This window comes from Polaribacter sp. OB-PA-B3 (genome assembly GCF_054589375.1).
The window spans coordinates 57,672-115,342 of sequence record NZ_BAAIIX010000006.1; the positions used below are offsets into that span (position 1 = coordinate 57,672).

Below are 57,671 nucleotides of genomic sequence, written 5' to 3' on the forward strand. Positions count from 1 at the left end.
AGAGTAGAAGTTGTTAGAAGAGGTAAAAGACCAATAATTTCAAATTCTCAAATTAGAACTTGGGTTCCTAGAGGTTATATTGTTGTGCATTCATCATCTCCAGGAACTGGCTTATCTGATGGATCACCAACTGTTGGAGGAGACAATGAGTCTTTAGCACCAAAAGCAGTAATCGATTGGTTAAACGGACGAGCAAAAGGTTTTACCGAAAGAGAAGGAAATGAAGAAGTAAAAGCATACTGGAGTACCGGAAAAGTAGGAATGACAGGTACTTCTTACAACGGTACAATTCCGTTAGCTGCAGCAACAACTGGTGTTAAAGGCTTAGAAGCAATTATACCTGTTGCCCCAAATACTTCTTATTATCATTATTACAGATCTAACGGTTTGGTTAGATCTCCTGGCGGATATTTAGGTGAAGATATTGACGTTTTGTACGATTACATCCATAGTGGTAAAGAAGCAAACAGACCACATAATAATAAAGTTATTAGAGATACAGAATTGGCTAACGGAATGGATAGACAAACAGGAGATTATAATGATTTTTGGGCTGGTAGAGATTATTTGAACGATATGAAACCGATGAAAGCTGCACTATTAATGTCGCATGGTTTTAATGATTGGAATGTTATGCCAGAGCATAGTTACAGAATTTATGCAAAAGCAAAAGAAATGGGACTTCCTTCTCAAATTTTCTATCATCAAAACGGTCATGGTGGTCCACCACCAATGAAAATGATGAACCGCTGGTTTACTAGATATTTACATGGGATTCAAAATAATGTAGAAAATGATGCAAAAGCTTGGATTGTAAGAGAAAATGATAAAAGAACAGAGCCAACTCCTTATAAAGACTATCCAAATCCGGAAGCTAAACCAGTAGCACTTTATTTAAAATCTGGTGCACCAAAAGCAGGAAAATTAGTAACATCTAATTCATCTAATGCAAAAGAAACTTTAGTTGATAATTATTCTTTTTCAGGTGAAATTTTAGCACAAGCAGAAAACACGAATCATCGTTTAATTTATGTTTCTGAAGTTTTAAAAGAAGATTTACACATTTCTGGTTTATCTACTATTACAATTAAAGCATCTAGTAGTAAACCAGCTGTAAACTTATCTATATGGCTAGTTTCTTTACCATGGACCAAAGGTAGAAGAGCTAAAATAACAGACAATATTATTACTCGTGGTTGGGCAGATTTACAAAACCACAAATCCTTAACTAAAAGCACCCCTTTAAAACCAGGTAAATTTTATGAGATGACTTTTGATTTGCAACCAGATGATCAAATTATCAAAAAAGGACAACAAATTGGGTTAATGATTTTTTCTAGTGATAATAATTTCACTTTGTTACCAGAACCAGGCACAGAACTAACTGTAGATTTAAATAGCACTTCTATAACGTTACCAATTGTAGGCGGAAAAAACGCTTTTGATAAAGCAACAGAATAGAAAATTGTTTTACTCACAAATTAAAAGTCTTGATAAATATTTATCAAGACTTTTTTTGTTTTTAAAATTAATAGATAGAAAACTCTTTACTAAAAATTTACGTACTTATAAAAGAGACTTCAGAATAGATTCAGTAATTTAGTAGAGCTTTAAGAAAAGGTATGTTCTGAAAACATTGGGGATATGTTTACAAAAATTGCAACCTAAATATAAAATGAAAGAAAAATTAATTTACGGTATTCAGCAAATTGGTATTGGTGTAGAAAATGCTGATACTGCTTTTAAATGGTACGCAACAAAACTCGGCGCAGATGCTTTGATTTTTGATGATAGTAACGAAGCAACATATATGGCAAAATATATGGGCGGACAATCAAGAAAGAAAAGAGCATTATTAGGTTTAAATATGCAAGGTGGTGGCGGTTACGAAATTTGGCAATACACAAATAGGAAACCTTCTAAACCAGAAAATAAATTTAAAGTTGGTGATTTAGGTATCCAGTTTCCGTTTATTAAGACAAAAAATATTTTAAAAACATATAATCGATTAAAAAACAGCAACGAAAATATTTTATCAGAAATAAAAGAAGACCCAAAAGGTGTAAAAGGTTTCTTTTTAAAGGATCCTTTTGATAATATTTTAAAAATAAAAGAATGCACTTCTTTTTATCAAAATAAAAAAATTGATGTTGGTGGTATTTCTGGCGCTGCTATCGGAGTTTCTAATATTGATATTTCGCTAAAACTTTACAAAGACGTTTTGGGCTATGATAAGGTTATTTTCGATAAAACTGATGTTTTTGAAGAGCTTAAAGACTTAAATAATGGTGATAAAAAATTTAGACGCATTTTACTTACACATTCTAAAGAGCGAGTTGGTGGCTTTTCAAAGTTTTTTGGAACCAGTGAAATAGAACTTATTCAGTGCTTAGAAAACGAGCCAACAAAAATCTTTAAAAATAGATATTGGGGAGATATAGGCTACATTCATTTATGTTTTGACGTTAAGAATTTAAAGGTGTTAAAAGAAGAATGTAAACAAATAGAAGTTCCTTTTCAGGTAATTAGCCAACCGTCTTTTAATATGGGCGATGCAAATGGCCATTGGGGATATATTGAAGATAATGATGGTACGCTAATCGAATTTATCGAAACAAATAAAGTACCACTAATTAAAAAACTTGGCATTCATATCAATCTAAAAAAAAGAAATCCTAAAAAACCTTTACCAAATTGGATGATTAAAGCTATGGCATTAAAACGTGTGAAATTTTAACATATGACATCAACAGAAATTGCACTTTTATTAAATGATGATTCTGAAAAAATTACAAGAATTGGAGAAATTATCGGTAAAAAAATACCTGAAAAAGATAATTTTGAAAATTTAAACGAATTTGAAAAAACGTTTATTTATATAGATATTTTAGAAAACAATGTTACCAATGGCGGATTTATTCAGTTCTTTTTTAGTTCTGCAGGCCAATTTGCACATGAGATATTTCATGCATACTTAGCTATAAATGCGGAAAAAACAATAGATATTCTTTCCGAAGCAATTATGCTATTTCCGCAAATTCCCGTTCCGAAAAATCAAACTACAAGACAACGTATCTTAATGCAAAAAGAATCGAATATTGATCTTTGGGATGAATTAGATCATCGTTTTTATGAATATGAAGATGATATTGTAAAGTTAACCTTAGATTTTGTTGAAAAGAATATATCAAATTTTGATTGATATTTACTTATCTAATATCTCTTTGATATTAGGTTTAAAATAATCAGGTCCTTTTAAAACTTTACCATCTTCTCTGTAAATAGGCTTTCCATCTTCACCCAACTTACTCATGTTACTCTTATGAATTTCATTAAAAACTTCGGTGATTTTATCTTGCATACCGTGTTCTATAATTGTACCACATAAAATATATAACATGTCTCCTAAAGCATCTGCAACCTCTACCAAATCGTTATTATTGGCAGCTTCTAAATATTCTTCATTTTCTTCCTTCATTAAATTATAACGAAGTAAATTTCTACTTTCTGTAATATTTGCTGTTGGTTCATTTTTTATTCCGGCACCAAAAGCAGTATGAAAATCGTGTACAGAATTAATTTTATCTTTCATATATATTTTAATTATTAGAAGTTTATAAATTCGTAATTTTGCAACTTAAAATGTTTGTTACATCTTTACAAGGTATCGAAAAATTTTAGATAAGAAAAAATAATAATTATTCAATTTTACAAAAAATTATAACCTATGTTTTTAAGTGCTTATTTTACAACCGGTAGAATTATTTTTATGATTTTCTTTATTCTATCTTTTATTGCTTTAATGGTTTATAGCTATAGAAAAGATATTAAAAGTCATGAAAGGTATTACAAAAATGCAGGTAAAAAAGTACTTATTTATGGTAGTTTGGTAATCATTATATTTGTAACTATTCGATTATTAGCAGGTAGCTAATTTATATCTTTTCTATATTTTTTAATCTTTTCCAAGCTAATCTATTACGCTGTGTATAGATAAAGAAACAACCAATATCTAATAAAAAATAGAATAAACTAATACCACTTGGCGGATTATTACTTGGTAAAAATTCGAAAACACCAAAAGCAGTACTTGGCCATTTCCAGCAACCAAATGCCGTACCTCCTATTTCTAAAATAGCCACTAAAATATACATCGAAAAAAAGAATAATTTTTCTTTGGGACGTGTCCATAGTAGTAAAAAGACAACAATAGTCATTACAAAACCAAACACATCATTAAAGAAAATTACATAAACCGTTGCTAACAAAACAATAATTAAAGCAAAAAGCTCTTCTATTGCTTCGTGATATTTTCTTACTATTGGCGCTTTACTAAACATAAAAATTCTACCATATAAGGCAGCATGACCAAACGGAACATACAAGGGTACATTCTCTAATCGATAAGTGTACATGTTTAAAAGTCTCGAGAAGAGATACTCACCTCCAAAGCCCAAAATTACTGCATAAATCATTAACTCTTGGGTTCTTTTATTGGCTCTAAAGTACATTACCACAAAACCTATTAACATTAAAATATTAATGGGTAATTGAGAGTGTGTAATATTTTCTGCGAAATATAAACTATCAAAAAATAAAAAAAACACAAATATTACAAATATGCCTATTCTTCTGCTGAATGTATAAAATATAGCTTTTAAATCTTTAGCAGGTACTTTTAAAATTTTCATTCTGTTGGATATTTAAAACAGTTTGTAGTGTGATCGTTAACCATACCGACAGCTTGCATGTAAGCATAAACTACGGTAGAACCAACAAATTTAAATCCGCGTTTTTTTAAATCTTTAGAAATTGTATCTGATAATTTGGTAGCAGCTGGAACATCTTCTCTTTTATGAAACTTGTTTAAAATAGGTTTATGATCTACATATGCCCAAATAAATTTAGAAAAAGAACCAAATTCTTTCTGAACTTCTATAAACAATTGCGCATTTGTAATTGCACTTCTTATTTTTAGTTTGTTTCTAATAATGCCAGCATCTTGAAGTAAAGATTCATATTTTTTTTCTGAATATTTTGATATTTTTTGGTAATCGAAATTGTCAAAAGCTTTTCTAAAGTTTTCTCTTTTATTTAAAATTGTTATCCAACTTAAACCCGCCTGAAAAGTTTCTAGAACTAAAAACTCAAAGAGTGTTTCATCATCAAAAACTGGTACACCCCATTCGTTATCATGATAATCAATATATAATTGACTATCTGTTACCCAAAAACACCTATTTTTCATCTACTTTATTTTAACTGGTATAATTTCTGTTTGCCTAGAATTTACATATCCAAAAATATTATTTCCAAAAAAACCGGCTTCTTCTAACATAATTCTAATGTTTTTGTTCCACTCTTTTAAAGCTACAGTTGTATTTAACTCTATGGCGTAAACAGTATTTTTATGTAAAGGATAATCTCCGTTTATCGGCACTCCGTTTTGAGAATCCCACATACCAATTGTAGTACCAGCACTGTGCCCATACATTCCTAAAGGATGCGTATATATAGAAGGAACCAAACCTTCTTTTCTCCCTTGAATTAAAGATTCTTTTAATATTCGATTTCCAGTTTTACCAACTTTCATGTTAGAAGTTAAAATATCTTGTACTCGATTTCCTTTTTTAAATGCATCTACTAAAAATGTTGGTACAGAATCCTCATCATCTTTTAAAACATATGCGTGCTGCTGACAATCTGTATTTAAACCAATATAGGTAATTCCGAAATCGCAATGTAATAAGTCGCCTTTTAAGATAACTTTCTTTTCTTTTCCTTTAGAAAAAGACGCTATCTGCGATTTTAAAACTTCATTATTTCTTTGGATATCTACCGTAGGATGAAACCAAGTTTCTAAACCTAAATCAGTCACTTTTTGACGAAGGTACCACACCAAATCTTCTGTTGTTGTTTTACCAGGAATAATTGTTTTAGCTGAAAACGTTTCTGCAATAATATTGTGCGTAATTTGTACTAATTTTTTGTACAATTTCATTTCTTTAACAGTTCTTGTTTCAATCCAACCAATTGCAAGTTTTTCTGCAGAGACCACTTTATTAACATACTTTTTAGGTAGATTTTCTAATAATTCATCATAATCTGTTTTAATCAAACCATCAGCTAAAGCAAAATGTTTAGAAATATTAACACCTATTTTATTCGGATTTCTATTTTTTATGATGTCCGATAAAGCTTTCCATTGGTTCGGTTGCTTTTCTTTATCCCAAGCAGACTTTATGTTTTTACCAATATCATATCTTGCTACCGCTAATCTTTCTAATGTATTTTTAGCTTTATCTCTATAAAAAACAATAATAGTTCTTCTTCGTGCATTTAACCAAGTGGCGGGCAACATCGTTTTTAAAACAGGGTCTTCATTATATTCCCTAGAAATTAATAACCACATATCAATATCTGCAGCATCCATTAACTGCGGCAATAGATTGGTAAACCGATCTTCTAACAAATTATCTTTTAGTATTGCTCTTTCTCTTTCTGATAAAATTTGAGCTTGTGAGAATTGAAAAGTTAAGACAAAAAATAGAAATAAATATTTCATAACTTATGATTGGTTAATGGATAAAATTAATGTTAAATCAATTAAAAATCAATGTATTTTAGATTAATTTTTGCAACTTTACTAACATTAAAATCTCTGATTATGAAAATCTTAAAATATTCTTCTTTTCTAATTTTATCTTGTATCGTACTTTTTTCTTGTGCTTCAACATTAAATAATTCTAAAAATAACACAAAAGAAGAACCCGTTGTAATTGCAAATGATAGCTTAGAATACGAAATAATTATTATAGATCCGGGTTTTTCATCTTACCTTGCTAGTGTTGCAAAACCAGAAGGATTTTACGACCAAAATTACTTAGAAGCAAGAAATAAAGTTTGGGTACTTACCTGGAATCAACGAGCGCAAAACCCAACTAGTTTTAATCAAGGTATTTATGAAAACATTATAGATTACAATTCGAACACAGATTATGGCTACGAAGTAAACTACAAATTATTTAACTATTTTTTATTTGCTCAAAGGAAATATAAAATGAGTTTGGGCGGTGGTTTTAGAACAGGAAGAATTAATTAACTTTTGTATAAGTTACAAAACTGTAATCTAACTTATTTTTTTCATCAGCAGTATAATCTTCTCTAGCATCTTCTCTCCAAATTTCGGGGTCTATTTCAGGAAAAAAAACATCAGCCTCAAAATCTTTATGAACCAGTGTAATATCTAAACGATCTGCTAAATTTTTAGCAATTGTTTCTTTATAAATTTGAGCACCACCAATTATAAAAATTTTTTCTTCTTCTTTTGCCATTTCAATTGCCTCTTCTAAACTATTAGCAATTAAACAACCATCTTTAAAATAATTTTTATTTCTTGTAATAATTATTGTGGTTCTATTAGGCAAAGGTTTCCCTATAGATTCGAAAGTATTTCTACCCATTAATATATAATGACCTGTTGTAACTTTTTTAAATCTTTTTAAATCTGCAGGTAAATGCCAAATCAAATCATTGTCTTTACCTAACGCATTATTTTTTGCAATTGCAGCTATAACTGTAATCATATTAATTGAATAGATTTTTAATTTGTACAAAAATAAGAGAAACTTTACTTAGTTACACTTTTTTATGTCTTTTTACGATTATACAAGAAAAAATTTAAATTGATTTCGTTAAAACCTACTGATTTTCAAGTTATAAAATATAAAAACCGATTGTATAAATAATAAATTTTAAGAATCATTTTATAGATTTTACAATATAAATATATAAGAATTACAAAAGTGATAATTCTTTAGTAAAACACTAATTTTAGGCTTGTTATGTTATTATACTTATATACTTTTACTATAAAATTTGAAATAATTTTTAAATACAAAAGACTATGGCAATCAAAAAACAATTTTTAAAAAGCAAACCTGTTTGCAAAGTAACTTTCTCTATTTCACCAGAAGAAGCTAGTAACGTATCTGTAGTAGGAAGTTTTAATGAATGGAACGCTGCTTCTACTCCTTTAAAAAAATTAAAGAACGGTACTTTTAAAACTACTGTAGATTTAGAAGCCAATAACTCATACGAATTTAGATATTTAATTGATGGTGTCTACACAAATGATGTAGAGGCAGATAGTTTCTCTTGGAACGATTATGCTGGCGCAGAAAACAGTGTATTAACTGTATAAATAAAAAAGACTCTCATTTAATTGAGAGTCTTTTTTATTTATATAGCAACTTTACCTTTTATATGAGGATGCGGATTGTAATCTAACAATTCGAAATCTTCAAACGTAAAATCTTCAATATTTTTTACATTCGAATTCATTTTCATTTTTGGTAAAGGCCTTATATCTCTAGACAATTGTAACTCTAATTGTTCTTTATGATTGTTATAAATATGAGCATCACCAAATGTGTGAATAAATTCTCCTGCCTCATAACCACAAACTTGCGCAACCATCATTGTAAACAATGCATAAGAGGCAATATTAAAAGGTACACCTAAAAATATATCGGCACTTCTTTGGTATAATTGACATGATAATTTACCATCTGCAACATAAAACTGAAAAAATGCATGACAAGGTGGTAAAGCTGCTTTTCCGTTTGACACATTTTCTGAAAATGAAACCGATGTATCTGGCATTACGGAAGGATTCCAAGCAGAAACCATCATTCTTCTAGAATTAGGATTGGCTTTTAATGTAGCAATAACATCTTTTAATTGATCTATTTCATCGCTATTCCAATTACGCCATTGATGCCCATAAACAGGTCCCAAATCTCCGTTTTCATCTGCCCACTCATTCCATATCCTAACACCATTTTCTTGTAAATATTTAATATTTGTATCTCCTTTTATAAACCACAAAAGCTCATAAATTATAGATTTTAAGTGTAATTTCTTTGTTGTAACCATCGGGAAACCTTCACTTAAATCAAATCTCATTTGATATCCAAAAACACTTTTTGTTCCTGTACCAGTTCTATCTCCTTTTTCGTTTCCGTTTTCTAAAACGTGCTTTACTAAATCGTGATATTGTTTCATTTTTATGATGTAAAGTGTTAATTAGATTTATTTTTTCTAAAATAAATAAGTGTAAAAATAAAAAAAGCTTCAAATGGTTTTATGAAGCTTTTTAAATAATATTTTAAAGTTATTAACTATTTAAAATAGTTAATCTCATTTTATCCAATAATCATACCTGCAATAGTAGCAGACATTAAAGATGCTATTGTACCACCAATTAATGCTTTCATACCAAATTCTGATAATACTTTTCTTTGCCCAGGTGCTAAAGAACCAATACCACCAATTTGAATACCAATAGAAGCAAAATTTGCAAAACCACATAACATGTAAGTTGCCATAATTATTGATTTATTAAATGCCAAATGCGTTGTGCTAGCCACATTTTTTAACTCTGCTAATTGTATATAACCAACAAACTCACTTGCAGCAAGCTTAATACCTAACAATTGCCCCATTAGTGTCATATCTTCTGTTGGTACACCTATTAACCACATTAAAGGTGCAAAAACATATCCTAAAATAAACTCTAAAGACAACTGATCATACGCTGTATTGTTTGCTATGATTTCATTTAAAGAAGTTAAATCTCCTACCAAACCTAAACCACCGTTTATCATGGCAATTACAGCTACAAAAACTAATAACATTGCTCCAACATTTACAGCCAAACGCAAACCTTCTGTTGTACCATTTGCTATAGCATCTAAAATATTAGAACCAATTTTTTCTTGCGAAACCGTAACATCTGTATTTACCTCTTCTGTTTGCGGATATAGAATTTTAGAAATTACAATTGCACCAGGTGCTGCCATTACAGATGCCGCTAATAAATGCTTTGCAAAAACCAGTTCTAATTCTTTATCTCCACCACCTAAAAAGCCAATATAAGCAGCCAATACTGCACCAGCAACTGTTGCCATTCCTCCTATCATTACTAAAAGCATTTCAGATTTATTCATCTTTTCTAAATATGCTTTAATTAATAATGGCGCTTCTGTTTGTCCTAAAAAGATATTACCTGCAACAGATAAACTTTCCATACCAGAAATCCCTAAAAACTTAGATAAAACAATAGCTAATATCTTCACCATCCACTGTATAATTCCTAAATAAAATAATAGTGATGTTAATGCTGAGAAAAATATAATTGTTGGTAAAACTTGAAACGCAAAGATGTATCCAAATGTATCCATATCTGCGATTAAACCATCAAAAAGAAATTTACTTCCTGCTTTTGTATATTCTAAGATTTCGATAAAAAGCTTACCAACCAATTCAAATGCTTTCTGAATAAAAGATACTTTTAAAACACCTATTGCTATTATTAATTGCAATGCTAAACCAATTCCTACTTTTTTCCAATCGATAGCCTTCTTTTTAGAACTGAATAAAAAAGCAATTACAATTAAAGAAAACATACCTAATGCGCCACGCCAAAAACTAGTTAAAGTAAAACCACCGCTTTCTATAATACCACCATTTTCTGCAACTAAATTTGTTTCTTTTACTTCTTCAACTTTTTTTGTTGGTGTTACATTATCAGTTTCTGCTAATACTATTTTAGTATATTCTGGTGATGATAATGTGTATGTAACATCTCCTTCAGACAAGACTAAACTTGCGTTATCAAAAGACACTATATTAAAGTATCTTAATTCTTCTTTTGGTGATGTAGCTTTAAAAATTATAAGGTTGTTTTGTCTAAGATAGGTACCAGAAGTAGCTTCTTTATCTGCATAAGCAGGAACTTGAAATTTACCATCAGATAATGAGAAAACTTTAGTTTCTTCTGATTGAAGTAAAGATGTTCCGTCTGATTTTTTTACGGAATTAAACGTCCAATCTTGTTCTAGATCTTGCCCAAAAATTGAAATTGAAATAAAACAAAAGGCAATTAAAAATATATTTTTCATATGGTAAGTTTCTTGTTAAGACCGTTTACTAATTTCGTCTCTAATTTTTGCAGCCAATTCATAATTTTCATTAGCAACTGCTTTGTCTAATTCTTGATGAAGTTCTGTTATAGATTTTTCTGCATAAGAATCTGATTTATCAACTTCTAAAATGGTATCAATTTCAGAAGTAATTTCATCTTCTACATCGTCTGTTAAACCTAATTCTTCTTCAATTTTTAAATAAACACCAGCCTTGTCTAAAATGTTTTCGTAGGTATATATAGGTGCTTGAAAACGTACTGCAATTGCAATTGCATCTGATGTTCTTGCATCTATAACTTCTTGTACTCCATTTTTTTCGCAAATTAAGCTAGAAAAGAAAACACCGTCTACTAATTTATGAATAATTACCTCTTTAATTTCTATTAGAAATCTATCTGAAAAGGTTTTAAACAAATCGTGTGTTAGTGGTCTTGGTGGTCTTATTTCTTTTTCTAAAGCTATGGCTATAGATTGTGCTTCAAAGGCTCCAATTATTATTGGTAAAGTTCTACTTCCTTCCATTTCACTTAAAACTAGTGCATATGCACCTGTTTGTGTTTGGCTGTAAGAAATTCCTTTTATGGTTAGTTTTATTAAACTCATATATCTTTCTGCGGGAAATAAAATTAGCTTTTTATAATATTATTTTAGGCTAATTTTTAAGGGCACAATTTACTAAAAAATTAGATAGTTAAAACAGTTATTTTTTTTACTTTACTTTTTTAGTTATAATAAAGCCTGCGTGAAGGATAGAGCTATTGTGTGAGCTCTTTTTTTTGTGAAATAAAATGGAACAAAACAAAAAGCGAGTAGCGAAAGCCTGACGAAATTATGATTCTAGAAATTATTAAACTTAAAAAAACCTATCAAAACAATAAATTATGATAGGTTTTTATGAATGCTATTAGTTCATAATTTGGGCACGCCCAAACTATTTTAAGCGGCTTTAAACGCTTTTAACTTTTCTATTAATTTAGGTACAACTTCAAAAGCATCTCCTACTACTCCGTAATCTGCAGCCTTAAAAAATGGTGCTTCTGGATCTGTGTTGATAACTACTTTTACCTTAGATGCGTTGATACCGGCTAAATGTTGTATTGCACCAGAAATACCAATTGCAATATATAAATTAGAAGCAACTGGCTTACCTGTTTGCCCTACGTGTTCACCATGTGGCCTCCAACCTAAATCTGAAACTGGTTTAGAACAAGCTGTTGCAGCTCCTAAAACTTCTGCTAACTCTTCTACCATTCCCCAATTTTCTGGACCTTTTAAACCTCTACCTGCAGAAACAACTGTATCTGCATCTGCAATTGTAACTTTACCCGTTACTCTTTCTATATTTTCTGATGTTACGCCTGATGCAGCAACTTCTGCTTCAAAAGCTTCTACTGTTCCTTCTACTTGACTCTCATGAATACCGAAAGAATTTTTTGCTAAACCAATTACCTTATTATCTGTAGAAATTACGGTATTAGAAAATGCTTTATTAGAAAATGCTTTTCTTTTTACTGTAAACGGACTTGTACTAGATGGTGCTGCCACAACATTAGACGCATAACCTGCTTCTAAAGAAACGGCTACTAATGGTGCTAAATACAAACCGTCTATACTAGAGTCTACAATTACAACAGAAGCATTTTCTTTTGCTGCTGCTTGTTGCACTACTGCTGCATATTGTTTTGCGTTAAATGTTGCTAAACTATCGTTAGAAACCGCTAAAACTTTTTCTGCACCGTATTTATGTAATTCTGAAGAATCAGCAGCGTTTATTGTTAAAACAACAACATTTTCACCTAACTGTTCTGCAACTTTTTTTCCGTAAGAAACTACTTCAAAAGCAGTTTTCTTAAATTTTCCGTCTGTTGAATCGGCAAATACTAAAACTGACATATTTTTTATTTTTATATTTTCTAAAGCAATAAATTGTCTCGAGAAAATGAATTTTTAATTATTTTTTTTGATAAAATTTAGAATGTAAAACTTTTACCAAGCCTTAAATAACTTTAGCTTCGTTATGTAATAAGTTAATTAACTCGTCTAAATTATCTGCATCTACTAACTTAACAGCTCCTTTTGGTGCTGGTTTTTCGTAAGTTTGAATGTTGGTTGATGCATTTGCGCCACTAGCCTCTACAACTTGCAAAGGTTTTTTACGTGCCATCATAATTCCTCTCATATTAGGAATACGTAAGTCTTTTTCTTCTACAATACCTTTTTGTCCACCAACTACTAATGGTAAAGTTGTTGCTAAAGTTTCTGCACCACCATCTATTTCTCTTTTTGCATTTACATTGGTACCTTCTACTTCTATTTCTACACAACCATTTACAAAGTTAAAATCTGTTAAAGAAGCTAACATCCCTGGTACCATTTGCCCATTATAATCTGCAGATTCTTTACCTGCTAATACTAAATCGAAACCTCCATTTTTTACAACTTCTGCTAATTCTTTAGCTACTAAAAAACCATCAGTTGGTTCTGCATTTATTCTAATGGCATCATCTGCACCAATTGCCAACGCCTTTCTAAGGGTTGGTTCTGTTTCTGCACCACCTACATTTACAACCGTTACAGAAGCACCTTGCTTTTCTTTAAACCACATTGCTCTTGTTAAACAAAACTCGTCATAAGGATTAATTACAAACTGCACTCCGTTTTTATCAAACTCAGCATCATTATTTGTAAAATTAATTTTTGAAGTGGTATCAGGTACGTGACTAATACAAACTAATATTTTCATAAATTATAATTTTATATTCTTTTCTTGTTGACGAAATTACGGCTTTTTTTTAAAAAATACTATGCATGCATAGTATTTTTTTTATTTATTTATTAATTAAAGATAAATTATCGTTTGTTTTTTTAAACTTTTCCAAAAAATACAGTAGAATAAATGGAAGTATCATAGATAAATACGATATATCAAATAAATTACCCTGTATATTTTCATAAAAACCTTCGTCAATAATATTTATAAGGAAGGTTATACACATTAAGCTTGATAAAATATAAGTTGAAAACAAAATTACATCGCTACTATTTTTTACTTTAAATGATAAAATAAACGGAAATGCTAAAGAAATAAAAATTAAAATCTTTGGAGCATAACGTGTTTGATGATTGAAAGGATTGTGCTCTATTATTACGTCTAAACTTGGTAAATCTATAAAAACGGGTAATGAAATAATAGTTAATGATATTAAAAAACATAAAATAAAAAGCAACTTGTTAAAAAGTTTTATTTTTAAAAATTCTGAAAACATAAATATGATTAAGGGTATCGCTACAATACCTCTAGTTAATGTAAATAATGCAGTTAAAAAGGCTAGTAAATAGAAATGTTTAAAAATATTATTATTAAATTTTTGCTTCCAAATGATAATAAATAAGAGAACTAGAATACAATTACTCATCAAATCGCTCTTACCAATAACTTCCCAATAATAGGAGGGTGCAAGAACAACTAGTAAAAAGATAAAAACCTTTTGATTATTTTTAATTTTAGAAAGAATGATAAATATCGAAAAAAATAAAAAAGTAAATGGTTGCAAGTACCCTACATCTCCTAGCAAATAAAATGGTAGCCCTATATAAAACAAACCTGGTAAGTTAGAACTAGTATTACCCAAATGATCTAAGATAGTGTATGGATATTTTCCTTCTAAAACACTTTTTATTAAAACCTCTAAAGCAGACCACCTGTCTGTATTTAAACTTAAACCGTCTACTTTAAAATTAATAAACATTAAAAGAGAAAAAAATAATAAAGAGAAACTTATTAAAATTAAATTCATCTTTTTTATGGTGTTTAAAAACACTTTTGCGTAACTTAAAAATAAAAAAACAGAAATAACTAGCAAGTTGTAAATAATTACAAATACATAGTTAGGTAATAATGTTATTCTATCGGAATATTTTAAAACAAAAAATGAATTTATTGTTAAATAAAGAAATAAAAACAATTTTTGATTACTAAAAAAATATGGAAACATGTTCAAAATATAAAATTCTTCTATTTTTGATATAAAAGTACATTTTATTTACTCATAAATTCCTTACTTTTGCTTATCAAAAAACAAACAATAATTTAGATTCAATGAAGACAGTTCAATTTAGAGAGGCAATTTGTGAAGCCATGAGCGAAGAAATGCGCAGAGATGAAAGCATTTACTTAATGGGTGAAGAGGTTGCAGAATATAATGGAGCTTATAAAGCTAGTAAAGGAATGTTAGACGAGTTTGGTGCAAAAAGAGTTATAGATACTCCTATTGCAGAACTTGGTTTTGCAGGTATTGCAATTGGTTCTGCTATGAATGGCAACAGACCTATTGTAGAATACATGACTTTTAACTTCTCTTTAGTTGGTATTGATCAAATTATTAATAACGCAGCAAAAATTAGACAAATGTCTGGTGGACAATTCAATTGTCCTATTGTTTTTAGAGGACCAACGGCATCTGCAGGACAATTAGGTGCAACGCACTCACAAGCATTTGAAAACTGGTTTGCAAACACACCTGGTTTAAAGGTTATTGTACCATCTAACCCATATGACGCTAAAGGATTACTTAAAGCAGCAATTAGAGATGATGATCCGGTAATTTTTATGGAGTCTGAACAAATGTATGGTGATAAGATGGAAATTCCTGAAGGAGAATACATTATACCAATTGGTGTTGCAGACATTAAAAGAGAAGGAACAGATGTAACTATTGTTTCTTTTGGTAAAATTATTAAAGAAGCTTACAAAGCTGCAGATGAGTTAGCTAAAGACAATATCTCTGTAGAAATTATAGATTTAAGAACTGTGCGCCCAATGGATCATGCGGCTATCTTAACTTCTGTAAAGAAAACTAATAGATTAGTTGTTTTAGAAGAAGCTTGGCCATTTGCAAGTGTTGCATCAGAAATAACATACAGAATTCAGAATGAAGCATTCGATTACTTAGATGCTCCAATCAAAAGAATAACTACGGCAGATGCCCCTGCACCTTATTCTCCTGTATTATTCGAAAAATGGCTTCCAAATGCACAAGATGTTATTAAAGCAGTTAAAGAAGTAATGTATATTTAATACATAATTCCAAATAAATTTAAAAAATCCTTTTTTCTCAATTTGAAAAAAGGATTTTTTAATTCTAAATAAGTTCGAAAACCATTGCGCAAATACACCATAAAATATATTGAAAAACTTATAAGATTTACTACTTTTGCAATAAGTTTAAAAGATAAATAAGAAATTTATGAGTTCAGAAGATAAGAAGACTTTTGATGTTTTAATAGAGATACCTAAAGGAAGTAGAAATAAATATGAGTATGATTTTGATTTGAATAAGATTCGATTTGATAGAATGTTATTTTCTTCTATGATGTATCCTGCAGATTATGGTTTTGTACCAGAAACTTTAGCTTTAGATGATGATCCATTAGATGTATTAGTATTAGGTCATGAGCCAACTTTTCCTATGTGTGTTATCGAAGTAAAACCAATTGGTGTATTTCATATGACAGACGAAAAAGGACCAGATGAAAAAATTATTTGTGTACCAATTTCTGATCCAATTTGGAATAATAAAAATGACATTTCTGACTTAAATCCTCATAGATTAAAAGAAATAGAACATTTCTTTAAAGTTTATAAAGATTTAGAAAAGAAAAAAGTAGATGTTGGTGGATGGGGAGATGCTAAAGAAGCTTACCAAATATTTTCTGAATCTGTAAAAAGATATGAAGAAAGCGACTACAAAAAAGTAGATCAATTTAAAATATAATCTTACTTTCAAGTAAAAATTAAAAACTCTTTAAGAAATTTCTTAAAGAGTTTTTTTTTGCAATCAAATTAGAAAAAATTAAAAACTCATAATTTTTATCAAAATCACTTTAATAATCCATATTTAAAAATATTATATATTTCATAATTTTAAGACTAAAAAATGTGAATATTAAAATATTTTTTACTTTAAATTGAATTTATTACATTTACGATCATTTTAAATTAATTCAAATAATATATAATATATGGAGTCATTAATGATTTGGATGCCAATTGCAATGGCAGTATTGGGTTTAATCTACATGTGGGTTAAACAAACATGGGTAATGAAACAAGATGCAGGAGATGGAAAAATGAAAGAAATTTCTGATCACATTTATGAAGGCGCTCTTGCTTTTCTAAGTGCAGAATATAAGTTATTAGCCATTTTTGTAGTTATTGTTAGTATAGCATTAGCAGCCGTATCTTTTATTGTACCAACTACTCACATCTTAATTGTTGTCGCTTTTATATTTGGTGCTGTTTTTTCTGCTTTTGCAGGAAATATTGGTATGAAAATAGCTACAAAAACAAACGTTAGAACCACACAAGCTGCTAAAACTAGTTTGCCAAATGCATTAAAAATTTCTTTTGGCGGCGGTACTGTTATGGGCTTAGGCGTTGCTGGTTTGGCTGTATTAGGTTTAACAGCCTTCTTTATTGTTTTTTACCAAAAATTTATGGGAGGAGTTTGGACTTCTACAACAGATATGACAATAGTTTTAGAAACTTTAGCTGGTTTTTCTTTAGGAGCAGAATCGATTGCACTTTTTGCAAGAGTTGGCGGCGGTATTTACACAAAGGCTGCAGACGTAGGTGCAGATTTAGTTGGTAAAGTAGAAGCAGGTATTCCCGAAGACGACCCAAGAAACCCAGCTACAATTGCAGATAATGTTGGTGATAATGTTGGTGATGTTGCTGGTATGGGTGCAGATTTATTTGGTTCTTATGTTGCTACCGTTTTGGCAGCAATGGTTTTAGGAAATTATGTTATTAAAGATATGGGCGGAAGTATAAATGATGCTTTTGGAGGAATTGGCCCGATCTTATTACCAATGGCAATTGCAGGTGCTGGAATTATAATTTCTATTATCGGTACTATGCTTGTAAAAATTAGTGATAACAATGCAAAAGAATCTCAAGTTATGGGTGCTTTAAATAAAGGAAACTGGACTTCTATTATTTTAGTTGGTCTTTCTTGTTTTGGCTTAGTTACTTGGATGTTGCCAGAAAAAATGCAAATGGAATTTTTTGGTGAAGGCTTACAAGAAATATCTTCTATGAGAGTATTTTATGCAACTCTTGTAGGTTTAATTGTAGGTGCAGTTATTTCATCAGTAACAGAATATTATACCGGTTTAGGAAAATCTCCAATATTAAAAATAGTACAACAATCTTCTACAGGAGCAGGAACAAACATTATTGCAGGTTTAGCAACAGGTATGATTTCTACTTTCCCATCAGTATTATTATTTGCTGGTGCAATTTGGGCTTCGTATGCTTTTGCTGGTTTTTATGGTGTGGCTTTAGCAGCTTCTGCTATGATGGCTACCACAGCAATGCAATTAGCTATTGATGCTTTTGGACCAATTTCTGATAATGCAGGTGGTATTGCAGAAATGAGTGAGCAAGAACCAATTGTAAGAGAACGTACAGATATTTTAGATTCCGTAGGAAATACAACTGCAGCCACTGGTAAAGGTTTTGCCATTGCTTCTGCGGCTTTAACTTCTTTAGCACTTTTTGCTGCTTATGTAACATTTACAGGAATAGACGGAATTAACATTTTTAAAGCACCAGTTTTAGCAATGTTATTTGTGGGCGGAATGGTGCCTGTTGTTTTTTCTGCTTTAGCAATGAATGCCGTGGGTAAAGCGGCTATGGAAATGGTACAAGAGGTTCGTAGACAATTTAGAGATATAGCAGGTATTATGGAAGGCACAGGAAAACCAGAGTATGATAAATGTGTCGCAATTTCTACCAAAGCATCGTTAAAAGAAATGATGTTGCCTGGTTTACTAACTATAGGTTTCCCTTTAGTAATTGCATTTATTCCTTTAGCTTTCGGTATGGATAAACTGGCTATCGCAGAAATGTTAGGTGGCTATATGGCCGGAGTAACAGTTTCTGGTGTTTTATGGGCAATTTTTCAAAATAATGCTGGTGGAGCTTGGGATAATGCAAAAAAATCTTTTGAAGCTGGTGTAGAAATTGATGGAGAGATGACATATAAAGGATCTGATGCACACAAAGCAGCTGTAACTGGAGATACGGTTGGAGATCCATTTAAAGATACTTCTGGTCCATCAATGAATATTTTAATTAAATTAACTTGTTTAATCGGTTTGGTTATAGCACCTATTTTAGGCGGACATACAGAAGACACTATTCAAGGTAAAGAGATTAAAAAAGAAATAAAACTTAAGACAAACGATAACAAACTAGCAAAAGTTACAGAAACCGATAAGGTTAACAAGATTTTTGTCTTAAAAGAGTAATCATCAAAATATGGATTCATAAAAAAAGCTGCACTAACTGCAGCTTTTTTTATGTACTATATTATATCAAATTATTTTTTATAAATTACTTTATAATCATCACCAACTTTTTGATTTAAATCTTCAATAGTTTTAAAATACTTATATCTTGTATTAAAAATTCTATCTGGCTTATCACCAACTACATAATACTTAACATTTAAATCTGGTGCGTTTAAGGTAATTTGATCTGAAATTCTCATCTTTTTATCGTTAATAGATTGATCCATTTCTTCTAACATAGAAATTACAACTAAATTATTATTCATTGCTCTAATCTCTTTTATATCAATCTTGTGCTCTTTATCTGTAACTTCAACTTCTACCATTAAGGTTTGTTCTTCTTTTTCTATTTCACCATCATCATTTGGCATATCAACATCTACATATGGCACCTCTACCTCAGTTTCTTCCATTACTACCACAACTTTTGGCACTTTAACTGTTTTTGTTGTTGTACCAACATTTACATCTGCCCAATCTACATCAAAAGATGGTAATTGACCCGCTTTGGTATCTACATCTATATCAACATCTGGTAATTTAGCCTTTTTTGTTTGGTCTACGTCACAGCTATACAATACAGAAGCTGCCATTATTGTCATAATGATTTTTTTCATAATATTTAAAATTTTGGTTAAACTTAAGTTGTACTTTTCAAGCACAAATCAAAATTAAGAGGATTTAACCGTACTAATTAGCTCAAAAAAAATTCTTCTTAACTCAAATAATGGTAAGAAAATCTGTTTGAAATTATTACTTGGCTTAGACAATTAGTACTTTTGTTTAAATTGAGTTATCCATATAAATTTTAGTACTATATGTCATTTTTTAGTAAAGATCCTTTACAAATAATTGTTTTTCAGAGCTATGGTAGTGATACACATTTTTACGTGAGAGGTAGAGCTTTACAAGACGAAAATATCAATCTAGAAAAAAATAACATATTTAGCTTATTAAGAAATACTTGGAAACGTTTTGAGAGTGATGAGGTTCGAAATACATCTTTAACAATTCTATTGCCTAATAACCATAAAATTATTACCAAAACTGATTATAAAGGGTATTTTGAAGTATCTGAAACCTTAAATAATTTAACTAATTTAACCGATATTGAAGGTTGGTTAAACTTTGAAGTTTCTTTTACCGATTCTAATATCAAAAGAAAAATAACGAACAATAATACCTTTTTGGGTAAAATGTTGATTCCTAAATTAAGAGTAGACTACGGAATTATAAGTGATATAGACGACACTATATTACATACAGGTGTTATTTCTAAAATGAAATGGCGAGTACTTATAAATACATTTTTTGTATCTCCTTTAAAAAGGAAAGTACTTGTTGGTGCTGCAGAATTTTACAACTTATTACATCTTGGTATATCTGGTAAAAATGCGAATCCTTTATTTTATGTTAGCCACAGTCCTTGGAATTTATATAGATATTTAGACTTTTTCCTTGAAAAAAACAATTTTCCGAAAGGAGCCATTTTGTTAAGAACTGCTGGTAGTATTTTTAAGAAAAAAACCTTAGAAGAAAAACCGCAAAAACAAAACGAAATTAGAAATATTCTTAAAACTTATACAGATTTAAAGTTTATTTTAATTGGTGATGCTGGTGAACATGATGCTGATATTTATATGGAAATCACTAAAAACTATCCTAATAGAATAAAAGCTATTTATTTAAGAAGTGTACAACATAGTAAAAAAATGGAACGCATTAAATTATTGGTAGAAAATTATAATGATACCGAATTTTTTATTGTTGATTCTTCTAAAGAGGCTATAATACATGCTAAAAAACATCAATTTATAGCATAAAAAAACTGCTTAAATTAATTAAACAGTTTATTTATATATTAAGGTTTTAATTTTATCTTTTAACTCCGCCTCTAATTAAAGAAAGCACAAATAATACTAAAAATACAAAAAATAATATTTTAGCAATTCCTGCAGAAGCTCCTGCAATTCCTCCAAATCCTAATACTGCAGCAATTAATGCAATTACTACAAATGTGATTGTCCAACGTAACATAATTTTAAAGTTTTAATGGTTAATAAATAAATAGATATTTCTATTTCTTACACTACAAATTTACGTGCTTTATAGCATTACACTTAACTCTAATAAATTGATTATTAACTCAAATAGAGCGTAAAAAAATATCTCAAATAAAAAAAAGATGCTTTTCAGCATCTTTTTTAAAGTTCTAACTAAAGTTTAAATCTTAAGAAATTTCTTCTAGAGATTTAATATTGTAAAGACCCGTTTCTATGATCGATTTTTGCGATTCTAATACTTCTTTGGTACTACTTGGCAAACTTGTTTCTTTTAAAACGTCTTCATATTCTTGAATAGAAGCTTTTTCTCCTCTAATTGCCTCTTCTAACATAGATTCTTCATCATCTAAAGAGAATAAAGATTTTACATCCATCCAAGCTCGATGTGCTGTTCCTGTTAAACTACCACCTTTATCTACTTCTTGGTTAAATGATTTAATTTCTTTTTTTAATTCATGTCCAAAAGTATATCTCTCTTCTGCCTTTTTATTAAAGTATATTTTAAGAGAATTGTTTTCTATATTTTCTGCAGCTTTTTTAAAACCTTTTTCTGCATCGTATGTTTTTTCTAAAAGTGCATTTAATTTCTCTCCAACTTCTTGTGTGTAAGTATTCATTTCTTTTTAATATTTTAATGAACGCTCGTTTCGTTTTAAGATGCCAAACGCTTTACATCTGTTTTATATTACAAAATTAACTCTTATCTAAAAGAACTATTAGTTCAAATACTTTTATAATTAACTCTATAAATTTTTAGAGTTTTATTAATTTATAATGATATGTTTTCTTTCATGTACTTTCTATAGCTATTTGCTAAAGATGTTTTTTCTTTTTCTGAAAAAACTTTACCAGATAATTGAAAAAATTGATGCTCTTCATCTTCTAAATGATGTTCTACTTTTTCTTTTAAATCCTTTGCTGTTTTTAACCAGGCTGAAGAATCATAATCTGTTTCTTCTAATTTTTCTATCAACTCATCTATCTCATGATGCTCTGCAATACCGTGTCTTGCTTTTTCTTGCATCATATCATTAGAAATTAAAGGCTTGTAAAAATGGCGTTCTTCTGCATTTGCGTGTACTTCTAACTCTTCTTTTAGTTCTTTAAATAATTGATCTCTTAATTTCGAATCACCAGAAGTATCAACTAATTTGTCTAAAAGTTCTCTTTGCTTGTCGTGGTCTATCCTTATTTCTTCGTAAATGTTCATGATATATTTTTTTTTGGTTACTCAAAATTACAGCCGAAATCGAAAATTTTTTAGCTCTTTTCATAAAAGTATTAATCGATATGAATTATATATAAGTTTAAGCCAGCATTATAAACAAAAGACTTTCAGTAATTTAAACGATACTACAATGATTGCAATTGATATAATTGTAGGTTTTGGAAATGCTAAAAATACTAAGTGTTTTGTTCTGTTTGATTGGTGTATTAATTTCTTAGAATTTCTTACAGAACTTCAAAAAGAATTTGTTTTTAAAATTTTACTCCAACCAATTTAGAAAAAAGTTACCTATTGTAATAGAACTATAAAAAAACCTCAGCGAATTAACGCTGAGGTTCATCAATCAACCAACCACTTATTCGAATATTATAAAAACAATCGAATAACTTTGCTGTTATATTTTATTTAAAAATCTTTTTAATAAACACTAAAGCACTGTATTTACTCAGAAACTTTAATGAACTACTTAAGATGTTTAGTGGTTTTAAACTTTCTTCAAAATCATTTTTTACAATTTTGAGTTCTTCTAATGCTATATCTCTTTCTAGAGCAATTTGCTTTAAATCTCTATCTATTTCTTCGAAGCTAGTATAGTTTTTCATAACTTTTATATTTAATTGAAAAATACATCAGACATTTTACTAATAACTTTTTTATCTAGAGTTTTTCTAAAAAGATAACAAAGCAATGCAATAACAATTATAATTCCTGCTACAGCTAAATACCCTAAGGCACTGCTACCAAAAAGTTCTCCTAATGCTATTGCTGCCGATACTGATAAGAAAACAAAACTAATAAAGGCTAATCCTCCTATTAAAAGTATTTTAGCAATCATACCTATGGTTAGGGCAGATATTTGAAATGCTTTTAATTTTGCATGCTCATAAGATTTAGAGACAAACTCTTTACCAGCGTCTGTACCCTTGTCTGCAGAATTACTAAAACTTTTAAAAATGCTCATCTAGTTACACAGATTTTTGTAATTTTTTATTTTTTTCTTTAAGCTCTTTTAGTTTTTTCTCTAAAGTAGTAATTACATCTTCTGCTTTATGACTAACATTAGACACAACATTTTCTAATTGTGTATCTAAAGTTTCTTTTTTATCTGAAACAGTAGAAGAAACTTGAGTTTTTAACTCAGATGCTCTTTCTGCCATTTTATCTTTTGCAGCCATTGCTTCTTCAGAAATTCTTTTTCTTGTCTTTTCTCCTTTATCTGGTGCAAATAAAATACCTAAGGTTGCCCCGATAACTGTACCTGCTAATAAACCTACTACTGTGTTGCTACTATTGCTCATATTATTTTTTTTATGGTTAACTTTCTCTGTTATTATACCTGTTGCAATTTCTGTACCATTATAAGTACACCACAAAGATAATTTGAAAGCAGGGTTTAGATTAACTCTATAACTTCAAATCTTGACTCAAACCAATTTTTACTTAAAAATAAGCTTAAAAACGCAAAAAACACCTCAAAATGAGGTGTTTTTATTAAAAATAATATGTTTTTTATTTAAAAAGCATAACGTTGTGGTCCTCCTCTACGGATGTCTTCACTAGCTACATCTTCAAATTGTTTAAAGTTGTGTCTAAATGCATTCGATAATTTAAATGCTGTTTTATAGTAAGCTTCATCATTATTCCAGGTAGCTCTCGGACTTAATAATTCCGTTGGTACACCAGGACAACTTCTAGGTTGTGCTACACCAAAGACTGAATGTATATGATAATCTTCATAAGTATAACTTCCTAAATCACCATTTAAAACAGCAGAAATCATTGCTCTGGTGTATTTTAATGGCATTCTTCTTCCAACGCCATATTGCCCACCAGACCAACCTGTATTAATTAGCCACACGTTTACACCAGCATCTTTCATCTTCTTACTTAGCATTTCTGCATATTTAGTTGGGTGTAATGGCATAAAAGGTGCACCAAAACAAGCAGAAAAGCTTGGTGTTGGCTCTGTTACACCTGCTTCTGTACCTGCAACTTTAGCCGTATAACCAGATATAAAATGATATGCAGCTTGGTTAGGTGTTAATTTAGATATTGGAGGCAACACGCCAAAAGCATCTGCCGTTAAAAAGAAAATATTTTTAGGATTTTTACCAATTGATGGTTTTTTAATATTTTCTATATGATAAATGGGATAACTAACTCTTGTATTTTGTGTTATTGATATGTCTGCAAAGTCTATTTCACCTTTGTCATCCATAATAACGTTTTCTAAGATTGCTCCTTTTTTGATTGCACCAAAAATTTCTGGTTCTTGCTCTTTAGAAAGGTTTATTACTTTAGCATAACAACCACCTTCGAAGTTAAAAACAGAATTTTCTGCGGTCCAACCGTGTTCATCATCACCAATTAAACTTCTATCTGGATCTGTAGAAAGAGTTGTTTTACCTGTACCAGATAATCCGAAGAAAATTGCCGTGTCGCCATCTTTACCAACGTTTGCAGAACAATGCATTGGTAATGTATTTTTGTAGACTGGTAGAATAAAATTTAAAGCAGAAAAAATTCCTTTTTTAATTTCACCGGTATATCCTGTACCTCCAATTAAAGCAATTTTTCTTGTAAAGTTTAAAATTGCAAAGTTATGTTGTCGTGTACCATCTACTTCTGCATCTGCCATAAAACCTGGTGCATTAACAACGGTCCATTCTGCATCAAATGTTTTAAGCTCTTCTTCCGTAGGTCTTAAAAACATATTGTGAGCAAACATATTACTCCAAGGGTATTCGTTTACAACACGAATATTTAATTTATAATCTTCGTCTGCACAAGCATAAGAATCTCTTACAAATAGTTCTTTATTTGAAAGGTAATCGGTTACCTTATTGTAAAGTGCATCAAATTTATCAGCGTCAAATGGTAAGTTAATATCACTCCACCAGACTTGGTCTTTGGTAATATCATCTTTTACGATAAACCTATCTTTTGGTGATCTTCCTGTAAACTCACCTGTATTAACCGCAATTGCGCCTAAAGAAGATTCTACACCTTGTTCTTTTTCTAAAGTTTCTGCATGAAGTTCATCCGATGTTAATTGGTAACGAACAGTAGCATTTCTGATTCCTAAATTTTCTAACGAAATCGATTTCGTATTTAGATTTATCATTTCTATAATTTTAGTTGTGTTTCTATTATTACACGACAAAATTAAACAATATTTTTTTACAGAAAAGTTATTTACCTGTTTTTTATGAATATATTATTTATTTGACATTTTTTTTACGAATAGTGTAATCATTAAAATCCAACCGATTATAAAAAACAAACCACCTAATGGTGTTATAAACCAAATAGATTTTGCCGTAATTGAAGTTAAATTTATTGCATAAATAGAACCTGAAAAGAATAGTATTCCTAAAAAGAAAAATAGACTTATCTTATTTTTTTGAGAAATTGAAAATCCGCTGTAGGTATTTACAAAAAGTAAAACTATTACATGATACATTTGATATCTAACCGCTGTTTCGAAACTAAGCAACTCTGTTGCAGATAAACTTTCTTTTAATGCATGTGCGCCAAAAGCACCTAAAACAATAGCCAAAGCACCAAGCGCACTAGTAATAATTAAATTTTTAAACATTTTTAATGGTTTTTGTTTAATTTTAAACAATTAATGTATATTCGTATTACATACAAAAATACATCTTATTCCATGAAAAACATCCTAATTATTGGCGCAGGTAAATCTAGTTCTTCCCTTATAAAATACCTTTTAGACAAATCTGAACAAGAAAATCTCTACATTACAATTGGTGATGTATCTGTTGATAATGCAAAAAAATTAATTGGAAAACAAAAGAATGTAAAAACTATTCAATTGGATGTTTTTGACCAAGAAAACCGCATAAAGTGTATAGGAAATGCAGATATTGTAATTTCTATGTTGCCTGCAAGATTTCATATTGAGGTAGCAAAAGATTGTATTAAATTAAAAAAACATTTGGTAACTGCTTCTTACATATCCGAAGAAATGAAAGCCTTAGACTCTAAAGTAAAAGAGAATGGTTTGGTATTTATGAATGAAATTGGTGTAGACCCTGGAATAGACCATATGAGTGCAATGCAGGTTCTTGATAAATTAAGAGCAAAAAATGCTAAATTACTTTTATTTGAATCTTTTACAGGCGGATTAGTAGCACCTGAAAGCGATACCAATTTATGGAATTATAAATTTACTTGGAATCCTAGAAATGTGGTTTTGGCAGGACAAGGAGGTGCTGCAATGTTTATACAAGAAGGAACGTATAAATACATACCTTATCATAAATTATTTAGACGTACAGAGTTTTTAAAAATAAACGGTAGCGGAAATTTTGAAGCGTATGCAAACAGAGATTCTCTAAAATATAGAAATGTTTATGGTTTAGAAAACATACCAACAATGTACAGAGGCACCATAAGAAAAGTTGGTTTTTCTAGAGCTTGGAATATTTTTGTGCAATTAGGTATGACAGATGATACATACATCATAGAGAATTCTGATAAAATGAGCTACAGAGATTTTGTAAATCTATTTTTAGCGTATTCACCTTCGGATTCTGTTGAACTAAAATTACGTTCTTATTTAAAAATTGATCAAGATGATATAATGTGGCAAAAATTAGTTGAGCTTGATCTTTTTAATCCTAAGAAAATTATTGGTTTAAAAAACGCAACCCCTGCACAAATGCTGCAAAAAATTTTAGAAGATTCTTGGACATTGCAAGAAGATGATAAAGACATGATTGTTATGCAACATTTATTTGGTTACGAATTAAATGGAGAAAAAAAACAAATAGAAAGTAGCTTGGTTGTTATTGGCGAAAATCAAAAATTTACTGCTATGGCAAAAACCGTTGGTTTACCGGTTGCAATTGCTGCTTTAAAGATTTTAAAAGGCGAAATTAAAACTCCGGGAGTACAACTACCTATTTCTAAAGAAGTGTACGAGCCAATTTTAAAAGAATTAGAAAATTACGGAATAAAATTTAAAGAAAAAGAAGTGTCTTATTTAGGTTATAATCCAAATAACGTTATTGGCTAACAGAAAAATTTACATATTTAAATAAAAATCTTTCGTAAGGTTTTTATAGGCTTCTGTATATTCATGTCGAGAGATTTCTATTGTTAAATTTTCTAACGAAAATTCTTTTTCAATAAAAGAAAACTCTAATAAACTTCTTTTAATTTCTGATGTTTCTGTGCCTTTAACTCGGCAAATTCTAGTAGGAAATAATTGATTTTTTTTTGCTAAATCAATAAAACACGTTTCTTCTTTAAAAGGAATAATTACAGAAAAAACACCCGATTTAGATAAAATTTTTGCTGTATTACTTATTAAATCTTCAAATGATAAAGCCGATGTAAATCTAGCTTGATTTCTGGCATTGTCATCGGTTTCAAAATTATCTGTATAAAATGGCGGATTAGAAACTATAACATCATACTCTTCTTCTTCCTCCTCTATTTCGTCTGCAAATTCTTTAAAAGTTGCATTGTAACAATACAAACGGTCTGCCCAATCAGATTTTTCAAAATTATCTACACTTTGTTCGTAAGCAGCTTCATCAATTTCTACAGCATCAATAGTCATTGCATCACAACGTTGTGCTATCATTAAAGAAATAACACCTGTACCAGAACCAACATCTAAAACAGTATCTGGATACTCACCTAAAGAACACCATGCTCCTAATAAAACACCGTCTGTACCAATTTTCATGGCAGTTTTATCTTGATGCACCGTAAACTCTTTAAATCTAAATGGTTTTGACAAAATATTAGTTTTTTAAACTAAAAATTCTGTGTTTAATTACACAGAACTTTTTAAATAATTAAATTTTAAATATATTTTTTTTTAGCAGAGAGAAAGGGATTCGAACCCTTGGTACCGTTACCAGCACACTACCTTTCCAGGGTAGCCTATTCGACCGCTCTAGCACCTCTCTTTTTATAGATAAAGTTCTATAAGTCCGTTAGGAGTTTCTACTTCTATAGTTTTATTTTCTCTATCAACTTTTTTAATAAAATCGTCTACCATTGGTATAAATACTTCATTACCATCTCTATCGATTTCAAATAACGGTTGTGCTGCCTTATCATTGATATGAACTATTGTACCAACTTCTCCAAAATTAGCATCAACAACAGTAAAACCTATTACCTCATGGTAATAAAACTTATCTCCGGTTAGTTTTGGTAACATTGTTGTGGGTAAATAAACACCACATTTTAAAATTGAATCTGCTTCTTCTTCAGAGTAAACATCTTCAAACTGCACACGTAGTTGATTACCTTTATGTAGCGAGCTTTTATCAATAAAAAATGGAACCAGGTTTGTGCCAAATTCGACATAAACTGATTCCATATTTTTGTACAACTCGGGTTCGTCTGTATCTAACTTGATAACAACTTCGCCCTTAAAACTATATTTTGTTACGATTCTGCCTAAATAAAAACAATCTTCTTTACGCATATTCGTATAACTTTATAATTTATTCTGCTGCTTTTTCTGCTGCTTCATCAATAGTTTCTGGAGCTGCTTCTTCTGTAGCAACTTCTTCAGCAACCTCTTCTACAACTGGTTTAGCTGCTTCAATTCTTGCTTCGTTAACTGCTTTTTCTGCTGCTAAAGCTGCTGCTTTTGCATCAGATTGAGCTTTAGATAAACCTGCTTCTTTATCAGCAATTTTTGTAGACTTTGCCTCTAACCAAGCTGCAAATTTTGCATCTGCTTGCTCTTGAGTTAAAGCACCTTTTCTAACACCACCAGCTAAATGATTTTTTAACATTGCACCTTTGTAAGATAAAATGTTTTTTGCAGTTTGCGTTGGTTGTGCACCATTTTGTAACCATTGTACAGCTTTATCTACATTTAAGTTGATTTCTGCAGGGTTTACGTTAGGATTGTAAGTACCAATTTTTTCTAAGTATTTACCATCTCTTTTTGCACGAGCATCAGCGGCAACGATCCAATAGAATGGTTTCCCTTTTTTACCGTGTCTTTGTAATCTGATTTTTACAGACATAATTTGTTAATTTTTTAAGGTTCTCGACCTTGATTATTAATAATCTTACCATCTCGTGGTAAGTGGGCGCAAAAATACAACTTTTTTTCTATTAATCAACTATTATATTGGCTCACAATGATTTTGATTAAAATGTTAAAGCTTAACCCGCTATTTTAACATTAAGACCGTTAAAAATAGTTAAGAAATCACAAACCTTGTTAAACATCTTTTATGTTCTAATTTAGCCTGTATCTTTGAGTTGCAGATGCGAAACAATACACATCTATAAAGAACGATATTGAAATTAAAATGAAAATGACACAATGAAGTACACAGAAAAAATTTCGAATAAGTTAAACGAATTACTAGAGAAAAATTACGATGCAGAGAAAGGATATTTAAGTTCTGCAGAAAACGTAGAAAGTTCTAATTTAAAAATTTTCTTTAAAAATAGAGCTTCAGAAAGAAGTCAATTTGCTAAAGAATTAAGAACAGAAATATTGTCTTACGGCCAAATTCCGGAAGATGACGGATCTTTTAAAGGTGCAATGCACAGAAACTGGATGTCTTTAAAGTCTTTATTTAGCACAAACGATGAAGAAGCAATTTTAGAGGAAGCTTTAAGAGGTGAAAAAGCAAGTTTAGAAGAGTATAAAGAAATTCTAAAAGAAGATGCTTTTGCACCATCAACAAGAAAAATGTTAGAACAACAACAGCAAAAAATTCAGGCAGCAATTAATATTTTAATGGTCGAAGAAGAATTAGCATAGTTAATAAATAGTAGAATTTGAATTTGATAATAGTTAGTTAGTAAAAAGTCAATCCTTAATTGGATTGGCTTTTTTTTATAAGATGATGTTAAATAATAATTGCTTAACATTAAAGCATTCTTAAAAATTTACATTTATTCGCTAAATTAATTAATTAAGTAATTAAGTAACGTAATGAACGATATTAGACCGATTAATAAAGGTTTTGAAGATTTTGAGCTTTTACCCTATTTACAAAGTTTAAACAAACCAATTAATGATCAATTAATATTTGAGATTAATGTAAAAAAAAATGATTATATCTATTTACCTCCAAATAAAGACAATTTCATTTATGAAATAATAACAGGTGCAGTAAAATTAGGTGGTTATTCTGATGACGGTGATAGTTTTGTTTATGAAGTTTTACCTCATAATGAGTTTTTTGGCAATTTAAAATATCTAAATGGTATTTTTCATGAATACGCAAAAGCTTTAATTGACTGCAAAATAAGATTATATGACTTAGATTTTTTTAAAAATCTAACTACAACAGAACCCGCTGTTACAAATTGGTTTATTTCTTACATCGTAAAAAGATGGTGCTCTGCTGAGGTAAAACTAAAAACAATTAAAGAAAAAAACATTGAAGATAAAGTAAAATCTTTACAAGAATATTATAATATCGAAGTTATAAACACAAAAGGGCAACGCTTTTTATTAAGCAATCTGCTTTCTAAAAAAGACATGGGTGACCTTATTGGAGTCACCCGTCAAACTGTTGCTTCAACACTTCAAAAAGAAAAACAGCTTGTCTTTTAAAAATTTAAATAAAAAAACATTTTGAGTAATTTTTTTTAAATTATTTCAATGGATAAACTTGCTCTATTTTTTGCTGTAAAGTACCATCTCCTCGCATTTCCATTTCCACTCTATTTTTGTCAAAATTAAGTTTTAACACTCCAAAACTCGTTGACGAAACTACGTTACCAATTCTTGCCGGATTATATTCTTTTGTAAAATTCTTACTAGCATGCGTCATTCCACTAGAAGTAAAATCAATTAACGGATATGCTAAACCATTTACTTCTTCTTTAGAAAATTCTGATATATGACGATCTCCAGATAATAGAATTACATTATTAGCTTTTGAAAACACGATTAAATCTAATAATTTTTTACGTTCTAACGGAAAGTTTGCCCATTTTTCATAGGGATGCTTTTCTGCTAATACCTGTATACTGCTTAAAATGATATTAAATTGTGCGTTAGAATTAACTAATTCATTTTCTAACCATGCCCATTGTTTAGCTCCTAAAATAGTTCGTTTTTCCTGATCTCCGTTTATGCTTTTTTTGCTAATATCTGTTCTAAAATACCGAGTATCTAACAATATAATTTTCACAGAACCTTTAGCTGTTTTGATAACTTCAGAATGATAAACGCCTTTTCTATTTCTTCTACGAGAATTTTTATCAACTCCTAAGAAATCTAACAATAACTCTTGACTTTTTTCTTTTTTCGGATATTCTACACCCGCATCATTTGCACCAAAATCATGATCATCCCAAACTCCTAAAATTTTTGTTTGTTTTAAAAGAGCATCATAACCTTTTTGTTTTTTTTGAAGATTATAATCTGCTTCCATTTTACCCATATCCTCTGTATCTGCATAAATAATATCTCCTCCCCAAAGCCATACATCTGGGTTTGTAGCTGCAACATCATCCCATAATAAGTTCTTTTGATTCGGTTTATTACAAGATCCAAAAGCGAGTGTAAAATCTGCCGTTTTATTTTTTGTAGATTGTTTTAAAGTTGTATTATTTTCAGTTGATTTAATGGTTGTTTTACATGAATACACTGTAAAAACAACAAATACTATTACTATAATTTTTTTCATTGATATTTTTTCTAATTAATGTTAAATTTTGCCACAACAGGTAAATGATCACTAATAATACTCATTTTATGTGCATTATATAATTGAGGTATACTTGCAGATTTTTGAATATATTCTTTAAACATATTTGTGTTTATCAAGATATAATCTAATCTACGTTTAGGATCTTTAGAATTGTGCGTCATGATGTTTTTTGGTAAAGGATCTATAAATCTTTCTTTCTTCACTGTTTCATTTAAAAACATATTTATTTCTTCACTGTTTTGTACACTATTAAAATCTCCAAGAACCATAATGTTTTTATTTTTATCCTCTTTTAAAAAACGCTTAAACTGCTGTTTTAGAAAGTTAATCTGTCCTTTTCTCATGGATATATTTCTCTCTCCTCTACCAGCTTTTAAATGAACACCTGTAAGAAGAAAATTATAATTTTTACCTGGATACACTTCTATAGACCACATTCTGGTATTTAAATTATTTTGTGTTTGCGCTAATCCGTTTTCATCTTTATAATTTAAGACAGGCGTTGTTACATTACCATAACCGTACATTACCCCCAAAGGCACTTTGCTCATTACTACTACATTCATATACCAACCATGACTTGGTATATCTGCAAAATATTTATAACCAATATTTTTTAGTTTAGCTTCTGCAATATTTTTTAAAAAGCTAGCACTTTCAAACTCTTGAAGCACAACAATATCTGCATTTATCTTAGTTAAAGCATCCGCTAGATAAGCTACTTTATTACTCATTAAAGAGTCTGGATTATTCTCTCTTTTAGAATCTATGTAAGGGTTATCGAAAGCATCCACAAAATGCTCTACATTCCATGTCAAAACTTTAAAACTTTTTTTATTTACAAACTTATAATCAACAGGCAAAACAGCTCCGGTTTTATTTGCTAGATAATTTTCTTTAGCAAAAGAATTATCTGTATTGATAAGGTTTTTAGATTGAGAACAACCAATAATCATTAATAAGGTTACAACTATATATATACTATATTTCATAAATTACATTTTGTTAAAAAAAGGCCTGATAATAATTTACCAAGCCTTAAAAACTAAATCAACACTATTTTAATTAAAAGAATATCTAACACCTAATTGTAATCTCCATGGAGTTCCATTAATTGGTTCTGTACCCGCACCAGTTTGTACACTATAAGTATAACTTTTGGTATTTTGATCGAAACCAGTGATATTCATAAAATTTCTTCTTCTACTAAAGTTATTTGTTCTTCCCCATTCTTTGTTAAGTAAGTTCATAAAATTGAAAACATCTGCAGAAAACTCTAAAGCACTTTTAGAACCATTAAATTCAATTTTTTTCTGAAGACGAAGATCTACAGTTGCTCTAAATGGGTTTTTACCACCATTTCTTTCTGCAAAACCACCAAAACTTTCTCTTAAATACTCTTTAAAACCATCTGTTGTTTCTGGATCGTTTAAAATTTCGTTGTAATCGTCTACAATATTTTGTGGTGTACTTGGATCTGCTGGATCGTAGATATATGCAATATCATTGCTCAAGTTAAAATCTCCGTTTGCACTTTTATTTCCTGAAGTATGTAAAGAATATCTAGATCCGCCAGTACCAACAACAGTAGCACCTAAGGTAAAACCTTTCCAAGTTGGTGTTGCACCGTTTACAACAAGTTTAGTATCAAAATGATTATCAGAATATCCATAATTTAAATCTCTAGGATCTCCTGTAACAGGTAAAAAAGTAGATGTATTTGCAACACAACAGTTGTAAGAAGAATTATCTTTAGAACTATTTACGGTAAAACTTGCGTTTAAATAACCGTCTTCACCAATTTTTGCAGAACCTTCTACAACTAAAGCTAAGTTATCTAAAATTCCATCAGAATTTAAAACCAACGTTCTTCCAACTAAATCAGAAGCTCTTGATTCTGTCCAATCTGCTCTTCCGTTTGAAGGAATTGTATTTGCAGGTACAAAGACTTCTCTTCCTTCTGGTGTTACAAAATAAGGCTCTGAAACTAAATTAGCTTCTTGATAAACATAATTGTTTTTAGTATGACTAAAAATTGCGTTTACACCTAAACTATATTTATCTCCAAAAAAGTGCGTATAATTTAAGTTTGCCTTGTATATTGTTGGAATTTCGAAATCTGGACTTACAGCATTTATTGTAGAGAATGGTGTAACACCTGCTGGCACACCAGGAACTGTGCTTGGATCGTTTCTGTAACCAGGAAAATTTGGTGAAGGAACATCTGCTCCGGTAACATCAATCGCACCAATTAATGTTCCGCTATTTTGAATATTATTTACTTGCGCATAATAATGCGGCTGAGAAGTAAAAATACCTCCACCAAGTTTTAAAATATCTGTATCTTTTCCTTTAATATTCCATGTTAACTGAAACCTCGGCTGAATATTATCAAAATCTTCTGGCTTTACATCTGTACGAATTCCTAATTCTTCAAAAACTAATGGATTAAATTCTGCAGAATTAACAAATGCTGTTGCATCATATCTAACTCCTGCAGAAAAATTTAAATTAGGGTTGATGTCAAATTCTACTTGTCCAAAAACTGATAAATCTAAAACAGTTTGCTTTACCAAAGTAGAACCCTGTAACGGAACTTCTCTTGCAAATCTGGACGGATTTAAGTTATCGAAATCATCTAAAGAATCGAAGAAAAAACGGCCATTTTGCTCATTTGACAACTGCGTTTCTAATGAAGTTATCATATTATCTGTACCAAAAGTAAAATTAAACTTTCCTTTAGTTAAATATGTTGTGTTAGAAATTTGTAGTTGGTTTTCTAAATTAGTTTCTGGTGTAAAACGTTGCCCTCCTAATTGCACACTCCTATTACTTGTTTTTCCGTTTGGTAAAACAGATTCTACTTGTACAATTGCTCTTGGTATATTTTGAGATGGTAATTCAGAATTTGGACTAAAAATACGTTCTGCACGTTGGTATTGCACTTTAAATTCGTTTGTTACACTTGGTGTAAAAACAGAACGTAAAGACAAAAACATACTATTTTCTTTTGATACAAAATCAGAAAAAGATTCTGCAATCTCAATACTAGAGTTATCACTTACACTAAAAGGATTGTTCCATTTATTATACAAATTTCTAAATGTTAATCTATGCTTATCATTTATTTGCCAATCAAGCCTAAAAAACAGGTTATTCGCCTCTGTTACTCTATCAAATTGACCAATTTGCTGTGAATTACTTACACCATATTTATCTCTACCAATCTGTAAAAATCTGTTTAAATTGCCTTCAGATATTCCTAATCTATTAGCATCTTTATCACTTTCTATGTTTGCAATAAATTGAGGATCACCAGCATCTTGCCTTTCGTATACTAAGAAAAAATGTAATTTATCTTCAATTATTGGTCCTCCAACACTTAAACCAGATTGCGAATTGTAAAAATCTGCATTTCTTTCTTGCCCTTGTATTGTATATTGACTTTGTAAATTATCTGCTCTATGGTAAAAAAATGCACTTCCTTCAAAATTGTTTGTACCAGATTTAGTAACCGAAGTAATAGACCCACCACCTTGTCTACCTTGCGTAACGTCATAATCGTTTGTAGATACTTCAAACTCTCTAATTGCCTCTTGAGAAATTGTATAAGGTCCACGACCTATTTCACCTGCTGTTAGAGTATTTCTAAAATTCACACCATCAATAGTAACATTTGTAGAAGTTCTTCTTTGTCCACCAAGATTTATACTTCCACCACCTTGTAAAGGAGACAGACTTGTTAATCTTGTAAAGTTTCTACCTTCGGATGGTAAATTTTTAATTTGACCTGCGCCAATTTTTGTAGATGCACCTACTTGTTGTATTCTTTTTACAATACTATTTGTAGAAATTACAATTTCACTTAAAGAAGTAGAAGATTCTTGTAAAGTAAAATCCAAAGAAATTGCATCGTTAAGGTTTAACATAAATCCTTTTTTTACAGCATCTTGAAAGCCTAAAAACTTAGCAGTTACATTATACGGCCCACCTAAAGGCAGTTGCTGTATTTTATAATTTCCGGTTTCATTAGTTGTTGTACCAGAAATAAAACCAGTAGCCGTATTTTTAACAATAACAGTTGCACCCATTAACGGTAAGCCTTCTGCATCTATAATTTTACCTTTAACGGTGGCATTTGTAGCCTGACCAAAAGTTTGAATACTGTTTAAAAACAACATACCAAAAGCAAATAATGCTACAATGGCTATTCGTGTTTTCATTATTGATAGTTTCATAATTTAAATAAAAGTTAGGTTTTTAATTCACCTCAAAACTATAATCGGAAACAGCATAACCAATGTTAAATATTAACATTGATAAAGACTTAATATTAACTTAAGATAAACATAATATTAAAAAGAATAACAAGAATTGTTATTCTTAAGCAATAAATAAGTAATTTTTATGTTGATAAAAGATTGCATTGTTAGCCTAAAAATCAATAACAAAACTCTAAATTTACAGTCCTTTTCAAAAGAATAAAATCATCAAACTAAAAGCAATTTATGTACTTAATTTTTGATACAGAAACTACCGGTTTACCAAAAAGCTGGAACGCACCAATTACCGATACAGACAATTGGCCAAGATGTATTCAAATTGCATGGCAATTGCATGACAGCATGGGAAATGTGCTAGAACACAACGATTTTCTTATTCAACCAGATGGCTTTAATATTCCGTATGATGCAGAAAGAATTCATGGTATTTCTACTGAATTGGCAGAAGAGCAAGGTATAAAATTAGATAAAGGTTTAGCACTTTTTAACGAAGCTTTACAAAAAACAAAATTTATTGTTGGTCAAAATGTTGGTTTTGATATTAATATTATGGGATGTGAGTTTCATAGATTAGGTGTAGAAAACAACTTAACGTCTTTACCTCTTTTAGATACTTGTACAGAAAAAACAGCTACCATGTGTCAAATTCCTGGTGGTCGAGGTGGTAAATTTAAATTACCAACATTAACAGAATTACACAATCATTTATTTGGCGTTGGCTTTGGTGAAGCTCACAATGCAACTGCCGATGTAGAAGCAACAACACGTTGTTTTTTAGAGTTAATTCGTTTAAGAGAATTTACGCAAGAAGAATTAGATGTAGATGCTGATTATTTTAAGAATTTCTCTGAAGCAAACCCTAAACCTATTCAAGTAATTGGTTTAAAACACATCAATCTAAAACAAGAAAGCGATAAAATTCGCAAGCGTTTAGAAAAGCTAAAAGGAGTCGCCGAAACTAAATCTACATCAGAAGGTTTAGCAGAGTTAAAAGATGTACAATTTTCTCATTTACACAACCACACACAATATTCTGTTTTACAAAGTACCATGCAATTGGGTAACATTGTAAAAGCTGCTGCTAAGTACAATATGCCTGCAGTTGCAATGACAGATACCGCAAACATGATGGGTGCTTTCCATTTTGTAAACGCAGTTTTAAGTCATAATAAAAATGCAGAAACTCCAATGAAACCAATAATTGGTTGTGAGTTTAATATCTGTGAAGATCATAAAAATAAGTCGCAAAAAGACAACGGATATCAAGTAGTTTTGTTGGCAAAAAATAAAAACGGATATCATAATTTGGCTAAAATGTCTTCTGCTGCCTTTGTAGATGGTTTTTATTATGTACCAAGAATTGACAAAGCTTTAGTAGAAAAATACAAGGAAGACATTATTGTTTTAACAGGAAATTTATATGGAGAAGTTCCTAGTAAAATTTTAAATTTAGGTGAAAAACAAGCAGAAGAAGCTTTACTTTGGTGGAAAGAACAATTTAAAGACGATTTTTATATCGAATTAATGCGTCATGACCAACAAGACGAAAAAATTGTTAATGAAACTTTACTTAAATTTTCAAAAAAACATAACATAAAAGTAGTTGCTACAAACAATACTTTTTATTTAGATAAAAAAGATGCAAATGCTCACGATATTTTATTGTGTGTAAAAGACGGAGAAAAACAAGCTACACCTATTGGTAAAGGTCGTGGTTATAGATATGGTTTACCCAATCAAGAGTATTATTTCAAATCTTCTGATGAAATGAAAAAACTCTTTGCAGATTTACCAGAAGCCATTATCAATATTCAAGAAATTGTAGATAAAATAGAAATATATACACTTGCTCGAGACGTTTTATTACCTGCTTTTGATATTCCTGAAGAGTTTAAAGATGCCAAAGATGAAGAAGACGGAGGAAAACGTGGAGAGAATAATTTCTTAAAGCATTTAACTTTTGAAGGTGCAAAAAAACGTTATGGAGAAATTACAGAATCGATCAAAGAAAGATTAGATTTTGAATTGGAAGTAATTGAAAAAACAGGATATCCTGGTTATTTTTTAATTGTAGAAGATTTTATTAGAGAAGCCCGAAATATGGATGTTGCAGTAGGTCCTGGGCGTGGTTCTGCCGCAGGTTCTGTAGTTGCATATTGTCTTTGGATTACAAATATAGATCCAATAAAATATGATTTACTTTTCGAGCGTTTCTTAAATCCAGAACGTGTATCGATGCCCGATATTGATATTGATTTTGATGATGAAGGTCGTGGTCGAGTAATGGATTATGTAATCGACAAATATGGTGCAAACCAAGTTGCTCAAATTATTACTTACGGTACAATGGCTGCAAAATCTTCTATTAGAGATACCGCCAGAGTTTTAGATTTACCGTTATTTGAAGCCGATAGAATTGCAAAATTAATTCCAGGAATAAAATTAAAAAATATTTTTGGTGACGATCCTAAAAGTAAAGGAAAAGTTGATGGTTTACGAGCAGAAGAAAAACAACTTGTAGAAGAATTAAGAAGTCTTTCTTATGGTACCGATTTAGCATCAGAAACAATAAATAAAGCAACAATATTAGAAGGTTCTGTTAGAAATACAGGTATTCATGCCTGCGGTGTAATAATTACACCTGGTGATATTACTAATTATGTTCCGGTTTCTTTGGCTAAAGATTCCGATATGTATGTTACCCAATTTGACAATTCTGTAGTAGAAAATGCAGGTTTGTTAAAAATGGATTTCTTAGGATTAAAAACACTTACTTTAATTAAAGATACGGTTAAAATTGTTAAAGCAAGACATGGTGTAGAATTAGATCCAGAAAACTTTTCTTTAGATGATGTAAAAACATACGAATTGTTTCAAAGAGGAGAAACAGTAGGTGTTTTTCAATATGAATCTCCAGGAATGCAAAAACACATGCGTTCTTTAAAACCAACTGTTTTTGCAGATTTAATTGCAATGAATGCTTTGTATCGTCCAGGACCGATGGAATACATTCCAAGTTTTATCAACAGAAAACACGGTACAGAAGATATTGAGTACGATTTACCTGCCATGGAAGAATATTTGGCAGAAACGTATGGAATTACAGTTTACCAAGAGCAAGTAATGCTTTTATCGCAAAAATTGGCAGATTTTACAAAAGGTGAAGCCGATGTTTTACGTAAAGCAATGGGTAAAAAGCAAATTGCGGTTCTAGATAAAATGAAACCGAAATTTGTAGAACAAGCAGCTGCAAATGGTCATGATGCAGAAAAATTAGAAAAAATCTGGAAAGATTGGGAAGCTTTTGCAAGTTATGCATTTAACAAATCGCATTCTACTTGTTATGCTTGGATCGCTTACCAAACAGCATATTTAAAAGCGCATTATCCTGCAGAATATATGGCTTCTGTACTTTCTAACAACATGAACGATATAAAATCTGTATCGTTTTTTATGGAAGAATGTAAACGAATGGGCTTAGAAGTTTTAGGACCAGATTTAAATGAATCTTATTTAAAATTTTCTGTAAATAAAGAAGGCGCTGTACGTTTTGGTATGGCTGCCGTAAAAGGTGTTGGTGCAAGTGCCGTGAGAGCAATTATTAAAGAAAGAGAAGAAAACGGTAATTATACTTCTATTTTCGACTTAGCGAAACGTGTAGATTTAAGAGCCGCAAATAAAAAATCTTTTGATAGTTTAATTAAAGCTGGTGCATTCGATTCTTTTACAGATACACACAGAGCTCAATATTTTGACATAGATGAAAAAGGACAAACTTTTTTAGAACGTGCCATGAAATTTGGTAGTAAATATCAAGAAAATGAAAATTCGGCACAGGTTTCTATGTTTGGCGAAGCTTCTACTGTTCAATTTCCAGAACCAGATATTCCGCAATGTGAAACTTGGGGAACCATGGAATTACTTTCGCAAGAAAAGGAAGTTATCGGAATTTATATTTCTGCGCATCCTTTAGATGATTTTAAAAATGAACTTAAATTTTGCAACGCTTCGTTAAAATATTTTAAAGGCGATCTTGTAAAATATGTTGGTATGAATATGGCTTTTGCTGGCATTATTACAGATGTACAACATAGAGTTTCTAAAGCAGGTAAAGGTTGGGCAGCGTTTACGATAGAAGATTATGGTGATAGTCACGAATTTAGAATTTTTGGTGAGGATTACTTAAAAATGAAACATTTCTTAGTACCAAATTCATTTTTATTTGTAAGATCTACCATTCAACCTGGTTGGACAAACAAAGAAACAGGTGTTGCTGGTGAACCTCGACTAAAGTTCACAGAAATGAAATTGCTACACGACATTATGGATGAACTCTGTAAAAAAGTAACCATTCAATTGCCTTTAAATGAAATTAATGAAGACACTATTTTAAATTTAGAATCTATTTTAAAAAATCAACCAGGTAAACAACATCTTAATTTTACAATTTGGGATGAAAAAGAAAAAATAGAAATTAGTTTGCCAAGTAGAAATACCAAAATTCATATTACAAATGAGTTATTGGCTACACTAGAAAAACAGCAAATTCAGTTTAAATTAAATTAGTACAATTTATGTTTTCTTAGATTGTAAATAAGTTTTATTTATAAAATGATAAACATATTAAATTAAAAAAAAGAAAATAATAGCAAGAGAAAACTTTTAATCACTACTTTTGTTTAACGAAAATAAAATATCATGAAACAAAAAAGTAACGGAGTTTGGGTTAGTTGGAATGAAAACTTAAAACATGAATACAAGTCTTTATATAAAATTACCACAGAAAACGAACTACAAGATGTAGTTGCAAATAACGACAAAATCCGTTTTTTTGGTAACAAACAGTCATCCGCAGATATTGCTGCAGGTTCAGATGCTTTGTTAGACATGAAAAGTTATAACAAAATAGTTTCTTATAATTACAATGAGAAAACAATTACGGTTCAATCTGGAGTAATTTTAGGTGATTTATTAGAAGCTATCGAAAAAGTTGGTTGGTGCATACCTTGTTTGCCAGATATTAACACAATTACTGTGGGTGGCGCTTTAGCTACAGGAACTCATGGCACAAGTGGCAAACTTTTATCAGAATACATAACTTCTTGTAGATTAGTTTTAGCAGACGGATCTGTTAAAGAGATAAATAGTTCGGATGAATTAATGAATGCCGTAAAAGTTTCTCTAGGAATGTTGGGGGTTTTATCTACAATTACATTTAAATGCGAACCTGAATATACTTTACATATCAAAGAACGTCCTGAAAACGATAAAGAATGGTTGCCAAAAATTAAAGATCGTTTAAAACAGCACGATTTTTTAAGAGTTCTATGGTTACCTCATACCAGTAAAGGCTATGTTATTACTGGAGATAAAATTGATAAGGACAAAGAAATTAATGTAAACAACGGACCAAAATATTTGAAACATAGAAGAACAGCTTCTAAAATTTTATATAAATATTCGCATAAATTTCCTTGGATTACTGCAATTGCAAATAATATTTTAGCCAAAGCTTTTTTTAGTTCAAAAAAAGAACACAAAGGGTCTTTATATCAAGCAACAGTTACTAAATCTAGAGGATCTACACTAGAGTTAGCTGAGTGGACTATTGGTTTAAACAAGTTTCCGCAAGTTTTTAAAGAGTTAAAAGAAGAAGTAAATAAATGGGACAATAAATCCTTTATTCATATTCCTATGGATGTACGTTTTGTACAAAAAGACAACGCTTGGTTAAGCTACGCTTACAAAGAAGATATTGTTACAATGGGTTGTGTATCTAGAAACGCCGCTACAGCAGATACTTATGAGGCGTTTAAAAGTGTAGAGAGAATATTCTTAAAACACGGCGGTAGACCACATTGGGGTAAAAGGTTTGCTGCAAAAGATTCGCAATTATCTAAAATATATCCTAAATGGGAAGATTTTAAAAAATTAAGAAGAGAATTAGATCCAACAAATAAGTTTTTAAATCCTTATTTATCTAAATTGGTAAACGAAAAGAAAATAGCAAATGTTAAAAAAAGTATTGCCTAAAGGTTTTTTATTTGATTTTGATGGCGTAATTGTACATAGTTTTAAAAGCCATGGAAATGCTTGGGCTAGCGCTTTTAAAGAATTGTTTAATAAAGAAATCCCTCCTTTTCCTAAAAGTCATGCAGGTAAATCTCCTATGCTAATTGCGAAATACTATTGCAGTACAATTAATCAAGAAAAAAGAGCTGAAGAATTATTTTTACTAAAGGATATTCATCTTGATAAATTTTTTACGATACCAGATTTGTTACCAGGCGTTCATGAATTTACAGATTTTCTAACCAAAGAAAATATACCATACGGAATAGCAAGCAACGCAACTAAACAGTTTTTAAAAAATAGCATTAGACATTTAAACCTAAATTTTACAACTGTTTTTGGAGTTCAAGATTATGAAAAACCTAAGCCAGATCCGGAAGCTTACAAAACACTTGCAAAAGCTTTAAATTTTAATGAAGAAGATTTTAAAGATTTATGGGTTTTTGAAGACAGTTTAACAGGTACAAATGCTGCAAAAGCTGCAGGCATGGTTCCAATAGGAATTACAACACAATATACAGATCTAGAACTTAAAAGTGCCGGAAGCGTTTTAACATTTGCAACACTTTTAGAAGCTTATAATTATTTAATGAAAGAAATAACCGGTAACTAGTTATTGGTTATTTCTCTAAATAAAGTTTCTAAATTTTTGTTCTGCTTATTTAAACTTAATATTTTCAGTCCGTTTTCTTGAGCAAAATCAAAAATTACGGGTCTCATATCTTGTTCACTTTCAAAAGTAATATACCAAGTATTATCGTAATTATTTTTATAAGAAATAACATTTTGCAATCTACTTATAAATTGTTCTTCAATCTTATAATCAAAAGTAACTTCTATAATTTGCTCTTTCGTTTGCGATAGTTCTTTTAACTTTTTATCTATTAAAATCTCTCCTTTTTTGATGATAATTATACGATCGCAAACAGCTTCTACTTCTTGCATAATATGAGTAGAAAATAAAACTGTTTTGTTTTTTCCTAATTCTTTAATCAAAGCTCTAATTTCTACCAATTGATTCGGATCTAAACCCGTAGTTGGTTCGTCTAAAATTAAAATTTCTGGATTGTGTAAAATTGCAGCTGCCAAACCAACTCTTTGTTGGTAACCTTTTGAAAGTTGATTTATTTTTTTATGCGCTTCTGCAGTTAGACCAACTTCTTCTATACACTTATTTACTTGAATTTTATCTATTTTGTAAATAGATGCTTGAAATTGCAAATATTCCTTCACATACATCTCTGTATATAACGGATTATGTTCTGGTAAATACCCGATGGTTCTTTGAGCTTCCAAAGGCAATTTTAAAACATCAATATCATTTATAAAAACATCACCTTCAGTAGGTTTTAGAAAACCCGTTAAAATCTTCATTAAGGTAGATTTCCCTGCTCCGTTAGGACCTAAAAAGCCAACAATTTGCCCTTTCTCAGCAGAAAAAGACACATTATTTAAGGCCTTTTGAGTTTTATATATTTTTGAAACTGATTTTACATTTATAGACATTTAAAATCTCTTTTAATCCAAAACGGTATTACGTTTATTTTAGTTTGTAATTTTTAATAAATTTAATCGAATTTTTCTAATATTTTTCATGCGTTTCCAAGCAAATTTATGACGCTGTTTATACAACCACAAAGTACCTAAATCTAATAAAAAATAGAAAAAACTTATTCCACTTGGAGGATTGTGACTTGGTAAAAAATCGAAAACACCCCATGCTGTAGATGGCCATTTCCAGCATAAATAATTTGTACCCACTATTTCTAAATAAGCAACTGTTACATACATTGTTTGATAAAACAATCGTTCTCTAGGTTTCTTCCTTAATATTAAAATGGTTGCAATTGTCATAGCAAAACCAAAAACATCATTTCTAAAAATTAAAAAAACAGTTGCATAAATCAATATAAAAATTGTAAAAAAATGTTCTAATTTAATTTTATTTTTAATTATTGCTGATGCTTTAGAGAAGTACAAAACAGCTACATAAACCAATGCATGCCCTGGTGGAACATAATGAGGCACGTTACCCAATCTGTAAGAATACATACCCATAACAATAGAAAACAAATACTCGCCAATAACACCTATTAAAACAGCGTAAATCATTTGTTCTTTTACTCTTTTATTTACTCTAAAAAAAGTAATAAAAAAACCAATCATCATGCTAATTGTAGCATATAACTGTGCATTGTCTGTAATTTCTACCATGTAGAAACTATCTAAAAAAAGACCAAAACCTATAAATAAAAATAGTGCTCCTAGACTTTTAAAAGTCGCTATAAAAGGAGACTTTGTAGCTAACAAACTCATTTGGCTAAATTAATTAAAGTAAATAAAAAAAGACTCAATTTCTTGAGCCTTTTTAATTTATTAAATGAAAGTCTTATAATTGATATCTTACTCTAAAAGTAACTAACCTAGGCAAAATAAAAGTTTCGTTAATCGAATTTGAAATGTTTCCATTATTAACACTAACTCTAGATTCTGTTCCTAATATGTTACTTGCTTGAAACTCATACTCCCACTTTGCATCTTTATCTTTTCTATATGATAATGATAAATCCCATATTTTAAAAGAATTTTGATGCTGTCCGTTTTGTCTAACTTCATTGTAAGTGAAATCAGAGGTTAACGTTAGAGAATTCCAAATGTAGGCATCGAAATTAATAGAAGGTGCATGTGTAACAGATTTAAAATTAGAAACATTATTTGTGCTTAATTCTGTTCTGTTTTGATCTGAAAAAGAAGCTCTATAGTTTAAACTAACATTAGGTGCTTTTGTATAGTTTGTTCTAATACCAGGTGTAATCGAATAACTTTGTGTATTCAGCTTTGTTGTTTCCGCACCAAATAATTGATAGGCTTGAGAATCTGAAAAACTTGCAGCCAAACTTGTTCTAATCTTTCTAAACGTTTTTGTAAAACGTCCAAAAGCACTAATAGACTCTATATCATAAGGCAAGTTTAAATTAGTATTAGTAGAAACATTAGATCTTATATTTGGGTTATTTGCATCTGGAACAAAATCTGCAATTGAAGCAATTTGCTCCATAGTTTTGTTATAGTTTAATCCACCAAAAACAAACATATTGTTAAATAAATTAAAGCTACTATAATTTAAACTCATCGATTCTACTCTAGCATTCATAATATCATTATTTCCAAAGAAAAATGAATTATAACTTCTAGCAACAATACCTTCTGCTAGTTGATTTACATCTGTAAAATTAACTTGTTGCCTGTAATTAAAACGCAAACTTTCGCTCTTTTTAAATTGGGCAATAATATTTAATTCTGGTAAAATCTTTGTAAAAGAATCTTTAAAATCTGTTATTGCACCAACTTGAGTATTATTAATATTATAAGAATGTGCTGTAAAACCTGGTCTAAAAGTAAAAATACCTGCCTTTACACGATAACGCATACCTGCATAGATATCTGTAAAATTGTATTCTACATCATTTGTAGTACTTGGGTTTGCTAAATTAGGAATATTTAAAGTAGGATCTAATGAACTGCCATTATCTAAAATTTGAAAAAACCTAGAATCAAAGTTTTGCTTACTTAAAATAGTACCACCTACAAAATTAAAGTTGCTTTTGTTATTTATAATGTAATAGTAATCTAACTTTGCATCTAATTGATTGGATTTTACTCGTCTGTCTTGTTCTAAAGTATAAAACTGTTGTGATTTATCTAAACCTAAAACATCTGCTGCAGAATCAAAACCATCTACATTATTGTTTGGATCTTGATCTAAATTCTCTATAGAAGATACATAAAAAGGATCTTCATCTTGCAATTGATGTTGTACCTCTAATGCAAAAATATTGTTTCCGTTTGCTGTATAAAAGTAACTTAAATTCTGGTTGATTGTAAAAGGTGTTGCGTTCTCGTTCTCTACTATTGGCACATTATTACCTATTATTTGAGATGTACCATTGTCTAACCTAAATTCGTTTGTAAAACGACCATTTAAATCGTAATTTAATTGATTGTTTATATTTTTCTTATAGATCGTTTTAAAGTTAAATAAACCAGAATTACTAGTTTGATCTGTTGTATTATCTGTTACATCATCTGGTATAGATGGATCATTATAATCTATAATATTTCTATTTCTTTGCCCATTACTATTGCTAGACCAAATTAAATAACCACTAAAATCTAATTTTTTATTTGGCGAGTAACTATAGTTTAAAGCCGTTAATTTGGTTTCTATTCTATTCGCATTTCTTGCATTTGGCGTTAAAAAACCAATACCTGCACTTGCTAAATTTATATTTGTTCCATTTGACGGACTTTGACTTCTAAAACCTCCGGTAAAACCTCTTAAATCTCTTCTATTTAATACTGCTTCACCTAAATTATTTATATCACCAATTACATTTAATGTATATTTTGGGTTGTAATAAAATAGTTTGGGTTGAAACAAGTACAAATCATCACTAGGTGTAAATCCAGCACCTGCATATACATCTCCAAACCAAAAATTCTTTTTCCCTTCCTTTAATTTTATATTAATAGCTACTCTATCTTGATTATTTTGAACTCCGCTTAACTGATTTACATCAGAAAAATTTCTTAGTACTTGTATTTTGTCTACTGCATTAGAAGGGATATTTTTAGATGCTAATTTTGTGTCTCCACTAAAAAACTCTTTACCATCTACTGTAATTTTTTCTACGACTTTACCCTCTACCTCAATTTGACCATCATCATTAATTTCTACTCCAGGTAATTTTTTTAATACATCTTCTAATTTTCGTTCAGAACCATTTTTAAAAGAATCTGCATTATACACTATTGTGTCTCCTTTAATTGTTACTGGCATTTTAGAAACTATTGTAATTTCATCTAATGAATTATCTTCTTTAAGTGTAATATTTTTTACAATATTCTCTGATTTAGTTTCTATAACAAAATCTACAGTTTTAAAACCAATGTAACTTATTTTAATTTCGAAAGTTTGATTTTTATCTAAATCTAATTTGTAATTTCCTTTAGCATCTGTAAAACCATATGAAGACATTTTTTTTGTTGACTTGTTTACAGCTAAAATATTTGCCATTTCTAAAGGTGAGCCAATACTATCTTTTACAACTCCTGTAAGAGTAATTTGCGCACTAGAAATAAATGAAACCATAAAAATGGTTAATAGTAGTAATTTTTTCATTGTGTATTTTATGTTTTAATAATTAAAATCTACCTCTTCCACCTCTACCTCTACCTCTGCTATTTCTAAACTCTTCCATTTTTTTAGTAATTGCATCTGTGTATTCTTTTCTTGTAACTTTATCTCCTTTTGTAGGCTTCTCAATTTCCAATTTTTCTGAAGGGTTTAATACAATTTCTGTACATAAAATAGTAGTTCTGCCTTCATTAATTTCTAAAATTAAACCTGGTAACCCCCAATATTCTCCTGGACCATTACTTACCGGTATTTGTGGTGTATACCATGCTGTAACCGTTATTTTTTTTGGTATTTCTATATCTTCTGTAACTTTTACAGTCTCTGTAGTGTCTTTGTTTGCATCCTCTTTTTTCTTATCATCATCTCTATTTCTTCTTCTCATATTTCTCCAATCTGTAGCATCTACATCTTTGGTAAGTGTTGCTTTATAACAAATATAGTTTCCTATTTTTTTAGTTTCGCTACCTAACTCCCACTTTGGCATTTCCATAGTATCAGAAATCAAAAAGTTTTTACCAAAAAATTCTTTAGACTCAAGTGCTACAAGATCTTTTGTGTTTTTATATTTAGTACCTCCATCAGAGAAACCTCCCATTCTAAATCCGCCACCAGCACCAGGCGCATCTAACTTTTCATCCTCTTTGTAAATAGATGCAGTTTTATCAAAACTTAAAATGAATGTTTTTTCTAACATTGATTTCATTCTTTCTGCAATTTGTTTCTTTTGTGCTTCAGACATGCTATTCATTCTACTTCCCCAACTACTCATATCTAAAGTAGTTTTAGACATATAAGTTGCTTTTCCTTGAAAATTTTTCTGAGCAAATACACCAATTGTAACAAAGGCTAAGAATAATGTAATTAATTGTTTCATGATTTTTTTATCTTTTTTTTACTAAAGTAGTATTAGTAATTTCTAGTAAGACTTAAAAAAAACTTAAAAGTTTAATTCGTTTTAAATATTTACAAAATTAACCTCCAAATTTTATGTTTATACCATTACCTAAATCTAAACCATTTCTACCTTTCATTTTCTCCATCATCTCATCTGTTTTTTGCTTTCTTATTTTATCAAACTTTTTTTGTGAGATTAGTTTTCCTTTTTCTGGTGCTTTAATGAAAATTTTTTCTTTAGTATTTAAAATAATTTCTGTGCAAACAATTATTTTTTTACCATTATTTACTTCTAAAATTAACCCTGGTAAACCTTGGTAATTTGCAGGCCCATTACTTAGGGGTATTTGAGGTGTATACCAAGCTGTGGTTACTACGGTTTCTTTAGTAATTTCTTCTTTAGACTGCCCATCTTTCATGGTAATTTTTTTACTTTCTACTTCTTTTGTGTACGAAGCTTTATAACACGTATAGTTTCCAATATTTTTGGTTTCTGATGACAACACCCACTCATGCTTTGGTAATTTATCTTTTATTAAAAATCGTTTACCTTGTATTTCTGTTTGATTTAAATACATATTCTCTTTTAGATTTTTAAAATAAATATCAGAAGCACCAGAGCCGCCAAGTGACAAAATTTTAACACCACTTGCACCTAATTTAGCTCCTGGATTATCAAGTTTTACTTCTTGTATATAAGTAGATCTATTTTTATCGAAATTTAAAGTGTATGTTTTCTGATTCATTTTCTCCATTCGCTTTCTTAGCAATTCTTGCATTTTCTCATCCATTCCAGAATTTTTATCTTCAGAAATTTTGAAATTACTTTTTCTACTGGTTTTGTAAATTGCTTTTCCCTGAAATTCTTGTGCATCTATAGATAATATCATAAGTAATGCAAATGCTGTTAGTATTGTTTTCATAATATATTTGTTTTAGTAGTTTTCAGATATTTTTATAATAGATTTTATTAATTTTTTTGCTCTTATTATTAGAGAGTCCAATTCTTTAGTTTCTCCTCCAATGGCTACAGAAGATTTAAACTTATTTTTAGATTCTAGTAAATCTAACTCAAAACGCAACTCTATTTTTTCTTTAGGATTATTCCTTTCAAAAACATCTTTTACATCTTTCCAATTAATAGTTTCTAACTCTTTAATTAAACTTGTAGAATACTTTAAAGATGTAACTTTAGAAACCACATTTTTAGAATAAGTTATATTTGTTTTCGGTTTTTGTGCTTTTATAAATAATGTGCACATAATAAATAATAGTGTGATAAGTTTTTTCATAATTGTTGGTTTATTTTAAGAACACCACAAAGATGTAACTCAAAACTCAATTTTAAAGTTAACAAGTGTTAACGAGTGTTAACCTACTGATTTTATAAATTTTAGAAACTATATTTGTAACATGATTACGAAAAAACATCAGTTAATTTTTTATTTAATTGCCCTTACAATTGTGGCAACTATTGCCATACAGTTTTATTGGAATTATAAAAATTACGAAGAAAACAAAAGACAAGTTACTAACGAGATTCAGATAAGTCTAGACAATGCTGTAGAAGAGTATTATGCTTCGTTGGCAAAAAGTAATTTTATTACCATTGTAGAAAATAAGTTTGATAAAAGCAAAACATTAAAAGAAAGCTCTCTTAACGGTATTTTAAATAAACTTAAAAAAAGTAATTCTAATTCAGAAAAACCAAAAGTAACTATTAACAACATTAAAATTACTTCTGATGATAATTTGCCTCAAGAAAAGATAGATTCTATGATGAATTCTACCAAGAAATTTGTAGCCGAATTTAATTTAAAAATAGATTCTATTAAAAATAAAAAAGACGTTAAAAAAAATTTATCTACAAGATTTTTAGACGATAAAAATGGGCTTACCATAAAATCTGATGGCTCTAAAACACCCGTTAAATATTTTAAGGGTAAAAAGGCAGCAGACAGTCTTAAATTGCTTACCAATTTAAAACCAATTTTTATTTCTTTTTTAGACCAATCTGTCGAGTATGAAAAAATAGACTCATTAATTAGTAAACAACTAAAACAAAAGAAAATAGATTTACAAACTAGTTTTCATCATTTAAAAAATGACACGCTTTTTCATCAAACAAAAGATTCTTTATTAAATACTACTGTTTTTACCGTAACTTCTAAATCTACTTATTTAAAAGATAACGAAAGCTTTCTATTGGTATATAACAACCCTAATTTCGAGGCTTTAAAACGTAGTTTTTTTGGTATTTCTCTCTCTTTATTATTGTCTTTAGCAGTAATTTCTAGTTTATTTTATTTGTTAAAAGTAATTAGAGAGCAAAAAGAATTAGCAACCATTAAAAACGATTTAATTAGCAATATCACTCATGAATTTAAAACACCCATTGCAACAGTTTCTACAGCAATAGAAGCAATAGAAAATTTTAATGTTTTAGACGATAAAGAAAAAACAAAAAAATACCTTTCTATGTCTTCTATTCAGTTAAAGAAACTGCATCAAATGGTAGAAAAACTGTTAGAAACTGCCACTTTAGATAGCGAACAACTTATTCTTAAAAAAGAAAGCATAAATGTTGTAGAAATTATTGAAAAGCAAGTTTACAAACACCAATTAATTTCTAAAGAAAAAGAAATTACATTTTCTACCAACCTAACTCCTATCTATTTAAATGTTGATGTTTTTCATTTAGAAAACGCCATTTCTAACTTAATAGACAATGCTGTTAAATATGGAGGCAACAAGATTGAAATAAATATAAATTCTATTTTAAATACCACAGAAATTTCTGTAGCAGATAATGGAAATGGAATTGATAAACTGCAACAAGAAAAGATTTTCGATAAATTTTACAGAGTACCAAAAGGCAACACACACGATGTTAAGGGTTTTGGAATCGGTTTGTATTATTGCAAAAAAATTATAGAAAAACATTTAGGAAGTTTAACGCTTTCATCAACAAAAAATAGTACTATTTTTAAAATAAATTTGCCAAATGAATAACATAAAAGTACTACTAGCAGAAGACGAAGCAAGTTTAGGCATGATTGTTAAAGAAAGCCTAGAATCTAGAAATTTTACTGTTTTTCATGCAGAAAATGGCGAAGAAGCTTTAGAAATTTACAAAGCACAACAACCAGACATTTTAGTTTTAGATGTAATGATGCCGATAAAAGACGGTTTTACACTTGCCAAAGAAATTAGATTAGAAAACAAACATATTCCTATAATATTTCTTACGGCAAAATCGCAAACTAGTGATGTTTTAGAAGGGTTTAATAACGGTGGTAACGATTATTTAAAAAAACCTTTTTCTATGGAAGAGTTAATTGTAAGAATTAAGGCTTTGCTCAATAGAATAGAACTAAAAACCGATTCAGAAAATATAAAAATTGGAAATTACGAATTTAATTTAACAAAACAAATTCTTACTTTTTCTAATGATCAACAGCAACTTACACACAGAGAAGCACAACTATTATTCTATCTTTTTGATAAGAAAAATGAAGTTTTAGACAGAACTTTTATTTTGAATAAATTATGGGGAAACGATGATTTTTTTAACGCTAGAAGTATGGATGTTTTTATTTCTAAATTAAGAAAAAAATTAAAAAAAGATGAAAACATTCAAATAATTAATGTGCGTGGTTTTGGTTATAAATTAATTTGTTAATTATAAAATTTATGTACCTTTATCCACCGATTTAATTTTATACCTTTTTATATATGCACGTTGCAATTGCAGGAAATATTGGCGCTGGTAAAACTACGCTAACCAAACTTTTAGCGAAACATTACAATTGGAAACCTCATTTTGAAGCTGTTGATGAAAATCCTTATTTAGATGATTTTTATACAGAGATGGAGCGTTGGTCTTTTAATTTACAAGTATATTTTTTAAATAGCAGATTTAGACAAATCTTAGAACTAAGAGAATCTGGACAAAACATTATACAAGACAGAACTATTTATGAAGATGCCCATATTTTTGCACCAAACTTACATGCAATGGGCTTAATGACAAATAGAGATTTTAGTAATTATTCTTCTTTGTTTGAATTGATGGAAAACTTAGTACAACCACCAGATTTATTAATTTATTTACGTGCAGATATTTCTACTCTAGTTGGTCAAATTCACAAACGTGGTAGAGAATATGAAAACTCTATTTCTATTGATTATTTAAGTAGATTAAACGAGCGTTATGAAGCTTTTATTTCTAAATATACCAAAGGTAAATTATTAGTTATTGATGTTGATAATTTAGATTTTGTTAAAAATCAAGAAGATTTAGGATATATTATAGATCGAATAGATTCTCAAATTAATGGTTTATTTTAATTGAGAATTACTAAACACAAAAAAGGGAGAAATTTTAAAATTTCTCCCTTTTTTGTGTTTAGTAAATTAAGCTTCTAATGCGCTTTCTAAATCTTTTATTAAATCTTCGATATCTTCTATACCAACGCTTAAACGAATTAAAGAATCTGTAATGCCAATTTTTAGACGTTCTTCTTCTGGTATTGATGCATGTGACATCGTAGCCGAATGATTTGCTAAACTTTCTACACCTCCTAAAGATTCTGCCAAAGTAAATAACTTAGTGTTTTCTAAGAATTTAAAAGCTGCTTCTTTAGTTTCTTCTTTCAAAGAAAAAGAAACCATTCCGCCAAAATCTTTCATTTGTTTTTTTGCTAATTCGAAATTAGGATGCTCTTCTAAACCAGGATAATACACTTTACCAACTTTTGGATGGTTTTTAAGAAAACTAGCAACTGCTTTACCATTTTCGCAATGACGTTGCATTCTTATATGCAATGTTTTGATTCCTCTTAAAGCTAAAAAAGAATCCATTGGGCCAGCAATTGCACCTGCCGCAAATTGTATAAAATGAATTTCTTCTGCTAATTTAATATCGTTTACCATTAATGCACCCATAATAATATCTGAATGACCACCAAGATATTTTGTTGCCGAATGCATTACAATATCTGCACCTAAATTTAAAGGTTGTTGTAAATATGGTGTTGCAAACGTATTGTCTACAGCTATTAAAATTTTATTATTAATTTCTTTTACGGCTTTAGAAATTGCAGCAATATCTGCAATTTTCATTAACGGATTTGTAGGTGTTTCTAACCAGATTAACTTGGTATTATCTGTAATGTTATCTGTAATATTTTTTACGTTATCTGTATCTACAAAAGAAAATTCTAAACCATATTTTTGAAATAATTTTGTAAACATTCTGTACGTACCACCATACAAATCGTCTCCTGCAATTATTTCGTCTCCGGGTTTTAAAAGTCTTAAAACTGCATCTATTGCTGCTAAGCCAGATGAAAAAGCAAAACCTTTTGTACCATTTTCTATTGCAGCAAAACTATTTTCTAATGCTTTTCTTGTTGGATTTTCTCCTCTTGAATAATGAAATTCTTGATCTGGGTTTGTTTGTGCGTATGTTGATGTTTGAAAAATTGGCGGCATAATTGCACCTGTTGATTTTTCTGGTTTTTGGCCTCCGTGAATGGTTTTTGTATTAAATTTCATTGTAATTACAGCATTTAACTTGCTAATTGCAAATAACTAGCAAATAGTTTAGCCCAGATTGAACGGTTTGTTTGAGCTCTTTTTAGTTGTAAATTTTGAAAAAATTTACAACTAAAAAAGCGAGTAGTGAAAGCTGGAAACAGCTTCTAAAAATTATAAAAATTTCTTTATCGATCTTATAATTCCGTAATGAATACCCTCGTGAAAATTATTAAAAGCAATTGCATTTTCTATAGAGCTTAATACAAAACCTGTGCTTGTTGGGTATTCTGTGTATTCTGTAAAAATACCGGCTTCAAAATCTTCTTCTAAAGTATCTGGCAAACCTAATAGAAGTTCTTTTACTTCTTCGAACTCTTCTTCGGTTAATTGTCTTGTTGGTACAGTTCCTTTTTTAAAATCTGCAATTAAATCATCTGGACACAAACAATTTAAACCCGACAATTTATAGTGTAAAATTTGTTGTGTAACTACTAAATGAGCAACATTCCAAGCAATATTGTTTTTAAATCCGGCAGGAATTACGTGAATTTGCTCTAACGTTAAACCTTCTAATTCTTTTATTACTAAATCGCGAGATTTTCTTAAAACATCGAATTGTGTCTTCATTTTTTATGTTATTTTTGAGTAAACAAATATAATCGATTCCTATGAGAAAAGTCTATTTTTTACAAACTTGTGATACTTGTAAACGTATTTTAAAAGAAGTAAATACTGATGGTTTTGAGCGACAAGAAATAAAAGGAAATCCTGTAAATGCTACACAATTAGAAGAAATGTATAAACTTTCTGGTAGTTATGAAGCGCTGTTTAACAAACGTGCAAAATTGTATAAAGCAATGGATTTGAAAAATCAGGAAATTTCTGAAGCAGATTACAGGCAATATATTTTAGATGAATATACTTTTTTAAAACGACCTGTTTTTATTGTTGATAATGAAATTTTTATTGGAAATAGTAAAAAAGTGGTTGCAGAACTAAAAGAGAAGATTGGTTAAATCTTCTCTTTTGTTTTTTTACTTAGATGTTACTTCTATGTCTGAAGATGATATCATTGCCGCTAGCTCATCTTTAGTAATTTTAGTTTTTAAACCAAATAGTACTAATTTATCGTTGTTACTATTTGCTCTAATTATAATTTCTCTAATAAGATTGTTTTTTTCTACAAAGTATAATTCTGCTTTACTACCATTATCTTTTACTCTAACATAAGTTTTTAAATTATTTCTTCTTTTAAACTTTTTAAAGCCTTTTGCAACTGTATAATCATCATTATTAAAAACCATTACTTTAAAGTCGCTCGATTTTTTAATTACATTCATTAAATCACTGTCATCTTCATCATCTAAAAAAGAACCTGCTAAAGATGCAGATAGATTTATAGAAAAGGTAGATTTCTCTTTATTTGATTTGTAAAATTTTTCGAATGCAGCATCTTGTGCAGCAGTTGCTGTAATAATAAATGCAAATAGAATTGTGGCTATATTTTTCATAATTAGTAGGTTTTAAATTTAAGACGACTACTAATTAATTTTGTTACAGAGCTTTAGTTTTTTTTTTATAAATTCTGATACACTTTAATAAGATTTTGGGCTTCTTGTTTTGCGCTCCAGTTTTCTAAAATTTCTTGTCTACCTTCTTTACCTAACAGTGGTAATTCGCCATTTACTGATTTTTCTAATAGTTGTTCTAACTGGTTGTTATTACCTGGTTCAAACAAATATCCATTCTTAGTATTTTCTATTAATGATGAATGCACGCCGACTCCTTTTGTCGCAATTACAGAACATCCGCAAGACATTGCTTCTGCTGTTACTAGAGAAAACCCTTCAGAAAAACTTGGTACCACAGCTATTTTTGATGCTTGATAATAAGAAAGAATATCTGGAGTTTCATTAATAAAGTAAACTTGATTAGCAATCTTTTGTTCTTTAGCTATTTTTTGTAATTCTTCTAAAAATACGGGTTTATCTACTTTACCTACAATTACCAAAGCCCAATTTTGATAGTTTTTTAAAATTTTAGCAGCTTTTAGCAATGTTACTTGCCCCTTGGCTTTTCTAACTCTACCTGCACATAAAATAATATGATCTTGTTTTATGTCTTTTAAAGAAACATTTTTTTTAGGTTTAAAATAATCTACATTTACTCCGTGGCCAACAACTGTATTTTTAATACCCAATTTTTGACTCATACTTTCTATCAATGTAACAACTTTATCTGCTTTTTTTAGCAATTTCATTGTTAAACCAGACGGAACAGTTTCTGCATGCCTTGTTGCTATCAATTTAAATTTTGCGCCTAGAAATCTAAAAAAAAGCATACGCATAATTTCGTTATTACGATGACAATGCACTACAACTTCTCTATTAGAATAGCATAATTTTCTTAATTCTCTTTTAGTAATGTGTTTTCCGTTTGCACCATAACCGTATAAATATGTTTCGTATGTATCAGAAAAAAAAGGCAAAACATTTTCTATACTTCTTGTAACACCTGTTCTGCGTTTATGAAAATGTGTATGTATTAAAATTGGTTTCAAATAAATGATTTTATGCGAATCTTCTTTCTATAATCTCTAACAACCTACTTTCTAATTCTTCTTGCTTAGACCAATCATAATCTGGTTTTACCATTTTAATGATAAACTTTTTAGCTTCTTTTTCTGTTTTAAATGTATTTAATTGAGAAACCACACGGTTAAAATCTTCTTGACTGCCTTCAAACAAATTTTTTACAAAAACAATTCTATCATTTAAGTCAATTTGAATATTGGTTTGCAATTTATCGTTTAAAGATTTTGGTTGTACAGGTTCGAATAAATTGGCAATCACATCAACCGGAATTGTGTCTTCCAATTCTTCTTCTAAAGTAATTGCATTCTTTTCGCCAACATCTTTGGGGTCGTCTTTAAAGTTTGTAGGTTTTGTATCTCCAAAAATTAGTTCTTCTAAATCATCAAAAGGTTGTTCTATAACTTCTTCTTTTTCAACTTCTAAATATTCATTCACAACATCTTCTTTTGAATACTCTAAAACAACTTCCTCTTCTACGGAATTAATAGTTTCTGAATTTTTAATTTCTTGTTCAAAAAAATCGTCTCCAATTTCTGCTGCAAGCTTTTCATTTTCATCTACAAAATGATCTTCTACAACTTCTATTTTAACATCTTCTCTAACATCATTAGTTATAATAGCATTCTTTTTATCTAATGCAGAAGTTATCTTTTCTAAGAGTTCTTCTTTTGTTTCTTCTAAGTTAGGATTGGTGTTTACATAGTCCTCTACAAATGCTAAAAGTGATAATTTCTCATAAATTTGCTGCGACTTATCTTTTAAAGCTTTTA

The 57,671-nt window shown here is 29.7% G+C and carries 57 protein-coding genes and 1 tRNA gene (2 of these 58 cut by a window edge); 20 read left to right on the forward strand and 38 right to left on the reverse strand.

Annotated features, from left to right (window positions below; all coding sequences use genetic code 11):
• From ACYPV9_RS11465 to ACYPV9_RS11475, 3 genes are all read left to right on the forward strand, one after another.
• A protein-coding gene (locus ACYPV9_RS11465; protein ID WP_459743870.1) for a Xaa-Pro dipeptidyl-peptidase crosses the window boundary here: on the forward strand, nt 1–1,461 show its 3' portion. 357 nt of this gene lie to the left of the window's left edge; 1,461 of the gene's 1,818 nt are visible here — the last part of the coding sequence; its start codon lies beyond the left edge, outside the window; its stop codon occupies nt 1,459–1,461.
• Nucleotides 1,462–1,675: 214 nt separating this feature from the next.
• Complete coding sequence (locus tag ACYPV9_RS11470; protein ID WP_299063906.1) at nt 1,676–2,737, forward strand: VOC family protein; 1,062 nt, start codon at nt 1,676–1,678, stop codon at nt 2,735–2,737.
• 3 nt (nt 2,738–2,740) lie between these two features.
• Complete coding sequence (locus ACYPV9_RS11475; RefSeq protein WP_459743874.1) at nt 2,741–3,202, forward strand: DMP19 family protein; 462 nt, start codon at nt 2,741–2,743, stop codon at nt 3,200–3,202.
• 3 nt (nt 3,203–3,205) lie between these two features.
• Here ACYPV9_RS11475 and ACYPV9_RS11480 read toward each other — a convergent pair whose 3' ends face one another.
• Nucleotides 3,206–3,592, reverse strand: coding sequence for a pyrophosphohydrolase domain-containing protein (locus ACYPV9_RS11480; protein WP_459743877.1), 387 nt, complete (start codon nt 3,590–3,592; stop codon nt 3,206–3,208).
• A gap of 135 nt (nt 3,593–3,727) precedes the next feature.
• Between ACYPV9_RS11480 and ACYPV9_RS11485 the strand changes: the two genes are divergently transcribed.
• On the forward strand, nt 3,728–3,934 hold the full coding sequence (locus tag ACYPV9_RS11485) for a hypothetical protein (protein ID WP_077811171.1): 207 nt from the start codon (nt 3,728–3,730) through the stop codon (nt 3,932–3,934).
• A gap of 1 nt (nt 3,935) precedes the next feature.
• On the opposite strand, the gene ACYPV9_RS11490 is transcribed toward ACYPV9_RS11485, so the two are convergent.
• From ACYPV9_RS11490 to ACYPV9_RS11500, 3 genes are read right to left on the reverse strand one after another with little or no spacing between them, the layout of a single operon-like run.
• Nucleotides 3,936–4,691: a hypothetical protein gene (locus tag ACYPV9_RS11490; protein ID WP_459743882.1), complete on the reverse strand. Its 756-nt coding sequence runs from the start codon at nt 4,689–4,691 to the stop codon at nt 3,936–3,938.
• Nucleotides 4,688–5,248 carry a DNA-3-methyladenine glycosylase I gene (locus ACYPV9_RS11495; RefSeq protein ID WP_459743885.1) on the reverse strand — a complete coding sequence of 187 codons (561 nt, stop codon included), beginning with the start codon at nt 5,246–5,248 and terminating at the stop codon, nt 4,688–4,690. The genes ACYPV9_RS11490 and ACYPV9_RS11495 overlap by 4 nt, the downstream gene beginning before the upstream one ends.
• The gene (locus tag ACYPV9_RS11500) at nt 5,249–6,565 is read right to left on the reverse strand and encodes a M24 family metallopeptidase (RefSeq protein WP_459743888.1); all 1,317 of its coding nucleotides are present in this window, start codon (nt 6,563–6,565) and stop codon (nt 5,249–5,251) included. It lies immediately after the preceding gene.
• 102 nt (nt 6,566–6,667) lie between these two features.
• Here ACYPV9_RS11500 and ACYPV9_RS11505 point away from each other — a divergent pair, with 102 nt between their 5' ends.
• Nucleotides 6,668–7,102 carry a DUF6146 family protein gene (locus ACYPV9_RS11505; protein WP_459743890.1) on the forward strand — a complete coding sequence of 145 codons (435 nt, stop codon included), beginning with the start codon at nt 6,668–6,670 and terminating at the stop codon, nt 7,100–7,102.
• Here ACYPV9_RS11505 and ACYPV9_RS11510 read toward each other — a convergent pair.
• Entirely contained in the window at nt 7,095–7,586 is a 492-nt protein-coding gene (locus tag ACYPV9_RS11510; RefSeq protein ID WP_459743893.1) for a dihydrofolate reductase, read from the reverse strand. The genes ACYPV9_RS11505 and ACYPV9_RS11510 overlap by 8 nt on opposite strands.
• Before the next feature lie 320 nt (nt 7,587–7,906).
• On the opposite strand from ACYPV9_RS11510, the gene ACYPV9_RS11515 reads away from it, so the two are divergent.
• The gene (locus ACYPV9_RS11515) at nt 7,907–8,203 is read left to right on the forward strand and encodes an isoamylase early set domain-containing protein (RefSeq protein ID WP_459743895.1); all 297 of its coding nucleotides are present in this window, start codon (nt 7,907–7,909) and stop codon (nt 8,201–8,203) included.
• A gap of 38 nt (nt 8,204–8,241) precedes the next feature.
• On the opposite strand, the gene ACYPV9_RS11520 is transcribed toward ACYPV9_RS11515, so the two are convergent.
• The 6 genes from ACYPV9_RS11520 to ACYPV9_RS11545 all read right to left on the reverse strand — a co-directional run bounded on the left by ACYPV9_RS11520 (nt 8,242) and on the right by ACYPV9_RS11545 (nt 14,785).
• Nucleotides 8,242–9,066 (reverse strand): thymidylate synthase, encoded by an 825-nt coding sequence (locus ACYPV9_RS11520; RefSeq protein ID WP_299063875.1) that lies wholly within the window; start codon nt 9,064–9,066, stop codon nt 8,242–8,244.
• 140 nt (nt 9,067–9,206) lie between these two features.
• Nucleotides 9,207–10,964 (reverse strand): NupC/NupG family nucleoside CNT transporter, encoded by a 1,758-nt coding sequence (locus ACYPV9_RS11525; RefSeq protein ID WP_459743899.1) that lies wholly within the window; start codon nt 10,962–10,964, stop codon nt 9,207–9,209.
• Nucleotides 10,965–10,979: 15 nt separating this feature from the next.
• On the reverse strand, nt 10,980–11,591 hold the full coding sequence (locus ACYPV9_RS11530; RefSeq protein ID WP_299063869.1) for a bifunctional nuclease family protein: 612 nt from the start codon (nt 11,589–11,591) through the stop codon (nt 10,980–10,982).
• A gap of 333 nt (nt 11,592–11,924) precedes the next feature.
• Nucleotides 11,925–12,881, reverse strand: a complete 957-nt coding sequence (locus ACYPV9_RS11535; RefSeq protein ID WP_459743901.1) for an electron transfer flavoprotein subunit alpha/FixB family protein — start codon at nt 12,879–12,881, stop codon at nt 11,925–11,927.
• Nucleotides 12,882–12,984: 103 nt separating this feature from the next.
• Nucleotides 12,985–13,731: an electron transfer flavoprotein subunit beta/FixA family protein gene (locus ACYPV9_RS11540; RefSeq protein ID WP_299063863.1), complete on the reverse strand. Its 747-nt coding sequence runs from the start codon at nt 13,729–13,731 to the stop codon at nt 12,985–12,987.
• A gap of 85 nt (nt 13,732–13,816) precedes the next feature.
• The gene (locus ACYPV9_RS11545; protein ID WP_299063860.1) at nt 13,817–14,785 is read right to left on the reverse strand and encodes a hypothetical protein; all 969 of its coding nucleotides are present in this window, start codon (nt 14,783–14,785) and stop codon (nt 13,817–13,819) included.
• 239 nt (nt 14,786–15,024) lie between these two features.
• Here ACYPV9_RS11545 and ACYPV9_RS11550 point away from each other — a divergent pair, with 239 nt between their 5' ends.
• The 3 genes from ACYPV9_RS11550 (at nt 15,025) to ACYPV9_RS11560 (ending at nt 19,301) form a co-directional block, all read left to right on the forward strand.
• On the forward strand, nt 15,025–16,065 hold the full coding sequence (locus ACYPV9_RS11550; RefSeq protein ID WP_299064044.1) for a pyruvate dehydrogenase complex E1 component subunit beta: 1,041 nt from the start codon (nt 15,025–15,027) through the stop codon (nt 16,063–16,065).
• 169 nt (nt 16,066–16,234) lie between these two features.
• Nucleotides 16,235–16,762 (forward strand): inorganic diphosphatase, encoded by a 528-nt coding sequence (locus ACYPV9_RS11555; RefSeq protein WP_299063858.1) that lies wholly within the window; start codon nt 16,235–16,237, stop codon nt 16,760–16,762.
• Between the two features lie 247 nt (nt 16,763–17,009).
• Nucleotides 17,010–19,301, forward strand: a complete 2,292-nt coding sequence (locus ACYPV9_RS11560) for a sodium-translocating pyrophosphatase (protein ID WP_459743906.1) — start codon at nt 17,010–17,012, stop codon at nt 19,299–19,301.
• Nucleotides 19,302–19,372: 71 nt separating this feature from the next.
• Here the strand turns inward: ACYPV9_RS11560 and ACYPV9_RS11565 are convergent, their stop codons facing one another.
• On the reverse strand, nt 19,373–19,960 hold the full coding sequence (locus ACYPV9_RS11565; protein WP_299063853.1) for a hypothetical protein: 588 nt from the start codon (nt 19,958–19,960) through the stop codon (nt 19,373–19,375).
• Nucleotides 19,961–20,161: 201 nt separating this feature from the next.
• Between ACYPV9_RS11565 and ACYPV9_RS11570 the strand changes: the two genes are divergently transcribed.
• On the forward strand, nt 20,162–21,166 hold the full coding sequence (locus ACYPV9_RS11570; RefSeq protein WP_459743909.1) for an App1 family protein: 1,005 nt from the start codon (nt 20,162–20,164) through the stop codon (nt 21,164–21,166).
• 52 nt (nt 21,167–21,218) lie between these two features.
• Here the strand turns inward: ACYPV9_RS11570 and ACYPV9_RS11575 are convergent, their stop codons facing one another.
• The 8 genes from ACYPV9_RS11575 to ACYPV9_RS11610 form a co-directional block, all read right to left on the reverse strand.
• The gene (locus ACYPV9_RS11575) at nt 21,219–21,380 is read right to left on the reverse strand and encodes a DUF1328 domain-containing protein (protein ID WP_077811153.1); all 162 of its coding nucleotides are present in this window, start codon (nt 21,378–21,380) and stop codon (nt 21,219–21,221) included.
• 193 nt (nt 21,381–21,573) lie between these two features.
• The gene (locus ACYPV9_RS11580; protein WP_299063845.1) at nt 21,574–22,023 is read right to left on the reverse strand and encodes a ferritin-like domain-containing protein; all 450 of its coding nucleotides are present in this window, start codon (nt 22,021–22,023) and stop codon (nt 21,574–21,576) included.
• Between the two features lie 152 nt (nt 22,024–22,175).
• Entirely contained in the window at nt 22,176–22,616 is a 441-nt protein-coding gene (locus tag ACYPV9_RS11585; protein ID WP_459743913.1) for a hemerythrin domain-containing protein, read from the reverse strand.
• A gap of 419 nt (nt 22,617–23,035) precedes the next feature.
• Nucleotides 23,036–23,236, reverse strand: a complete 201-nt coding sequence (locus ACYPV9_RS11590; protein ID WP_299063838.1) for a DUF6327 family protein — start codon at nt 23,234–23,236, stop codon at nt 23,036–23,038.
• A gap of 11 nt (nt 23,237–23,247) precedes the next feature.
• Entirely contained in the window at nt 23,248–23,595 is a 348-nt protein-coding gene (locus ACYPV9_RS11595) for a hypothetical protein (RefSeq protein WP_299063835.1), read from the reverse strand.
• 4 nt (nt 23,596–23,599) lie between these two features.
• On the reverse strand, nt 23,600–23,932 hold the full coding sequence (locus ACYPV9_RS11600; protein WP_459743917.1) for a YtxH domain-containing protein: 333 nt from the start codon (nt 23,930–23,932) through the stop codon (nt 23,600–23,602).
• Nucleotides 23,933–24,147: 215 nt separating this feature from the next.
• Nucleotides 24,148–25,758 (reverse strand): phosphoenolpyruvate carboxykinase (ATP), encoded by a 1,611-nt coding sequence (gene pckA / locus ACYPV9_RS11605; RefSeq protein ID WP_459743919.1) that lies wholly within the window; start codon nt 25,756–25,758, stop codon nt 24,148–24,150.
• A 93-nt stretch (nt 25,759–25,851) separates the two neighbouring features.
• The gene (locus tag ACYPV9_RS11610; protein ID WP_299063826.1) at nt 25,852–26,232 is read right to left on the reverse strand and encodes a DUF423 domain-containing protein; all 381 of its coding nucleotides are present in this window, start codon (nt 26,230–26,232) and stop codon (nt 25,852–25,854) included.
• 72 nt (nt 26,233–26,304) lie between these two features.
• Between ACYPV9_RS11610 and ACYPV9_RS11615 the strand changes: the two genes are divergently transcribed.
• Nucleotides 26,305–27,675, forward strand: a complete 1,371-nt coding sequence (locus tag ACYPV9_RS11615) for a saccharopine dehydrogenase family protein (protein WP_459743922.1) — start codon at nt 26,305–26,307, stop codon at nt 27,673–27,675.
• Nucleotides 27,676–27,684: 9 nt separating this feature from the next.
• On the opposite strand, the gene ACYPV9_RS11620 is transcribed toward ACYPV9_RS11615, so the two are convergent.
• The 4 genes from ACYPV9_RS11620 to ACYPV9_RS11635 all read right to left on the reverse strand — a co-directional run bounded on the left by ACYPV9_RS11620 (nt 27,685) and on the right by ACYPV9_RS11635 (nt 29,659).
• Complete coding sequence (locus ACYPV9_RS11620) at nt 27,685–28,407, reverse strand: tRNA1(Val) (adenine(37)-N6)-methyltransferase (protein WP_459743925.1); 723 nt, start codon at nt 28,405–28,407, stop codon at nt 27,685–27,687.
• A gap of 85 nt (nt 28,408–28,492) precedes the next feature.
• Nucleotides 28,493–28,579: transfer RNA gene (locus ACYPV9_RS11625), tRNA-Ser, on the reverse strand.
• A gap of 2 nt (nt 28,580–28,581) precedes the next feature.
• The gene (rimM, locus tag ACYPV9_RS11630) at nt 28,582–29,106 is read right to left on the reverse strand and encodes a ribosome maturation factor RimM (protein WP_079738167.1); all 525 of its coding nucleotides are present in this window, start codon (nt 29,104–29,106) and stop codon (nt 28,582–28,584) included.
• A 19-nt stretch (nt 29,107–29,125) separates the two neighbouring features.
• Entirely contained in the window at nt 29,126–29,659 is a 534-nt protein-coding gene (locus ACYPV9_RS11635; RefSeq protein WP_077811145.1) for a 30S ribosomal protein S16, read from the reverse strand.
• A gap of 305 nt (nt 29,660–29,964) precedes the next feature.
• Here ACYPV9_RS11635 and ACYPV9_RS11640 point away from each other — a divergent pair, with 305 nt between their 5' ends.
• Nucleotides 29,965–30,411 carry a ferritin-like domain-containing protein gene (locus tag ACYPV9_RS11640; RefSeq protein WP_459743930.1) on the forward strand — a complete coding sequence of 149 codons (447 nt, stop codon included), beginning with the start codon at nt 29,965–29,967 and terminating at the stop codon, nt 30,409–30,411.
• Between the two features lie 174 nt (nt 30,412–30,585).
• Nucleotides 30,586–31,212: a Crp/Fnr family transcriptional regulator gene (locus tag ACYPV9_RS11645; RefSeq protein WP_459743932.1), complete on the forward strand. Its 627-nt coding sequence runs from the start codon at nt 30,586–30,588 to the stop codon at nt 31,210–31,212.
• Nucleotides 31,213–31,252: 40 nt separating this feature from the next.
• Here the strand turns inward: ACYPV9_RS11645 and ACYPV9_RS11650 are convergent, their stop codons facing one another.
• The 3 genes from ACYPV9_RS11650 to ACYPV9_RS11660 all read right to left on the reverse strand — a co-directional run bounded on the left by ACYPV9_RS11650 (nt 31,253) and on the right by ACYPV9_RS11660 (nt 36,540).
• A complete protein-coding gene (locus tag ACYPV9_RS11650; protein WP_459743935.1) occupies nt 31,253–32,293 on the reverse strand; it encodes an alkaline phosphatase D family protein in 1,041 nt (346 codons plus the stop codon).
• Between the two features lie 11 nt (nt 32,294–32,304).
• A complete protein-coding gene (locus ACYPV9_RS11655) occupies nt 32,305–33,309 on the reverse strand; it encodes an endonuclease/exonuclease/phosphatase family protein (RefSeq protein ID WP_459743937.1) in 1,005 nt (334 codons plus the stop codon).
• Nucleotides 33,310–33,378: 69 nt separating this feature from the next.
• Entirely contained in the window at nt 33,379–36,540 is a 3,162-nt protein-coding gene (locus ACYPV9_RS11660) for a TonB-dependent receptor (RefSeq protein WP_459743940.1), read from the reverse strand.
• 285 nt (nt 36,541–36,825) lie between these two features.
• Between ACYPV9_RS11660 and dnaE the strand changes: the two genes are divergently transcribed.
• From dnaE to ACYPV9_RS11675, 3 genes are all read left to right on the forward strand, one after another.
• The gene (dnaE, locus tag ACYPV9_RS11665) at nt 36,826–41,166 is read left to right on the forward strand and encodes a DNA polymerase III subunit alpha (protein WP_459743942.1); all 4,341 of its coding nucleotides are present in this window, start codon (nt 36,826–36,828) and stop codon (nt 41,164–41,166) included.
• A gap of 132 nt (nt 41,167–41,298) precedes the next feature.
• Nucleotides 41,299–42,633: a D-arabinono-1,4-lactone oxidase gene (locus ACYPV9_RS11670; RefSeq protein ID WP_459743943.1), complete on the forward strand. Its 1,335-nt coding sequence runs from the start codon at nt 41,299–41,301 to the stop codon at nt 42,631–42,633.
• On the forward strand, nt 42,611–43,285 hold the full coding sequence (locus tag ACYPV9_RS11675) for an HAD family hydrolase (RefSeq protein WP_459743947.1): 675 nt from the start codon (nt 42,611–42,613) through the stop codon (nt 43,283–43,285). The genes ACYPV9_RS11670 and ACYPV9_RS11675 overlap by 23 nt, the downstream gene beginning before the upstream one ends.
• On the opposite strand, the gene gldA is transcribed toward ACYPV9_RS11675, so the two are convergent.
• From gldA to ACYPV9_RS11705, 6 genes are all read right to left on the reverse strand, one after another.
• Nucleotides 43,282–44,178 (reverse strand): gliding motility-associated ABC transporter ATP-binding subunit GldA, encoded by an 897-nt coding sequence (gene gldA, locus ACYPV9_RS11680; protein ID WP_299063791.1) that lies wholly within the window; start codon nt 44,176–44,178, stop codon nt 43,282–43,284. The two genes, ACYPV9_RS11675 and gldA, sit on opposite strands and share 4 nt — an antisense overlap.
• A gap of 39 nt (nt 44,179–44,217) precedes the next feature.
• Nucleotides 44,218–44,988 (reverse strand): hypothetical protein, encoded by a 771-nt coding sequence (locus ACYPV9_RS11685; protein WP_459743950.1) that lies wholly within the window; start codon nt 44,986–44,988, stop codon nt 44,218–44,220.
• Nucleotides 44,989–45,061: 73 nt separating this feature from the next.
• Nucleotides 45,062–47,854, reverse strand: a complete 2,793-nt coding sequence (locus ACYPV9_RS11690; protein ID WP_459743953.1) for a carboxypeptidase-like regulatory domain-containing protein — start codon at nt 47,852–47,854, stop codon at nt 45,062–45,064.
• A gap of 22 nt (nt 47,855–47,876) precedes the next feature.
• Entirely contained in the window at nt 47,877–48,746 is an 870-nt protein-coding gene (locus ACYPV9_RS11695) for a GLPGLI family protein (protein WP_299063783.1), read from the reverse strand.
• Nucleotides 48,747–48,843: 97 nt separating this feature from the next.
• Nucleotides 48,844–49,689, reverse strand: a complete 846-nt coding sequence (locus ACYPV9_RS11700; RefSeq protein ID WP_459743957.1) for a GLPGLI family protein — start codon at nt 49,687–49,689, stop codon at nt 48,844–48,846.
• Nucleotides 49,690–49,701: 12 nt separating this feature from the next.
• Entirely contained in the window at nt 49,702–50,058 is a 357-nt protein-coding gene (locus ACYPV9_RS11705; protein WP_459743960.1) for a hypothetical protein, read from the reverse strand.
• A 121-nt stretch (nt 50,059–50,179) separates the two neighbouring features.
• On the opposite strand from ACYPV9_RS11705, the gene ACYPV9_RS11710 reads away from it, so the two are divergent.
• From ACYPV9_RS11710 to ACYPV9_RS11720, 3 genes are read left to right on the forward strand one after another with little or no spacing between them, the layout of a single operon-like run.
• Entirely contained in the window at nt 50,180–51,778 is a 1,599-nt protein-coding gene (locus ACYPV9_RS11710) for a sensor histidine kinase (protein ID WP_299063775.1), read from the forward strand.
• The gene (locus ACYPV9_RS11715; protein WP_299063772.1) at nt 51,771–52,448 is read left to right on the forward strand and encodes a response regulator transcription factor; all 678 of its coding nucleotides are present in this window, start codon (nt 51,771–51,773) and stop codon (nt 52,446–52,448) included. The genes ACYPV9_RS11710 and ACYPV9_RS11715 overlap by 8 nt, the downstream gene beginning before the upstream one ends.
• A 53-nt stretch (nt 52,449–52,501) precedes the next feature.
• Nucleotides 52,502–53,116 (forward strand): deoxynucleoside kinase, encoded by a 615-nt coding sequence (locus tag ACYPV9_RS11720; protein ID WP_077811129.1) that lies wholly within the window; start codon nt 52,502–52,504, stop codon nt 53,114–53,116.
• A gap of 66 nt (nt 53,117–53,182) precedes the next feature.
• Here the strand turns inward: ACYPV9_RS11720 and ACYPV9_RS11725 are convergent, their stop codons facing one another.
• Nucleotides 53,183–54,325, reverse strand: a complete 1,143-nt coding sequence (locus ACYPV9_RS11725) for a cystathionine gamma-synthase (protein ID WP_459743964.1) — start codon at nt 54,323–54,325, stop codon at nt 53,183–53,185.
• 153 nt (nt 54,326–54,478) lie between these two features.
• A complete protein-coding gene (locus ACYPV9_RS11730) occupies nt 54,479–54,934 on the reverse strand; it encodes a DinB family protein (RefSeq protein ID WP_299063764.1) in 456 nt (151 codons plus the stop codon).
• 41 nt (nt 54,935–54,975) lie between these two features.
• Between ACYPV9_RS11730 and ACYPV9_RS11735 the strand changes: the two genes are divergently transcribed.
• Complete coding sequence (locus tag ACYPV9_RS11735; RefSeq protein ID WP_299063761.1) at nt 54,976–55,323, forward strand: arsenate reductase family protein; 348 nt, start codon at nt 54,976–54,978, stop codon at nt 55,321–55,323.
• Nucleotides 55,324–55,341: 18 nt separating this feature from the next.
• Here the strand turns inward: ACYPV9_RS11735 and ACYPV9_RS11740 are convergent, their stop codons facing one another.
• From ACYPV9_RS11740 to ACYPV9_RS11750, 3 genes are all read right to left on the reverse strand, one after another.
• The gene (locus ACYPV9_RS11740; RefSeq protein ID WP_459743967.1) at nt 55,342–55,818 is read right to left on the reverse strand and encodes a DUF4252 domain-containing protein; all 477 of its coding nucleotides are present in this window, start codon (nt 55,816–55,818) and stop codon (nt 55,342–55,344) included.
• Between the two features lie 65 nt (nt 55,819–55,883).
• The gene (locus tag ACYPV9_RS11745; RefSeq protein WP_459743969.1) at nt 55,884–56,867 is read right to left on the reverse strand and encodes a glycosyltransferase family 4 protein; all 984 of its coding nucleotides are present in this window, start codon (nt 56,865–56,867) and stop codon (nt 55,884–55,886) included.
• A gap of 10 nt (nt 56,868–56,877) precedes the next feature.
• Nucleotides 56,878–57,671, reverse strand: the 3' portion of a protein-coding gene (locus ACYPV9_RS11750; RefSeq protein ID WP_459743973.1) for a hypothetical protein. The gene runs 73 nt beyond the window's last position; 794 of the gene's 867 nt are visible here — the last part of the coding sequence; its start codon lies beyond the right edge, outside the window; the stop codon is at nt 56,878–56,880.

Excerpts from the sequence above, each read along its gene's own strand:
- ACYPV9_RS11470 (WP_299063906.1), top strand. The coding sequence starts at position 1,676 with ATGAAAGAAAAATTAATTTACGGTATTCAGCAAATTGGTATTGGTGTA.
- ACYPV9_RS11475 (WP_459743874.1), top strand. The coding sequence starts at position 2,741 with ATGACATCAACAGAAATTGCACTTTTATTAAATGATGATTCTGAAAAA.
- ACYPV9_RS11480 (WP_459743877.1), bottom strand. The coding sequence starts at position 3,592 with ATGAAAGATAAAATTAATTCTGTACACGATTTTCATACTGCTTTTGGT.
- ACYPV9_RS11485 (WP_077811171.1), top strand. The coding sequence starts at position 3,728 with ATGTTTTTAAGTGCTTATTTTACAACCGGTAGAATTATTTTTATGATT.
- ACYPV9_RS11490 (WP_459743882.1), bottom strand. The coding sequence starts at position 4,691 with ATGAAAATTTTAAAAGTACCTGCTAAAGATTTAAAAGCTATATTTTAT.
- ACYPV9_RS11495 (WP_459743885.1), bottom strand. The coding sequence starts at position 5,248 with ATGAAAAATAGGTGTTTTTGGGTAACAGATAGTCAATTATATATTGAT.
- ACYPV9_RS11500 (WP_459743888.1), bottom strand. The coding sequence starts at position 6,565 with ATGAAATATTTATTTCTATTTTTTGTCTTAACTTTTCAATTCTCACAA.
- ACYPV9_RS11505 (WP_459743890.1), top strand. The coding sequence starts at position 6,668 with ATGAAAATCTTAAAATATTCTTCTTTTCTAATTTTATCTTGTATCGTA.
- ACYPV9_RS11510 (WP_459743893.1), bottom strand. The coding sequence starts at position 7,586 with ATGATTACAGTTATAGCTGCAATTGCAAAAAATAATGCGTTAGGTAAA.
- ACYPV9_RS11515 (WP_459743895.1), top strand. The coding sequence starts at position 7,907 with ATGGCAATCAAAAAACAATTTTTAAAAAGCAAACCTGTTTGCAAAGTA.
- ACYPV9_RS11520 (WP_299063875.1), bottom strand. The coding sequence starts at position 9,066 with ATGAAACAATATCACGATTTAGTAAAGCACGTTTTAGAAAACGGAAAC.
- ACYPV9_RS11525 (WP_459743899.1), bottom strand. The coding sequence starts at position 10,964 with ATGAAAAATATATTTTTAATTGCCTTTTGTTTTATTTCAATTTCAATT.
- ACYPV9_RS11530 (WP_299063869.1), bottom strand. The coding sequence starts at position 11,591 with ATGAGTTTAATAAAACTAACCATAAAAGGAATTTCTTACAGCCAAACA.
- ACYPV9_RS11535 (WP_459743901.1), bottom strand. The coding sequence starts at position 12,881 with ATGTCAGTTTTAGTATTTGCCGATTCAACAGACGGAAAATTTAAGAAA.
- ACYPV9_RS11540 (WP_299063863.1), bottom strand. The coding sequence starts at position 13,731 with ATGAAAATATTAGTTTGTATTAGTCACGTACCTGATACCACTTCAAAA.
- ACYPV9_RS11545 (WP_299063860.1), bottom strand. The coding sequence starts at position 14,785 with ATGAATTTAATTTTAATAAGTTTCTCTTTATTATTTTTTTCTCTTTTA.
- ACYPV9_RS11555 (WP_299063858.1), top strand. The coding sequence starts at position 16,235 with ATGAGTTCAGAAGATAAGAAGACTTTTGATGTTTTAATAGAGATACCT.
- ACYPV9_RS11560 (WP_459743906.1), top strand. The coding sequence starts at position 17,010 with ATGGAGTCATTAATGATTTGGATGCCAATTGCAATGGCAGTATTGGGT.
- ACYPV9_RS11565 (WP_299063853.1), bottom strand. The coding sequence starts at position 19,960 with ATGAAAAAAATCATTATGACAATAATGGCAGCTTCTGTATTGTATAGC.
- ACYPV9_RS11570 (WP_459743909.1), top strand. The coding sequence starts at position 20,162 with ATGTCATTTTTTAGTAAAGATCCTTTACAAATAATTGTTTTTCAGAGC.
- ACYPV9_RS11575 (WP_077811153.1), bottom strand. The coding sequence starts at position 21,380 with ATGTTACGTTGGACAATCACATTTGTAGTAATTGCATTAATTGCTGCA.
- ACYPV9_RS11580 (WP_299063845.1), bottom strand. The coding sequence starts at position 22,023 with ATGAATACTTACACACAAGAAGTTGGAGAGAAATTAAATGCACTTTTA.
- ACYPV9_RS11585 (WP_459743913.1), bottom strand. The coding sequence starts at position 22,616 with ATGAACATTTACGAAGAAATAAGGATAGACCACGACAAGCAAAGAGAA.
- ACYPV9_RS11590 (WP_299063838.1), bottom strand. The coding sequence starts at position 23,236 with ATGAAAAACTATACTAGCTTCGAAGAAATAGATAGAGATTTAAAGCAA.
- ACYPV9_RS11595 (WP_299063835.1), bottom strand. The coding sequence starts at position 23,595 with ATGAGCATTTTTAAAAGTTTTAGTAATTCTGCAGACAAGGGTACAGAC.
- ACYPV9_RS11600 (WP_459743917.1), bottom strand. The coding sequence starts at position 23,932 with ATGAGCAATAGTAGCAACACAGTAGTAGGTTTATTAGCAGGTACAGTT.
- pckA (WP_459743919.1), bottom strand. The coding sequence starts at position 25,758 with ATGATAAATCTAAATACGAAATCGATTTCGTTAGAAAATTTAGGAATC.
- ACYPV9_RS11610 (WP_299063826.1), bottom strand. The coding sequence starts at position 26,232 with ATGTTTAAAAATTTAATTATTACTAGTGCGCTTGGTGCTTTGGCTATT.
- ACYPV9_RS11615 (WP_459743922.1), top strand. The coding sequence starts at position 26,305 with ATGAAAAACATCCTAATTATTGGCGCAGGTAAATCTAGTTCTTCCCTT.
- rimM (WP_079738167.1), bottom strand. The coding sequence starts at position 29,106 with ATGCGTAAAGAAGATTGTTTTTATTTAGGCAGAATCGTAACAAAATAT.
- ACYPV9_RS11635 (WP_077811145.1), bottom strand. The coding sequence starts at position 29,659 with ATGTCTGTAAAAATCAGATTACAAAGACACGGTAAAAAAGGGAAACCA.
- ACYPV9_RS11640 (WP_459743930.1), top strand. The coding sequence starts at position 29,965 with ATGAAGTACACAGAAAAAATTTCGAATAAGTTAAACGAATTACTAGAG.
- ACYPV9_RS11645 (WP_459743932.1), top strand. The coding sequence starts at position 30,586 with ATGAACGATATTAGACCGATTAATAAAGGTTTTGAAGATTTTGAGCTT.
- ACYPV9_RS11650 (WP_459743935.1), bottom strand. The coding sequence starts at position 32,293 with ATGAAAAAAATTATAGTAATAGTATTTGTTGTTTTTACAGTGTATTCA.
- ACYPV9_RS11655 (WP_459743937.1), bottom strand. The coding sequence starts at position 33,309 with ATGAAATATAGTATATATATAGTTGTAACCTTATTAATGATTATTGGT.
- ACYPV9_RS11660 (WP_459743940.1), bottom strand. The coding sequence starts at position 36,540 with ATGAAAACACGAATAGCCATTGTAGCATTATTTGCTTTTGGTATGTTG.
- dnaE (WP_459743942.1), top strand. The coding sequence starts at position 36,826 with ATGTACTTAATTTTTGATACAGAAACTACCGGTTTACCAAAAAGCTGG.
- ACYPV9_RS11670 (WP_459743943.1), top strand. The coding sequence starts at position 41,299 with ATGAAACAAAAAAGTAACGGAGTTTGGGTTAGTTGGAATGAAAACTTA.
- ACYPV9_RS11675 (WP_459743947.1), top strand. The coding sequence starts at position 42,611 with ATGTTAAAAAAAGTATTGCCTAAAGGTTTTTTATTTGATTTTGATGGC.
- gldA (WP_299063791.1), bottom strand. The coding sequence starts at position 44,178 with ATGTCTATAAATGTAAAATCAGTTTCAAAAATATATAAAACTCAAAAG.
- ACYPV9_RS11685 (WP_459743950.1), bottom strand. The coding sequence starts at position 44,988 with ATGAGTTTGTTAGCTACAAAGTCTCCTTTTATAGCGACTTTTAAAAGT.
- ACYPV9_RS11690 (WP_459743953.1), bottom strand. The coding sequence starts at position 47,854 with ATGAAAAAATTACTACTATTAACCATTTTTATGGTTTCATTTATTTCT.
- ACYPV9_RS11695 (WP_299063783.1), bottom strand. The coding sequence starts at position 48,746 with ATGAAACAATTAATTACATTATTCTTAGCCTTTGTTACAATTGGTGTA.
- ACYPV9_RS11700 (WP_459743957.1), bottom strand. The coding sequence starts at position 49,689 with ATGAAAACAATACTAACAGCATTTGCATTACTTATGATATTATCTATA.
- ACYPV9_RS11705 (WP_459743960.1), bottom strand. The coding sequence starts at position 50,058 with ATGAAAAAACTTATCACACTATTATTTATTATGTGCACATTATTTATA.
- ACYPV9_RS11710 (WP_299063775.1), top strand. The coding sequence starts at position 50,180 with ATGATTACGAAAAAACATCAGTTAATTTTTTATTTAATTGCCCTTACA.
- ACYPV9_RS11715 (WP_299063772.1), top strand. The coding sequence starts at position 51,771 with ATGAATAACATAAAAGTACTACTAGCAGAAGACGAAGCAAGTTTAGGC.
- ACYPV9_RS11720 (WP_077811129.1), top strand. The coding sequence starts at position 52,502 with ATGCACGTTGCAATTGCAGGAAATATTGGCGCTGGTAAAACTACGCTA.
- ACYPV9_RS11725 (WP_459743964.1), bottom strand. The coding sequence starts at position 54,325 with ATGAAATTTAATACAAAAACCATTCACGGAGGCCAAAAACCAGAAAAA.
- ACYPV9_RS11730 (WP_299063764.1), bottom strand. The coding sequence starts at position 54,934 with ATGAAGACACAATTCGATGTTTTAAGAAAATCTCGCGATTTAGTAATA.
- ACYPV9_RS11735 (WP_299063761.1), top strand. The coding sequence starts at position 54,976 with ATGAGAAAAGTCTATTTTTTACAAACTTGTGATACTTGTAAACGTATT.
- ACYPV9_RS11740 (WP_459743967.1), bottom strand. The coding sequence starts at position 55,818 with ATGAAAAATATAGCCACAATTCTATTTGCATTTATTATTACAGCAACT.